General features: G+C 63.2%; 57 protein-coding genes, 1 tRNA gene and 1 pseudogene (1 of these 59 cut by a window edge). 33 read left to right on the top strand and 26 right to left on the bottom strand.

Annotation, left to right across the window (positions count from 1 at the left end):
- Positions 1-57: 57 nt before the first annotated feature.
- From ASD12_RS29370 to ASD12_RS29340, 7 genes and pseudogenes are all read left to right on the top strand, one after another.
- Positions 58-813, top strand: a pseudogene (locus ASD12_RS29370) (SDR family oxidoreductase).
- A 128-nt stretch (positions 814-941) separates the two neighbouring features.
- Complete coding sequence (locus ASD12_RS29365) at positions 942-1,328, top strand: SET domain-containing protein-lysine N-methyltransferase (RefSeq protein ID WP_056595250.1); 387 nt, start codon at positions 942-944, stop codon at positions 1,326-1,328.
- Between the two features lie 178 nt (positions 1,329-1,506).
- Positions 1,507-1,785, top strand: coding sequence for a 30S ribosomal protein S21 (gene rpsU, locus ASD12_RS29360; RefSeq protein WP_023671138.1), 279 nt, complete (start codon positions 1,507-1,509; stop codon positions 1,783-1,785).
- A gap of 141 nt (positions 1,786-1,926) precedes the next feature.
- Positions 1,927-2,769: a tetratricopeptide repeat protein gene (locus tag ASD12_RS29355; RefSeq protein WP_056595092.1), complete on the top strand. Its 843-nt coding sequence runs from the start codon at positions 1,927-1,929 to the stop codon at positions 2,767-2,769.
- A 203-nt stretch (positions 2,770-2,972) separates the two neighbouring features.
- Positions 2,973-3,449 (top strand): DUF992 domain-containing protein, encoded by a 477-nt coding sequence (locus ASD12_RS29350; RefSeq protein ID WP_056595091.1) that lies wholly within the window; start codon positions 2,973-2,975, stop codon positions 3,447-3,449.
- A gap of 92 nt (positions 3,450-3,541) precedes the next feature.
- Positions 3,542-4,024: a DUF992 domain-containing protein gene (locus ASD12_RS29345; protein WP_056595089.1), complete on the top strand. Its 483-nt coding sequence runs from the start codon at positions 3,542-3,544 to the stop codon at positions 4,022-4,024.
- 223 nt (positions 4,025-4,247) lie between these two features.
- Entirely contained in the window at positions 4,248-5,684 is a 1,437-nt protein-coding gene (locus ASD12_RS29340) for an MFS transporter (protein ID WP_056595086.1), read from the top strand.
- Between the two features lie 12 nt (positions 5,685-5,696).
- Here the strand turns inward: ASD12_RS29340 and ASD12_RS29335 are convergent, their stop codons facing one another.
- The 7 genes from ASD12_RS29335 to kdpF form a co-directional block, all read right to left on the bottom strand.
- Positions 5,697-6,389 carry a response regulator transcription factor gene (locus ASD12_RS29335; RefSeq protein ID WP_056595084.1) on the bottom strand — a complete coding sequence of 231 codons (693 nt, stop codon included), beginning with the start codon at positions 6,387-6,389 and terminating at the stop codon, positions 5,697-5,699.
- Positions 6,386-9,118, bottom strand: a complete 2,733-nt coding sequence (locus ASD12_RS29330) for a sensor histidine kinase KdpD (protein ID WP_056595082.1) — start codon at positions 9,116-9,118, stop codon at positions 6,386-6,388. The genes ASD12_RS29335 and ASD12_RS29330 overlap by 4 nt, the downstream gene beginning before the upstream one ends.
- A gap of 57 nt (positions 9,119-9,175) precedes the next feature.
- A complete protein-coding gene (gene kdpC, locus ASD12_RS29325) occupies positions 9,176-9,739 on the bottom strand; it encodes a potassium-transporting ATPase subunit KdpC (protein WP_056595249.1) in 564 nt (187 codons plus the stop codon).
- Between the two features lie 73 nt (positions 9,740-9,812).
- Positions 9,813-11,906 (bottom strand): potassium-transporting ATPase subunit KdpB, encoded by a 2,094-nt coding sequence (gene kdpB / locus ASD12_RS29320; RefSeq protein WP_056595079.1) that lies wholly within the window; start codon positions 11,904-11,906, stop codon positions 9,813-9,815.
- Complete coding sequence (locus ASD12_RS33765; RefSeq protein WP_082525742.1) at positions 11,903-12,118, bottom strand: hypothetical protein; 216 nt, start codon at positions 12,116-12,118, stop codon at positions 11,903-11,905. Before ASD12_RS33765 ends, kdpB begins: the two co-directional genes overlap by 4 nt.
- A gap of 7 nt (positions 12,119-12,125) precedes the next feature.
- Complete coding sequence (gene kdpA / locus ASD12_RS29315; protein ID WP_056595076.1) at positions 12,126-13,829, bottom strand: potassium-transporting ATPase subunit KdpA; 1,704 nt, start codon at positions 13,827-13,829, stop codon at positions 12,126-12,128.
- A 20-nt stretch (positions 13,830-13,849) separates the two neighbouring features.
- Positions 13,850-13,939 (bottom strand): K(+)-transporting ATPase subunit F, encoded by a 90-nt coding sequence (kdpF, locus tag ASD12_RS33760; protein ID WP_015315765.1) that lies wholly within the window; start codon positions 13,937-13,939, stop codon positions 13,850-13,852.
- Between the two features lie 363 nt (positions 13,940-14,302).
- On the opposite strand from kdpF, the gene ASD12_RS29310 reads away from it, so the two are divergent.
- The gene (locus ASD12_RS29310) at positions 14,303-14,800 is read left to right on the top strand and encodes a ferritin-like domain-containing protein (RefSeq protein WP_056595074.1); all 498 of its coding nucleotides are present in this window, start codon (positions 14,303-14,305) and stop codon (positions 14,798-14,800) included.
- A 270-nt stretch (positions 14,801-15,070) separates the two neighbouring features.
- Here ASD12_RS29310 and ASD12_RS29305 read toward each other — a convergent pair whose 3' ends face one another.
- From ASD12_RS29305 to ASD12_RS29295, 3 genes are all read right to left on the bottom strand, one after another.
- A complete protein-coding gene (locus tag ASD12_RS29305; protein ID WP_056595069.1) occupies positions 15,071-15,373 on the bottom strand; it encodes a DUF982 domain-containing protein in 303 nt (100 codons plus the stop codon).
- 581 nt (positions 15,374-15,954) lie between these two features.
- The gene (locus ASD12_RS29300; protein WP_056595068.1) at positions 15,955-16,251 is read right to left on the bottom strand and encodes a hypothetical protein; all 297 of its coding nucleotides are present in this window, start codon (positions 16,249-16,251) and stop codon (positions 15,955-15,957) included.
- A gap of 295 nt (positions 16,252-16,546) precedes the next feature.
- Positions 16,547-16,636: transfer RNA gene (locus ASD12_RS29295), tRNA-Ser, on the bottom strand.
- 362 nt (positions 16,637-16,998) lie between these two features.
- Between ASD12_RS29295 and ASD12_RS29290 the strand changes: the two genes are divergently transcribed.
- From ASD12_RS29290 to ASD12_RS29275, 4 genes are all read left to right on the top strand, one after another.
- Positions 16,999-17,703: a hypothetical protein gene (locus ASD12_RS29290; RefSeq protein ID WP_056595066.1), complete on the top strand. Its 705-nt coding sequence runs from the start codon at positions 16,999-17,001 to the stop codon at positions 17,701-17,703.
- Positions 17,704-17,840: 137 nt separating this feature from the next.
- A complete protein-coding gene (locus ASD12_RS29285; protein WP_056595063.1) occupies positions 17,841-18,164 on the top strand; it encodes a hypothetical protein in 324 nt (107 codons plus the stop codon).
- A gap of 37 nt (positions 18,165-18,201) precedes the next feature.
- Positions 18,202-18,867, top strand: coding sequence for a peptide-methionine (S)-S-oxide reductase MsrA (msrA, locus tag ASD12_RS29280; RefSeq protein ID WP_056595061.1), 666 nt, complete (start codon positions 18,202-18,204; stop codon positions 18,865-18,867).
- Between the two features lie 307 nt (positions 18,868-19,174).
- Positions 19,175-20,164: a BMP family ABC transporter substrate-binding protein gene (locus tag ASD12_RS29275; RefSeq protein WP_056595059.1), complete on the top strand. Its 990-nt coding sequence runs from the start codon at positions 19,175-19,177 to the stop codon at positions 20,162-20,164.
- A gap of 153 nt (positions 20,165-20,317) precedes the next feature.
- Here the strand turns inward: ASD12_RS29275 and ASD12_RS35655 are convergent, their stop codons facing one another.
- Positions 20,318-20,506: a hypothetical protein gene (locus ASD12_RS35655; RefSeq protein WP_056595056.1), complete on the bottom strand. Its 189-nt coding sequence runs from the start codon at positions 20,504-20,506 to the stop codon at positions 20,318-20,320.
- Here ASD12_RS35655 and ASD12_RS35650 point away from each other — a divergent pair.
- Complete coding sequence (locus tag ASD12_RS35650) at positions 20,438-20,680, top strand: GNAT family N-acetyltransferase (protein WP_244483019.1); 243 nt, start codon at positions 20,438-20,440, stop codon at positions 20,678-20,680. The genes ASD12_RS35655 and ASD12_RS35650 overlap by 69 nt on opposite strands.
- Positions 20,681-20,757: 77 nt before the next feature.
- On the opposite strand, the gene ASD12_RS29265 is transcribed toward ASD12_RS35650, so the two are convergent.
- Positions 20,758-21,150 (bottom strand): hypothetical protein, encoded by a 393-nt coding sequence (locus tag ASD12_RS29265; protein WP_056595054.1) that lies wholly within the window; start codon positions 21,148-21,150, stop codon positions 20,758-20,760.
- A 23-nt stretch (positions 21,151-21,173) separates the two neighbouring features.
- Complete coding sequence (locus ASD12_RS29260) at positions 21,174-21,380, bottom strand: SlyX family protein (protein ID WP_181956538.1); 207 nt, start codon at positions 21,378-21,380, stop codon at positions 21,174-21,176.
- Between the two features lie 218 nt (positions 21,381-21,598).
- Between ASD12_RS29260 and ASD12_RS29255 the strand changes: the two genes are divergently transcribed.
- The 6 genes from ASD12_RS29255 to deoA all read left to right on the top strand — a co-directional run bounded on the left by ASD12_RS29255 (position 21,599) and on the right by deoA (position 27,854).
- Positions 21,599-23,131 (top strand): ABC transporter ATP-binding protein, encoded by a 1,533-nt coding sequence (locus ASD12_RS29255; protein ID WP_056595049.1) that lies wholly within the window; start codon positions 21,599-21,601, stop codon positions 23,129-23,131.
- The gene (locus ASD12_RS29250) at positions 23,128-24,267 is read left to right on the top strand and encodes an ABC transporter permease (protein ID WP_056595047.1); all 1,140 of its coding nucleotides are present in this window, start codon (positions 23,128-23,130) and stop codon (positions 24,265-24,267) included. Before ASD12_RS29255 ends, ASD12_RS29250 begins: the two co-directional genes overlap by 4 nt.
- Before the next feature lies 1 nt (position 24,268).
- Positions 24,269-25,240, top strand: a complete 972-nt coding sequence (locus ASD12_RS29245; RefSeq protein ID WP_056595045.1) for an ABC transporter permease — start codon at positions 24,269-24,271, stop codon at positions 25,238-25,240.
- A 62-nt stretch (positions 25,241-25,302) separates the two neighbouring features.
- Positions 25,303-25,695, top strand: a complete 393-nt coding sequence (cdd, locus tag ASD12_RS29240; RefSeq protein WP_056595042.1) for a cytidine deaminase — start codon at positions 25,303-25,305, stop codon at positions 25,693-25,695.
- A gap of 30 nt (positions 25,696-25,725) precedes the next feature.
- Positions 25,726-26,535 (top strand): purine-nucleoside phosphorylase, encoded by an 810-nt coding sequence (locus ASD12_RS29235; RefSeq protein ID WP_056595041.1) that lies wholly within the window; start codon positions 25,726-25,728, stop codon positions 26,533-26,535.
- Positions 26,535-27,854 (top strand): thymidine phosphorylase, encoded by a 1,320-nt coding sequence (deoA, locus tag ASD12_RS29230; RefSeq protein ID WP_056595039.1) that lies wholly within the window; start codon positions 26,535-26,537, stop codon positions 27,852-27,854. The genes ASD12_RS29235 and deoA overlap by 1 nt, the downstream gene beginning before the upstream one ends.
- Positions 27,855-27,965: 111 nt before the next feature.
- On the opposite strand, the gene ASD12_RS29225 is transcribed toward deoA, so the two are convergent.
- The 3 genes from ASD12_RS29225 to ASD12_RS29215 form a co-directional block, all read right to left on the bottom strand.
- The gene (locus ASD12_RS29225; RefSeq protein ID WP_056595037.1) at positions 27,966-28,529 is read right to left on the bottom strand and encodes a TIGR02281 family clan AA aspartic protease; all 564 of its coding nucleotides are present in this window, start codon (positions 28,527-28,529) and stop codon (positions 27,966-27,968) included.
- Positions 28,530-28,727: 198 nt separating this feature from the next.
- Entirely contained in the window at positions 28,728-29,357 is a 630-nt protein-coding gene (gene upp, locus ASD12_RS29220) for a uracil phosphoribosyltransferase (RefSeq protein WP_023671129.1), read from the bottom strand.
- 147 nt (positions 29,358-29,504) lie between these two features.
- Complete coding sequence (locus tag ASD12_RS29215; protein WP_056595035.1) at positions 29,505-30,479, bottom strand: adenosine deaminase; 975 nt, start codon at positions 30,477-30,479, stop codon at positions 29,505-29,507.
- 132 nt (positions 30,480-30,611) lie between these two features.
- Between ASD12_RS29215 and ubiE the strand changes: the two genes are divergently transcribed.
- The 3 genes from ubiE (at position 30,612) to coaBC (ending at position 34,592) form a co-directional block, all read left to right on the top strand.
- Positions 30,612-31,388 carry a bifunctional demethylmenaquinone methyltransferase/2-methoxy-6-polyprenyl-1,4-benzoquinol methylase UbiE gene (gene ubiE, locus ASD12_RS29210; protein ID WP_056595032.1) on the top strand — a complete coding sequence of 259 codons (777 nt, stop codon included), beginning with the start codon at positions 30,612-30,614 and terminating at the stop codon, positions 31,386-31,388.
- Between the two features lie 70 nt (positions 31,389-31,458).
- Positions 31,459-33,033, top strand: a complete 1,575-nt coding sequence (gene ubiB / locus ASD12_RS29205) for a 2-polyprenylphenol 6-hydroxylase (RefSeq protein WP_056595247.1) — start codon at positions 31,459-31,461, stop codon at positions 33,031-33,033.
- 86 nt (positions 33,034-33,119) lie between these two features.
- A complete protein-coding gene (gene coaBC / locus ASD12_RS29200; protein ID WP_056595031.1) occupies positions 33,120-34,592 on the top strand; it encodes a bifunctional phosphopantothenoylcysteine decarboxylase/phosphopantothenate--cysteine ligase CoaBC in 1,473 nt (490 codons plus the stop codon).
- 104 nt (positions 34,593-34,696) lie between these two features.
- Here coaBC and ASD12_RS29195 read toward each other — a convergent pair whose 3' ends face one another.
- Entirely contained in the window at positions 34,697-35,533 is an 837-nt protein-coding gene (locus ASD12_RS29195) for an invasion associated locus B family protein (protein WP_244483012.1), read from the bottom strand.
- Positions 35,534-35,593: 60 nt separating this feature from the next.
- On the opposite strand from ASD12_RS29195, the gene ASD12_RS29185 reads away from it, so the two are divergent.
- Entirely contained in the window at positions 35,594-35,902 is a 309-nt protein-coding gene (locus ASD12_RS29185) for a hypothetical protein (RefSeq protein WP_056595023.1), read from the top strand.
- A gap of 127 nt (positions 35,903-36,029) precedes the next feature.
- A complete protein-coding gene (locus ASD12_RS29180) occupies positions 36,030-36,506 on the top strand; it encodes an NUDIX hydrolase (protein ID WP_056595021.1) in 477 nt (158 codons plus the stop codon).
- Positions 36,507-36,510: 4 nt separating this feature from the next.
- On the opposite strand, the gene ASD12_RS29175 is transcribed toward ASD12_RS29180, so the two are convergent.
- The 5 genes from ASD12_RS29175 to ASD12_RS29155 all read right to left on the bottom strand — a co-directional run bounded on the left by ASD12_RS29175 (position 36,511) and on the right by ASD12_RS29155 (position 41,740).
- On the bottom strand, positions 36,511-37,362 hold the full coding sequence (locus ASD12_RS29175) for a citryl-CoA lyase (RefSeq protein ID WP_056595019.1): 852 nt from the start codon (positions 37,360-37,362) through the stop codon (positions 36,511-36,513).
- Positions 37,359-38,543, bottom strand: coding sequence for a CoA transferase (locus tag ASD12_RS29170; RefSeq protein ID WP_056595017.1), 1,185 nt, complete (start codon positions 38,541-38,543; stop codon positions 37,359-37,361). Before ASD12_RS29170 ends, ASD12_RS29175 begins: the two co-directional genes overlap by 4 nt.
- A gap of 15 nt (positions 38,544-38,558) precedes the next feature.
- A complete protein-coding gene (locus tag ASD12_RS29165) occupies positions 38,559-40,082 on the bottom strand; it encodes a tripartite tricarboxylate transporter permease (protein ID WP_056595015.1) in 1,524 nt (507 codons plus the stop codon).
- 4 nt (positions 40,083-40,086) lie between these two features.
- Entirely contained in the window at positions 40,087-40,623 is a 537-nt protein-coding gene (locus ASD12_RS29160; protein WP_056595013.1) for a tripartite tricarboxylate transporter TctB family protein, read from the bottom strand.
- Between the two features lie 139 nt (positions 40,624-40,762).
- Positions 40,763-41,740 carry a tripartite tricarboxylate transporter substrate-binding protein gene (locus ASD12_RS29155; protein WP_056595011.1) on the bottom strand — a complete coding sequence of 326 codons (978 nt, stop codon included), beginning with the start codon at positions 41,738-41,740 and terminating at the stop codon, positions 40,763-40,765.
- A 183-nt stretch (positions 41,741-41,923) separates the two neighbouring features.
- Here ASD12_RS29155 and ASD12_RS29150 point away from each other — a divergent pair, with 183 nt between their 5' ends.
- Together ASD12_RS29150 and ASD12_RS29145 are read left to right on the top strand one after the other, a co-directional pair.
- A complete protein-coding gene (locus ASD12_RS29150) occupies positions 41,924-42,688 on the top strand; it encodes an IclR family transcriptional regulator (RefSeq protein ID WP_056595009.1) in 765 nt (254 codons plus the stop codon).
- Positions 42,689-42,956: 268 nt separating this feature from the next.
- Positions 42,957-45,449, top strand: a complete 2,493-nt coding sequence (locus ASD12_RS29145; protein ID WP_056595007.1) for an EAL domain-containing protein — start codon at positions 42,957-42,959, stop codon at positions 45,447-45,449.
- Between the two features lie 26 nt (positions 45,450-45,475).
- On the opposite strand, the gene ASD12_RS29140 is transcribed toward ASD12_RS29145, so the two are convergent.
- Entirely contained in the window at positions 45,476-46,576 is a 1,101-nt protein-coding gene (locus tag ASD12_RS29140) for an OmpA family protein (protein ID WP_056595004.1), read from the bottom strand.
- Positions 46,577-46,710: 134 nt separating this feature from the next.
- Positions 46,711-47,244, bottom strand: a complete 534-nt coding sequence (locus ASD12_RS29135; protein WP_056595002.1) for a GNAT family N-acetyltransferase — start codon at positions 47,242-47,244, stop codon at positions 46,711-46,713.
- A 200-nt stretch (positions 47,245-47,444) separates the two neighbouring features.
- Here ASD12_RS29135 and ASD12_RS29130 point away from each other — a divergent pair, with 200 nt between their 5' ends.
- Positions 47,445-47,900 carry a DUF2214 family protein gene (locus tag ASD12_RS29130; RefSeq protein ID WP_056595000.1) on the top strand — a complete coding sequence of 152 codons (456 nt, stop codon included), beginning with the start codon at positions 47,445-47,447 and terminating at the stop codon, positions 47,898-47,900.
- On the opposite strand, the gene nth is transcribed toward ASD12_RS29130, so the two are convergent.
- A complete protein-coding gene (nth, locus tag ASD12_RS29125) occupies positions 47,894-48,700 on the bottom strand; it encodes an endonuclease III (protein WP_056594998.1) in 807 nt (268 codons plus the stop codon). The genes ASD12_RS29130 and nth overlap by 7 nt on opposite strands.
- Positions 48,701-48,722: 22 nt before the next feature.
- Here nth and ASD12_RS29120 point away from each other — a divergent pair, with 22 nt between their 5' ends.
- The gene (locus ASD12_RS29120) at positions 48,723-49,217 is read left to right on the top strand and encodes a DUF2244 domain-containing protein (protein WP_056594996.1); all 495 of its coding nucleotides are present in this window, start codon (positions 48,723-48,725) and stop codon (positions 49,215-49,217) included.
- A gap of 65 nt (positions 49,218-49,282) precedes the next feature.
- On the opposite strand, the gene ASD12_RS29115 is transcribed toward ASD12_RS29120, so the two are convergent.
- Positions 49,283-50,098 carry a class I SAM-dependent methyltransferase gene (locus tag ASD12_RS29115; RefSeq protein ID WP_056594993.1) on the bottom strand — a complete coding sequence of 272 codons (816 nt, stop codon included), beginning with the start codon at positions 50,096-50,098 and terminating at the stop codon, positions 49,283-49,285.
- A gap of 115 nt (positions 50,099-50,213) precedes the next feature.
- Here ASD12_RS29115 and ASD12_RS29110 point away from each other — a divergent pair, with 115 nt between their 5' ends.
- The 5 genes from ASD12_RS29110 to ASD12_RS29090 all read left to right on the top strand — a co-directional run.
- Positions 50,214-51,089: a bifunctional helix-turn-helix domain-containing protein/methylated-DNA--[protein]-cysteine S-methyltransferase gene (locus ASD12_RS29110; protein WP_056594991.1), complete on the top strand. Its 876-nt coding sequence runs from the start codon at positions 50,214-50,216 to the stop codon at positions 51,087-51,089.
- Positions 51,090-51,307: 218 nt separating this feature from the next.
- The gene (locus ASD12_RS29105) at positions 51,308-51,748 is read left to right on the top strand and encodes a hypothetical protein (RefSeq protein ID WP_056594990.1); all 441 of its coding nucleotides are present in this window, start codon (positions 51,308-51,310) and stop codon (positions 51,746-51,748) included.
- 156 nt (positions 51,749-51,904) lie between these two features.
- Positions 51,905-52,810, top strand: coding sequence for a ribokinase (locus tag ASD12_RS29100; RefSeq protein ID WP_056594987.1), 906 nt, complete (start codon positions 51,905-51,907; stop codon positions 52,808-52,810).
- A 1-nt stretch (position 52,811) separates the two neighbouring features.
- Complete coding sequence (locus ASD12_RS29095) at positions 52,812-54,266, top strand: amidase (protein WP_056594985.1); 1,455 nt, start codon at positions 52,812-52,814, stop codon at positions 54,264-54,266.
- 113 nt (positions 54,267-54,379) lie between these two features.
- A protein-coding gene (locus tag ASD12_RS29090; RefSeq protein WP_056594983.1) for a LysE family translocator crosses the window boundary here: on the top strand, positions 54,380-54,898 show its 5' portion. It continues 96 nt past the right edge of the window; 519 of the gene's 615 nt are visible here — the first part of the coding sequence; it begins with the start codon at positions 54,380-54,382; the stop codon falls past the right edge of the window.

Raw genomic sequence — 54,898 nt, 5'->3', positions numbered from 1 at the left:
CGCGACCAAGCACCCCAACTGCCGGTGAAGCCAGCGCAAATACCAAGGATGCAGAAAATGTTCGCACTCGCCAACAAGGTCGCCATCGTCACCGGCGCCAGCTCCGGCATCGACCGCGCCACCGCCAAACTCTTTGCCGGGGAAGGCGCCAAGGTCGTCGTCGCCGCCCGCCGGCAGACCGAGCTCGATGCGCTTGTCGCCGAAATCGCGGACGCCGATGGCACGGCGGTCGCCCTTGCCGGCGATGTCAGGGAGAAGCCTATGCAAAGGCCCTTGTCGATCTGGCGGTCGAAGGGTTCGGTGGACTCGACGTCGCCTTCAACAATGCCGGCGCCGTCGGCCAGATGGGACGATTTCGGAACTGTCGCTGGAAGGCTGGCGCGAGACGCTCGACACCAATCTCACCAGCGCGTTTGTCGGCGCGAAATACCAGGTGCCGGCGATGATCGAGCGCGGCGGCGGTTCGCTGATCTTCACCTCCACCTTCGTCGGCCACACCATCGGCATGCCCGGCATGACCAGCTATGCCGCAAGCAAGGCAGGCCTGATCGGGTTGACGCAGGTGCTTGCCGCCGAATACGACCCGAAAGGCGTACGGGTCAACGCGCTGCTGCCCGGCGGCACCGACACGCCGGCAGCAACCTTCAAGACTCCGGGACGCGGGCCTTCGTCGAAGGTCTGCATGCATTGAAGCGTGTCGCTGCGCCCGAGGAGATCGCCCGTTCGGCGCTCTACCTCGCTTCCGACGCCTCGAGCTTCACCACAGGAACGGCACTGCTGGCCGATGGCGGCGTGTCGATCAACCGGACGTGATGGATTTTCACGGCGAACGGGCATGTTCATAGCCGGCAGGCAGACGGCCGGTCTTGCTTTTTCGCCGCGATTTGGCGATGCCGTTTGCTGTCGAAACGGGTCATCTTGTCAAAACCGGTCCTGCAAACATGATGCTGATCAGAACCTATGTGGCTGCGAGCGCGATCGAGGGCGTTGGCGTGTTCGCCGCTGAGCCGATCAGGAAAGGTGCTTCGATCTGGCGGCTCGATCCCGATTTCGACCGGCTGATCCCGATGGACAAATACGAGGCAGCGCCCTCGCATCTCAGGGAACTGCTCGACCGCTATGCCTATCCGAGCCCGGACCGGCCGGGTTTCATGGTCTATGAAGTCGACAATGGGCGCTTCATGAACCATGCCGGCAACCCGAACACGGATTTTTCGCAGTATGGCGGGGCCACCGCGACCCGCGACATCGCCGAGGGCGAGGAGATCACCTGCGACTACGGCGAGTTCTTCGAGGATTTCGAGCGGCTTCACCTTGCCACGGCGTAGTCGGCTCCTTGATCTTGGGGCAAACCTGCTACGGTTGGCCCTCCAAGTTCATTTCGGCTGTGGACAGCGCGGCATGATTCTGCTATCAGCCGCCCCAATTCGTGGTGTAAACCGCCGCGGAGGCTAGTGGCTATGGCCGCTTGCCTGTTGATATCAAACCCGAAAGACAGGATTGCCCGTGCAGGTACTCGTCCGCGACAATAACGTTGATCAGGCGCTTCGCGCTCTCAAGAAGAAGATGCAGCGCGAAGGCATTTTCCGCGAAATGAAGATGCGCGGTCACTACGAGAAGCCGTCCGAGAAGCGCGCCCGTGAGAAGGCTGAAGCCGTCCGCCGCGCCCGCAAGCTGGCCCGCAAGCGCGCCCAGCGCGAAGGCCTACTGCCGATGACGCCGCGCCCGGTTGCTGCCGGCGCCGCCGGTGGTCCTGGTGGCGCTCCGCGTCCGCCGCGGTTCTAACGCCAATTTTTCGTCCTTTTCGAAGGATATCAGAGGTGGCGCGATGCGGAATCGCCGCCACCTTTTTGTTTTGATTGTGACCCGGCCCGGAGGGGGGAACCGGACCTGAGCGACGCGGCTTGAAGTGAGGACAGGGCAGACATGAACGCAACAAGCGTGGAGCGCGGGACCGCATTGCGTGGTTTCGCCCTGACAGCGGCTCTGCTCTCCGGACTGGCGCTTGCCGGTTGCCAAACGGCCGGCCCGACCGGTGAATTCAACAACATCGACAAGGCGCAAGGGTCGAGCGAGAACATCTCCTCGCTGTCGGCGGTCATCCAGCGCAATCCCCAGGATCCCGAAGGCTACAACGTGCGCGGCTCGGCCTATGGCCGTGGCGGCCAATACCAGGCGGCGCTCAAGGATTTCAACCAGGCGATCCAGCTCAACCCGAATTTCTTCCAGGCCTATTCGAACCGCGCACTCATCCAGCGCTTCCTCGGCAATCAGACCGCCGCACTTGAGGACTACAACCGTTCGATCCAGATCAACGGCAATTATGACGCCGCCTACATCGGCCGTGGCAATCTCTACCGCAAGGCGGGTCGCACGCAGGACGCCTTCAACGACTTCCAGAAGGCGATCCAGCTCGACACGACCGACGCGCGCGCCTACCACAATCGTGGCCTGATCTATCAGAGCCAGGGCCAGCACAAATTCGCCATCGAGGACTTTTCGACGGCCATCTCGCTGGCGCCGGACGCCGCCGAACCTTACAACGGCCGCGGTCTCTCCTATCTGGCGACCAACGACGAAGACAATGCCTTCTCCGACTTCAACATGGCGATCAAGCTCGACGGCAGGAATGCCGAGGCCTGGGCCAATCAGGCGCTGATCTACGAGCGGCGCGGCGACAAGGCCAAGGCAGCGAAATCCTATAAGGAAGCCGTTCGCCTCGACCCGACCTACCAGCCGGCCAAGGACGGCCTCGCCCGCGTCAGCTGACATCGACTTCAGCGGGTTACGTGCGCATCAGGCGCCTCAGCGTCCGAAAGGCCGCGCGGTGCGATTCACCTCGTCAATCCGGCAACCGCGCATTAACCCCGGCAGCAAGCTGTTGGCTCCTGCCTTGATCGTGCCAAGTTTTCAGCGGAACGGTCTGCCCACCCAATCCGTTGTTAAGAAGTGATTTGCGAAAGGACCCTCCCATGATCAAGAAACTCGCTTGCGCCGCCGCCCTCGCCACGACGGTCTTCGCCGTTGCCCCGGCCAGCGCGGGCAAGCTGCAGCTCGGCACGCTCGACTGCACCATCGACGGCGGCACCGCCTACATCGTCGCCTCCAACAAGGGCGTGTCCTGCACCTTCCGCCCCCACCATCACGGACCGTCGGAAAGCTACACGGGCGTCATCTCCAAGATCGGCCTCGATGTCGGCCAAACGCATCAGGGCCAGCTGGTCTGGGCCGTGCTGGCCGCGACCCGCGATCGTGACGGGGGCGATCTCGCCGGCAGCTATTACGGCGTCAACGCCGAGGCCAGCGTCGTGACCGGCGGCGGCGCCAATCTGCTGGTTGGTGGCCTGGACAGCGCCTTCATGCTAGAACCGCTCAGCGTCCAGGCGCAAACCGGCGTCAACCTTGCCGTGGCTGTGACCTCGCTCCAGCTGATCCACTCGTTCAAGTGATTGCATGGAGCCATGCGCTCCATGACCCCTCACCCTGCGGCGCGGAACCAGATAGGATGGTTCCGCGCCGTTTGATTTTGAGGGGGACCGCCATGCCTAAGACAGCCATTGCCGCTGCCGTGATCGCCACTGTGCTTGCCGGCACGGCGCAAGCGCAGGACCAGGGCATAGAGCTCGGCACGCTCGATTGCGCCATCGGCGGCGGCACCGGCTTCATTTTCGGCTCGAGCAAGGATTTGAGCTGCACCTTCAACCCTGCCGACAAGAGCTTCGCGCCGGAAGCCTATTTCGGCGCGGTCAACAAATACGGCCTCGACATCGGCACGACGAAGCAGACGGTCATGCAATGGATCGTGCTGACGCCGCTGAAGAACATCTATGCACCGGGTGCGCTGGCCGGAGACTATATCGGCGCCAGCGCGGAGGTGACGGCGGCCGTCGGCGCCGGCGCCAATCTGCTGGTCGGCGGCTCTTCGCAGGCCTTCACCTTGCAGCCACTCAGCCTGCAGACGCAGACCGGCATGAACCTCGCGATCGGCGTCAGCCAGTTCCAGTTGCGCAGTACCGAGAACTGATGGTGCAACAAAGGCCGCCGATCGAAAAGACGGCCGCGCGAACGATCCTCAAGAAACCGCTTGAGCTCAATCGCGGTTGAGGTTTTACAAGCCTGCCCCGAACGCAACAACGCCTCGATGCGGCGCGCTATCCGGCGCTGTCGATTCGCATGGTCCTGCCGGAAACCCGTACTGGCTTCTGGCGCCCTGCGCTGGTGTCGAGATATGCAAGGCAGGGGTGGAAATGACCGAAATCAGCACAAACAGGGTCGACTGGCGCGCATTGTGGGCAAGCGGCGACCTGGCGCGTTTCTGCTTCATCAGCCTCGGCATCCTGCTGCATGCCACCAACGAAACGATGGTCGCGACGGTGATGCCGGCCATGGTCGGCGAACTGGCCGGCGTCCAACTCGTCGGCTGGTCGCTGGCGATCTATGAACTTGGCGCCATCGTTGCCGGCGCAGCCGCTGGACGGCTGGTGAGCTATGTTCCCCTACGCACCAACATGGTGGTCGCCGCGCTGCTTTACGCAGCCGGAGCACTGATCTGCGCCACCTCCCCTTCGATGCAATTGTTCCTTGCCGGCCGCCTGATCGAGGGGCTTGGCGGCGGGGCGCTGGTGTCGCTGGCCTTCGTCTCTGTCGAGCGGCTGTTCTCGCGCGCCATCTGGCCGCAGCTCTTCGGCATCATGTCGGCGATCTGGGGCGTCGCCGCATTCAGCGGACCATTGCTCGGCGCGCTCATGACCGAGCTGTTGTCATGGCGCTGGGCCTTTGGCATCTTCACTTTCGGTGGCGCTGCCATGGCGCTGGCAAGCTTCATCGTGCTCGACACGCCGGAGGCGACGAAACCCAGGACGAGCACGGGCAAGGCGCCGCCCTTCCCACTCGCGGCCCTTGGCTGCCTTGCCGTCGCCGTGGTGCTGATCGCCTCGGCCGGCGTCGACATCGCCTTGCTGCGTTCCTCACTGCTGATGGTCCTCGGCCTCATCGGCCTGGTGTTGTTCTTTTACATCGACGCGCTGAAGCCGCGCTCGCGACTGTTCCCGGCGCGGCTGTTCTCATGGCGCACGCCGGTCGGCGCCGGCATGACCATGGTTGCCGCCTTTTCGGTGGCGACCTGTTCCTTCGGCGTCTACGGGCCGCTGCTGCTGACCAGCCTGCACGACGTTCCGCTGCTGACCACCGGCTACATCATCGCCGCCGAATCGATCGCCTGGTCGATCCTGTCGATCCTCGTCGCCAACGCGCCGCCGCAGCGCGAGCGGCTGATCATCGTTGGCGGCGCGATGATGATCGCGGCCGGCATCGCCGGCTTTGCCTACACGATACCCCTAGGCTCCATCCCGCTGATCCTGATCTGCGCCTTGTTGCAAGGCGGCGGCTTCGGCATCGCCTGGCCGTTCCTGACGCGCGTCATCGTCGCCTCCGCCCCGGAGGGCGAGCAGACCATCGCCTCGGCGGCGGTGCCAACCATGCAGCGCATCGGCTATGCCGTGGGTGCCGCCCTTGCCGGCATCGTCGCCAATGCCAGCGGCTTTTCGCAAGGTTTGAACCACAGCGCGGCGGCGAATGTGGCGTCCTGGTTGTTTCTTGCCTTCGTGCCGCTCGGCATCGTCGGCTGCCTGGCGGCCTTGCGAGTATCCATGCCCCTTGGCCAGCCGCGGGAAGCTATCGGCTAAAACCTGGCCCGCTCACTCGACCTCGCGCAGGCGATAGCCTACGCCGGTCTCGGTGGTAATGTAACGCGGCTGGTCGGGGCTCTTCTCGATCTTCTGCCTGAGCTGCCGGACATAGACCCTGAGATACTGCACATCGGTCGAATCGCCCCAGACCTGCTTCAGAAGGAAATGGTGCGTCAGCACCTTGCCGGCGTGCTGCACGAGAATGCGCAGGATATCGTACTCCTTCGGCGAGAGCTTTACGTCCTTGCCCTCGACCTTGACGATGCGTTTGACCAGATCGACGGACAGGTCGCCGGTCTGGAAAATGGGCTTCTCGCCCTGTTGCTGGAATTTGTGCCGCAGCGCCACGCGGATGCGCGCGACCAGTTCGTTCATGCCGAATGGTTTGGTGACATAATCGTCGGCGCCGAGTTCCAGAGCCTGGACGATGCCGGCCTCATCGGTGCGGCTGGACAGAATGACCACCGGAATGTCGAGGCCGTCGTCGCGCCATTTGCGCAGCAGCTCATGGCCGCTCATGCCGGGCAGGCCAAGGTCGAGCAGGACGAGATCCGGCTTCTCCGCCTCCATCAGTTCGATCGCCACCCTGGCGTTCGGCGCCTCGCTGATCGCGTAGCCCTGGCTGCCGAGCCCGACGCGAAGCAGCTTGCGGATCGGCGGCTCGTCATCGACAACGAGTATCCTGACGTTCGAGTTTGTCATGCCAAGTGACCCACATCGTCGTCGTCCGTATTCGAGGCGAGTTTAGGCGGGTTTGCCGGCTTGGGCATCTTGATGGTGAAGACCGCGCCCGAACGGTCGGTCCGGTTTGCCGCCGTGATCGTGCCACCCATCGCCTCGATGAAGCCGCGGCAGATCGACAGCCCAAGCCCGGTGCCGGCACGGACCTGATCGCGCTTGCGCACCCGGTAGAAAGTGTCGAAAATCCGTTCCAGATCGTCAGGGGCGATGCCCGGCCCTTCATCCATGATCTGCAGGATGACCGAGCCGTTGTCGGTCCAACCCTGCACGCGGATCGTCGAACCGGCCGGCGCGTATTTCGCCGCATTGTCGAGGAGATTGAACAGCGCCTGCTCAAACAGAACGGGGTCGACCTTCAACATAGGCAAATCCGAGGGGATGTCTGTCTCGGTCTTATGCTCGGCAATGATTTTCCTGGCTCTCTGCAGGGCAGAGCCGACGATGTCGCCGACATAGTGGAAGGCGTAGTTCGGCTCCATTGCGCCGGACTCGATCTTGGTCATGTCGAGCAGATTGGCGATGAAGCGGTTCAATCGCTCGGATTCGTCGAGTACGGTCGTCAGCAGCTCTGCCCGGTCCCGTTCGGGAAGTGCCGGTGCGAATTCCCGCAGCGTGCCGGCGGCGCCCATGATGGCGGCGAGTGGCGTCTTCAAATCATGCGAGATGGAGGTGAGCAGCGCCGAGCGCAGCCGGTCCGCCTCGGCCGCGAGCTTGGCGCGGTCGACGTCGGCGACCAGCTGAATACGCTCGATGGCGACCGCTGCCTGGTCGGCTAGCGCATCGAGCAGGCGCTGCTGCTCGGGCGTCAGCAACGGTCCCTGCTTGTCATTGTCGAGACCGACGACGCCGATTGCCGTGCGCCCTGTCCTCAAGGGCAGATAGAGGCGCTTGGCGCCGGGAAGCGTGTCGGCGCCGCGCCCTGCGGCGCGGTTGTGCTCCCAGGCCCAGCGGGCGGCGGCGATGTCGGCTTCAGCCAACGTATCGTCGGGCGGATAGCCGGCCTTGACGGTGATCGTTCCGTCTTCCGGTAAAAGCAGCACCACACGCACCTTCAGCATCGAAGCGATCTGGAAAGCGGTGGCCCAAAGGACGTCGTCGAGCGTGCCGGCGCCGGCGAGCTTCTTTGAAAAAAGGTAGATGTCCTCCGTGGCCCGCGCCCGTGAGCGGGCGGCGACTGCCTGGCGCTGCACACGCGCCGTCAGATTGCTGGCAATCACCGCGACGACGAGGAACACGCCAAGCGCGACAATGCTCTCCGGATCCCGGATGGTGAGCGTGTAGCGCGGCTCCAGGAAGAAATAGTTGAATGCAAGGGCACTGACGAAACAGGCATACAGAGCCGGCCAGAGCCCGCTGGTCACCGCCGATGCCAGCACCGCGATGAGAAAGATGATCGCGAGATTGCGAACGTCGAGAAACTGATCGAGAAGGACGGCGAAGGCGAGAGAGCCCATGAGATAGGCCGTGGCCTGGAGATAAGGCCAGATTTGGAACTGCCACTGCTCGTCCGCCGTCCTGACACTCCTCGACGCCGCTTCGCTGTTGCGTTCGGTTCCCGAAATGACATGGACGCTGATGTCGCCGGCATTGCGGATGAGATCATAGGTGAGCGAGCCTTCGATCAATTCGCGCCAACGCGACCGGCTCGGCCTGCCGACCACGATATGGGTAAAATTGTTCGCCGTCGCATAACGCACGATGTCCTGAGCCACATTCTGACCCGGAATGGTCGTCACCTCGGCACCAAGCTGTTGGGCAAGGCGCAGGTTCGTCGCCAGCCGGTCCTTGTCCTCCTCGGGCATGCTGGCCGAGCGGGTGCTATCGACGTGCAGCGCCGTCCACGGAGCACGCAGCCGGTCAGCCAGCCTGCGTGCATAGCGCACGCGGGCCGCTCCTCCCGGGCGCGCGTCGAGGCAGACGAGAACCCTTTCCCCGGCTGCCCACGGTCCGGGAATGGCGTGCGCCTGCATATGGATCAGCAACTGGTCGTCGACGCGCTGCGCGGTGCGGCGCAGCGCCAGCTCCCTGAGCGCCGTCAGATTGCCCGGCGAGAAATAGTTCTCGATCGCGCGCTGGGCGGTGTTGGGGAAATAGACCTTGCCTTCCTCGAGCCGCTTGATCAGGTCGTCGGGGGTGAGATCGATGATCTCGACATCGTCGGCCTGGTCGATGATGGAATCGGGAACGGTCTCGCGGACCCTGACCTTGGTGATCTGGGCGACGACGTCGTTAAGGCTTTCGACATGCTGGATGTTGAGCGTCGTATAGACGTCGATGCCTTGCGTCAGGATTTCCTGGACGTCGAGATAGCGCTTGGGGTGTCGGCTGCCTGGCGCGTTGGTGTGGGCGAGTTCGTCGACGAGAACCAGCGCCGGGCGCCGGGCAAGGATGGCATCGATATCCATCTCGTCGAGGATGCGCCCCTTGTAGTCGACCTTGCGGCGGGGAATGACCTCGTACCCCTCGACCAGGGCCAGCGTTTCCTTGCGGCCATGCGTCTCGACGACGCCGATCACCACATCCACGCCGTCGGCCAGCCTGGCGCGGCCCGACATCAGCATCTCGTAGGTCTTGCCGACGCCAGGGGCGGCACCCAGGAATATCCGCAGACGGCCTCGCGCCTCCCGCCCGGCATGATCAAGCAGTGCGTCGGGAGAGGGTCTGGTCTCGTTGCTTCTGTCGTCCGGCATCGGGATCGATCATGGATGGCGCCGGGGATACTGTCGATCCCCGGACCCCACCATTCACTATTTCGCGGCGTCCAGCGCAAGGTTGAGACCGAGCACATTGACCACCGGCTCGCCCATGAAGCCGAGCTCCCTGCCCTCGACCTGGCTGTCGACAAGCGCCTTGACCTTGGCTTCGTCGATACCCCTGGCCTTGGCCACCCGGGCGACCTGGAAATAGGCCGCTTCCGGGCTGATATCGGGATCAAGGCCGCTGCCGGACGTCGTCACCAAGTCCATCGGAACAGGCTGGTTCGGGTTTTCCGCTTTCAACTTTTCCGCGTCGCCCTTGATGCGGTCGATCAGCTTGGGATTGGTCGGGCCGAGGTTGCTGCCGCTCGAGGCGGCGGCGTTGTAGCCGTCGCCGGCTGCCGAGGGGCGGCCGTGGAAATAACGGTCGCTGGCAAAGCCCTGGCCGATCAGTTCGGAGCCGATGACCTTGCCATCCTTCTCGATCAGGCTGCCATTGGCCTGACGCGGGAACAGCGCCTGGGCGATGCCGGTCATGCCGATCGGATAGATCAGGCCGGTCAGCACCGTGAAGAAGACGATCATGATGATCGCGGGTCTTATCTGGGTAAGCATGGACATATCCTCAGAGCAATTCCAGGAAATGTGTGGAGTGGTTTTCCGTCCGGAATTGCGTTAAAACAAAAAGTTAAGCGAGGCCGAGGGCAGTGACGATCATGTCGATCGCCTTGATGCCGACGAAAGGCACGATGATGCCGCCGAGGCCATAGACGAGCAGGTTGCGGCGGAGCAGCGCGCCGGCGCCGATGGCACGGTATTTGACGCCTTTCAGTGACAGAGGGATCAGCGCGATGATGATCAGCGCGTTGAAGATTATAGCCGACAGGATGGCGCTCTGCGGCGTTGCCAGATGCATGATGTTGAGCGCCTGCAACGGGCCGGTCGTTTGTCCCGGAGCGACGTAGAAGACGGCGAACATCGCCGGAATGATGGCGAAATACTTGGCCACGTCGTTGGCGATCGAGAAGGTCGTCAGGGAGCCGCGCGTCATCAGCAGCGCCTTGCCGATCTCGACGATCTCGATGAGCTTGGTCGGATCGCTGTCGAGATCGATCATGTTGCCGGCCTCGCGCGCAGCGACCGTGCCGGTGTTCATGGCGACGCCGACGTCGGCCTGGGCAAGGGCCGGTGCATCGTTGGTGCCGTCGCCGCACATGGCGACCAGCTTGCCCTTGGCCTGTTCGTCGCGGATCAGCTTCAGCTTGTCCTCGGGCGTCGCTTGGGCGAGGAAGTCATCGACACCGGCTTCCGCCGCGATCGCCGCCGCCGTCATCGGATTGTCGCCGGTGATCATCACCGTGCGGATGCCCATGCGGCGCAGTTCGGTGAAGCGTTCGCTGATACCGCCCTTGACGATGTCCTTGAGGTGGATGACGCCGAGCAGACGGCCGTCGCGTTCGACCGCCAGCGGCGTGCCGCCGGACTTGCCGATCTCGTCGGCGATGGTCTGGAGGTCGCGGACGGCTTCGCTGCTTGGGCGCGTGCCATGAGAGGCGGTTGTTGACTGGTTGACAAGGGCAAGCACGGAATCGACGGCGCCCTTGCGCACCGACGAGCCGTCGATGTCGACGCCGCTCATGCGGGTCTGCGCGGTGAAGGGAACGAAAGTCGCGTGCAGCGTTGCCATGTCGCGGGCGCGGATGGCGTATTTCTCCTTGGCCAGCACGACGATCGAGCGGCCTTCCGGCGTTTCGTCGGCCAGCGAGGCAAGCTGGGCGGCGTCGGCCAGTTCCTGCTCGGTGACACCATTGACCGGGCGAAACTCGGTCGCCTGGCGATTGCCGAGCGTGATCGTGCCGGTCTTGTCGAGCAGCAGTGTGTCGACGTCGCCTGCGGCTTCCACGGCGCGACCCGACATCGCCAGCACATTGAAGCGCACCAGCCGGTCCATGCCGGCGATGCCGATGGCCGACAGCAGCGCACCGATCGTCGTCGGGATCAGGGTCACGAACAGGGCGACCAGCACGGTCACCGAGATATAGCCACCCGAATAGGAGGCAAAGCTCGGGATCGTTGCGGTGGCCAGCACGAAGATCAGCGTCATGCCGACCAGCAGGATGTTGAGCGCGATCTCGTTCGGCGTCTTCTGGCGCTCCGCGCCTTCGACCAGCGAAATCATGCGGTCGAGGAAGGTGTGGCCGGAAGCCGCCGTGATGCGCACGCGGATCCAGTCGGACAGCACCTGGGTGCCGCCGGTGACCGCCGAACGGTCGCCGCCGGATTCGCGGATGACCGGCGCGGATTCGCCTGTGATAGCCGCTTCGTTGACCGAGGCAACGCCTTCGATCACTTCGCCGTCCGACGGGATGATATCTCCGGCTTCGACAAGGACGACGTCACCGACCTTCAGGCTGGTGCCGGGCACGAACTTGAACTTGGTGCGGTCTTCACCAGTCAGAAGCTTGGCTTGGGTCTCGGTGCGTGCCTTGCGCAGCGAGTCGGCCTGCGCCTTGCCGCGCCCTTCAGCGACGGCTTCGGCGAAGTTGGCGAACAGCACGGTGAACCACAGCCAGATGATGATCTGCAGCGTGAATTTGAAATCGCCGCCGCCGGTGATCAGATCCTTGACGAACAGGACAGTCGTCAGCGCCGAGACAACGGCGACGACGAACATGACCGGGTTCCTGATCAGGGTGCGCGGGTTCAGCTTCCTGAAGGCCCCGCCGATGGCGGGCCACAAGATGCTAGCATCCATGATGCTCGCTGATTTTGAATGGCTCATTTTGAAGCTCCGGCTTCGGTGCTGTTGGATGGCACCGAGCGATCGGATGCCAAAAAGAAGTGTGGCGGCCCGTAGGCCAGCAACCAGAGGACGAGCATGACTGCCGCAAGACCGAGGAACGTCGACAGGGTTGGGAAAGGAGGAGGTCTCTCCTCCTTTCCGTGATCGCCATTGTGGCTAGTCTTGCGACGCATGGTGTTGAACCAGGACATGGCGGCCTCAGAAGGTCTGCCCGTGAATCATCGCCAGGTGCTCGATGATCGGCCCGACGGCGAGCGCCGGGAAGAAGGTCAGACCGCCGACGATGAGGATGACGCCGACCAGCAGCCCGACGAACAGCGGGCCATCGGTCGGGAAGGTGCCGGCGGAGGCTGGAACCGTCTTCTTCGCCACCAGCGAGCCGGCAATGGCCAGCGCCGGGATGATGACCAGGAAGCGGCCCGTCAGCATGCCGATGCCGATGGTGATGTTGTACCAGGGCGTGTTGCCGGTGAGGCCGCCGAAGGCTGAACCATTGTTCGCAGCACCCGACGTATAGGCATAGAGGACCTCCGAGAAGCCGTGCGGGCCGGCATTGCCCATCGACGCCACGCCGGTCGGCAGAACCACCGCGATGGCCGTGAAGATCAGCATCGCCAGCGGCAGGCACAGGATGGCCAGCATCGCCATCTTGACCTCCTTGGCCTCGATCTTCTTGCCGAGATATTCGGGCGTGCGGCCAACCATCAGACCGGCGACGAAGACGGCGACGACGATGTACATCAGGATGCCGTAGAGGCCGGCGCCGACACCGCCGACGATAACTTCGCCAAGCTGCATGTTGATGATCGGGATCATGCCGCCGAGCGCGGTGAACGAACCGTGCATGGCATTGACGGCGCCGCAGGAAGCGGCAGTGGTAATGACGGCAAACAGCGCCGACAGAGCTATGCCGAAGCGGCTCTCCTTGCCTTCCATATTGCCGCCCTCGATGCCCAGCGCGTGTACCAGCGGATTGCCGGTGGCTTCCGCCCAGTAGCAGATGGCGACACCGGCGATGAACATGACGCCCATGGCCGACAGGATCGCCCAGCCCTGGCGCTGGTTGCCGATCATGCGCCCGAAGACGTTGGTCAAGGCGGCGCCGATGGCGAAGATCGACACCATCTGGATCAGGTTGGAGATCGCGTCGGGATTCTCGAAGGGGTGCGCGGCATTGGCGTTGAAGAAGCCGCCGCCATTGGTGCCGAGCATCTTGATGGCCACCTGCGAAGCGACCGGACCGACGGCGATGGTCTGCTGCGCGCCCTCGAGCGTCGTGGCGTTGACATAGGCTCCGAGCGTCTGCGGCATGCCGAGCCAGACATAGACCAGCGTCAGCACGACGCAGAACGGCAACAGCAGATAGAGTGTGGAACGGGTCATATCGACCCAGAAATTGCCGATCGACTTGCCCGATGCCCGGGCAAAGCCGCGGATCAGCGCGATGGCTATCGCGATACCCGTGGCCGCCGAAACGAAATTCTGCACCGTCAGGCCGGCCATCTGCACGAGATAGGACATCGTGCTTTCGCCACCATAATTCTGCCAGTTGGTGTTGGTCATGAAGCTGGCGGCGGTGTTGAAGGCCAGTCCTGGTTCAACCGCGGTCATGCCGGCCGGATTGTAAGGCAGGCTTCCCTGCAGGCGCTGCAGGACATAGAGCACCAGGAAGCCGGCAAGGTTGAACAACAGCATCGCGACCGCGTAGGTCGCCCAGTGCTGTTCCTCGCGCTCGCTGGTTCCGCAAATACGATAGAGTCCGCGCTCGAGCGGGCCGAAGATTGGCGAAAGCAGTGTGCGGTCGCCGTTGAAGACGCGGTGCATGTAGCCGCCGAGCGGCTTCACCAGCAAAATGATGATCCCGCAATAAACCAGGATTTGTATCCAACCGTTTGTTGTCATGGCTGTGGCTTTCCGTGCCTTCAGAAGCGTTCTGGACGAATGAGCGCGTAGGTCAGGTAGGCGAGCAGGAACAACGTCACGCCACCACCGAGGATGTAATCGACTAGCATGGTCCGATCCTCTAGCTCAAATTCTGTCGCAGGCTTTGACATAGGCGAAGAACAGGGCGAAAAACAAAGCCCCGATCCCGAGAACAATGACGTCCATTATGCTTGTTCCTTGCTTACATTTTTCTACGTTGCGCCTGCTGTTCGCAGGCTGGCAATTACGTGAAAACGGCGCGCCACTTCGATCTCTCACAGCGTCCGGCGCCTGCTCAAGGTGGAATATAGACCGGGCCGCCATAAAGGTTCGAGACGGGGCGCAGTGGAAAGAAATAGGAATTTTATAAAGATTTCCGTTCGAAGCGGGCGGAACGATTCCCCGGACGGGAGATTGTCGACTTGAGGGCCCACGCACTAAAGGAGACGACAATGGCAAAGCAGAAAATGCTCGACGACCTGTTTCACGACACGCTGAAAGACATCTATTTCGCCGAAAAGAAGATATTGGCGACGTTGCCGAAAATGGCCAAGGCCGCGCAAAGTGCCGACCTGAAAGCCGCCTTCGAAAAGCACCGCACCGAGACCGAAGGACATGTCGCGAGGCTGGAGAAAGTCTTCGGTGTCATCGGCAAGAAGCCGGCCGGCAAGACCTGTGCGGCCATCATGGGCATCACCGACGAAGGCGCCGAGATCATGGAGGAGTACAAGGGATCTCCCGCGCTTGACGCCGGCCTGCTGGCTGCCGCGCAAGCGGTCGAACACTACGAGATCTCGCGTTATGGCACGCTGAGGACCTGGGCCGGCGAACTCGGCCTGAATGAGGCGGTGACGCTGCTTGAAGCAACGCTGAAGGAGGAAAAGGCCACCGACGAAGCACTGACGCAGCTCGCGGAGTCGGCCGTTAACGTCGCGGCGGAAGCCGCGTAGATTCGTAAAAGAATGATCGGTGGGCTGCGTCTAAACGATCTGGCGCGGCTCCCACATCGTTGCTGAGATAGGTCGGATCGAACTCGGCGACGCACATAGGTTCGACACAAGTTGATTGCCAGCGGGGCGCAACGTCGTCAGCCTCGGCTGCGAGATGGCGGTCTCCTGGATCGCTGGAAAAGTGAAAGCCCGGCTGGGGAGGGCCAAGCCGGACTTTCTGAGGGGGGCTGGTGTAGCTTAGGCCACCGTGATGGAAGGTCGCATCAATCCTCAGGCAGCGTACCCGCCATAACCGCGCGCAACGGCGTGCACGCCCGCGACCGGCTCGAGGTCCGGCCACAGGATGCCGGTGGCTTGCGCAAATTCGAGCAGCGCCCGGCGTGCCTGCTCGATGGTCACATAGCCCCGAATGGCGAGCTCACATGCCTTGACCGCATTGCGGTAAAGCCGGCCGCGGCGGGAGGTCGTCCAGTCGGTCAGAAAATCGTGCATTTCGGCCAGTGAGGTTATCTCACGCTTGAAGCCGAGGCCGACGGTCAATGCGACCGGTGAATGAAACAGCTTGTCGTGCATGAAGGGGGCTCCTGAGTTTATCCCGCGCTTGGAGAAATATCCGGGCGGGTCCGCGAACGGGACGCCAAGAAACGCGCAACGAGGCAGGGGGTTCCAAGCTGGGCGTGAACGTTCTTTTGGATGTGCCCGGCTGCTGTCGAAGCGGTTGCTTCGAAGGCTTGCATCGTGTGTCCGGTCCGCCAGCCATGGCCGTGGGTACGGTTGAGTCTGCAATTCTGCGCGAGGCTGGCGCCTAGGATTTAGCCGTTACTTGACAAGTAGGCCGCCGGCGATGAATTCTGACGTGGTCTGAGCCAGGGGGATTTCGGATGAGAAAGACCTACGAAAAGCCAATTCTGGTAAAGCGGGAGAGATTGTCCGCCGTCACCGCCGACTGCACACCTTCCACTTGCGTGCCGCAGTAAGGCCACCAGATCGGTAGACGACCGCACCTAACAGAGGGCTGGCGTCGCTTTTTATTTGTCACCCGTTGGTGCCGTGGGCCGTTCTCGCGCTGGTCCGTTTATGCGGCCCGGGGAAATGCGTCTGGGGCCTTGCGTCGGATGCCCGGTTGCACTTGGCGATCTGCGCGTACCACAGTTTCATTGCCGAATGGATCTGGCCGGCATGCCAATATCGTTCTGTATTCCTATGGCGTCCGCGGCCCATTCCCGCATTTCCGGGGACGCATCGCTGGACTTGAGGATCGACACTGCCAGTGCCGCTATATCGGCGGGCGGTTTTTGGTTAGCGGCCATATAGGCAAAATAGCCAACCGTGACGGCACACCCTATCGAAATAACAGATGGGACAAACTGTACTGTCTTCAGAGCTATTGTTCGCCAGCGTTTGGATGGGCTGGGTTTTGAGACGTCATCTTCGTCATCCAGGTCAGTCATTCCACTCTGCCCCCGCGAGTCGATACAACACCATCTATTATGATGAGCTTCATTAGTTAAAATACGAATAAAACTTTCTTGGGCCTATTCACGCAAGCAAGCCGAGAAATGTACGCCAGCGCGCGATCGACCCGAAAAGACGTGGGCCAGACAGAATGGTGCCAGACAATGTGCTGCTGCCAGCCTGATCGTTGCTAACGTGGCGAAACAGAATCCCGCCTCGTGCGGGTCTTCATGTTTCGCCAAGGATATGCCCCCCGAAAATAAGAGCTAATCAATTGATTTCACTAAGAAGTGGCGGAGAGAGCGGGATTCGAACCCGCGTTACGGTCTCCCGTAAACACACTTTCCAGGCGTGCGCCTTCAACCACTCGGCCACCTCTCCGTCCATGCATGTCGCGTCGGCCGGTTTCGCCGCGCGGGTTGGGGGAGATGCACCTCCCTTGGGGCAAGGCGAAATTTCCGCCATCGGCGTCGCCAACCAGCAAACGCCTTTCCCCCACACCTGAGCCGTCAAAGCAACAGGCGCGGGGCTCATCTAGTCGATCCGACGGCGAATGCCAAGCCATAACGGCAGTCTATTCGCTTTGCCGGCCACACTGTGTTTCGCAAGGCCGCCGGCGTGCCCGTTTTTGCAGCGCCGCGACCGCAATGGTGTGCACAGCCCCGACCGCGAGGCCGGCCGCCCTTGACTTCCCCCAGAGCCGCCTGTCGAGTGACAAGGCTTTGCGGGGGCATCGTGCGGACATGACATCGAGCAATGGGCAGACGCCGGTCAGGCGGCCGGACAGCGGGCTGTCCTTCGTGCCGCCGGGCTGGCTCGTCTTCGTCATGGCATGGTCGGTCTACGGCCTGATATCCACTTGGCGCCTGGTGTGGGACTACAGCCTGCCTGACAGGGTTTTCTATCTCATCTATGGCGGGCTCGCCGTCGACATCATCACCATTCTATGGGGGCTCTATCTGCTCGGCCTCGCCTTTGGCCGCTCGGCGCGCTTCCCGCGCCAGTTCACCATCTGGCAGATCGCCACCATCGTCTGGCTGCTGGCGCGGCAGGCCTATGTGCTAACGATTTCCGATGTCGTCTTTTCAGGCAAGGCGCTTACCATCACCGTTGCGGAAATCGCCATCGGGGTTCTCTGCATCTATCTTATACGCCGCGGTTCCGAAGCCGGGGCCGTCTATGCCAAGCCGGGAACCGAAGAGCCGCCGGTCTTCGTGTCGATCGTCGCCGCCCTGCTCGGCATCATCCTTGGCGCGGTCATTGGCGCCCTCGCCGGCTTCGTCGCCGGCTCGATCATTGCCGACGCCAGCGACATGAGCTGCTTCGAAGGCGCCTGCGGCTATTTCGCCGTCTTCATTGGCTTGGCCGGGCTTGTGATCGGTGCCATCGGCGGCGGCATTTTCGCCGTCTGGCGCGTCCAACGGCGCAAACGCAAGCCGGTGGCATAGGGTCGACCAGAGAAAGCATAGGCTTCAAATTCGCGTATGGCGATTGCGCACCAGGCATGCGCATTCTATCTGTCGTTTCGAAACGTGCCGGAAGGCCCTCGGGAGGAGCTTGAGGAAAGGCCGGAGGAAGGTCTCTAATGTTTCGCTTCGTCTTCCGTCTTGCCGCAATGGTCGCGCTGTCGATCTCCGTCATCATGGCGGTGCTCGACGCTACACGCACCGTGGCGGCATCAGTGCTGGTGCTGACCCCGCTCAACACCAGCTGGCTGGCCGTGTCGCCCGACACGCGGGCCGCCTTCGAGACCTTCGTTCGCGCCAAGGCCGGTCCGCTGCTTTGGGACGGCGCCATCGCCTGGGTGCTCAACCAGCCCGGCTTCGCAGTTTTTGCCGTACTGGCCTTCCTGCTCTATGCGATCGGCTACAGGCGGCAACGACGCACGGGACAGTTCGCGGCCAGATGACCCGCTTCTTGCGTTCCCCCAGAGAGGAAAGCCGCGCATGTTCTTTCTCAGCGACATGCTGAACAAGAAACTCAATCTGCCGAAGCCGTCCGAGGCGCTGCCGGGCCGCGCACGGGCGATCCCCACCGCACCCAGGCACAAGGTCTTGAAAAGACCGCTCAAGGGTCCCTATCCCGAGGGGCAGGAGACGGCGATGTTCGGGCTCGGCTGCTTCTGGGGTGCTGAGCGGCTGTTCTGGCAGATCGAAGGTGTCTGGGTCACAGCGGTCGGCTACGCCGGCGGCATCACGCCCAATCCGACCTATCAGGAGACCTGCACCGGCCTTACCGGCCATGCCGAAGTGGTGTTGGTCGTCCACGATCCCAAGATCGTCTCCTATGCCGCGCTTCTGAAGCTGTTCTGGGAAAGCCACGACCCGACGCAAGGCATGCGCCAGGGCAATGATGTCGGCACCACCTACCGCTCCGCGATCTACACATCAGGTGATGCGCAATTGCGGGCGGCGGGCGCCTCGCGCGATGCCTATGAGGCCTCGCTGCGCGCTGCCGGTCACGGCAGGATCACCACCGAGATCGCGCCGGCGCCCGAATTCTACTTTGCCGAAGGCGATCACCAGCAATATCTGGCCAAGAACCCTTACGGCACTTGCAGCCTCAAAGGCACCGGAGTGGCTTGCGCCATCCCGACTGCCGCCTCCGCCTGAAGCCCTGATCCATGTCGCTCAAAATGTGGCCCCGGTTTTGAGACAAACACATGAATGGAAACAGGGACCTAAAGCTCGACGCATGGTTCCATTTCGACGCGACGCGCTTTAGGGTCAAGGAGCATCGCGGCTTGCCCGCGCCAGGCTTTTCCAAAAGGTCAAAATTCCGCGTGAATTTTGTTTCGGGCCATGCCAGATTGACCCGAGCGGGAGGGGAGTACACTCCTGGCTGACGTCGTATGCCTGCCGGAGAACCGGGCGGGTATCCGGTGCGTAACGGAAAAATAACCGACAGGGTGTGGATCACATGAAACGTATCGTTCTCGGCCTCCTGGCCGCAACCGCAATGGTTCTTCCGGCTTTCGCCGCGGATGTCCAGCCGGCCATCCTCTATGATCTCGGCGGCAAGTTCGACAAATCCTTCAACGAGGCTGCCTATCACGGCGCCGAGAAGTTCAAGACCGAGACCGGCGTCGCTTATGTCGAGTTCGAGGTGTCCAATGCCTCGCAGCGCGAGCAGGCGCTGCGCCGCTTCGCCGAGGACGGCCACAACCCGATCGTCATGGCCGGCTTCGCCTGGGAGGATGCGCTGAAGAAGGTCGCGGCCGAATATCCCGATCTCAACTTCGCCATCATCGACGACGCCGTCGACCTGCCCAATGTTCGCTCGCTGGTATTCAAGGAGAACGAAGGCTCCTATCTCGTCGGCATCATGGCGGCGATGGCCTCGAAGTCCAAGAAGGTCAGCTTCGTCGGCGGCATGGACATCCCGCTGATCCGCAAGTTCGAATGCGGCTATGTCGGCGGCGCCAAGTCGGCCGGTGCGACCGACGTCATCCAGAACATGACCGGTGATACGCCGGCCGCGTGGAACGACCCGGCCAAGGGCGGTGAGATCGCCAAGACGCAGATCGACCAAGGCTCCGACGTGGTCTATGCTGCGGCCGGCGGTACCGGCGTCGGCGTGTTGCAGGCGGCGGCTGATGCCGGCAAGCTCGGCATCGGCGTCGATTCCAACCAGAACGGCCTGCAGCCCGGCAAAGTGCTGACCTCGATGCTGAAGCGCGTCGACGTTGCCGTCTACAGCGCCTTCATGGACGGCAAGAACGGCACATTCAAGGGCGGCCTGCAAAATCTCGGCCTCAAGGAAGGCGGCGTCGACTACGCCATGGACGACAACAACAAGGCGCTGGTCACCGACGAGATGAAAGCCGCCGTCGAAAAGGCCAAGGCCGACATCATCGCCGGCAAGATCGAGGTGCACGACTACACCGCCGACAACGCCTGCCCCTATTGAGCGGCTCGGGCATAAGCCAAGATCCGCAAACCGCCGGGCGCAAGCCCGGCGGTTTTGCCTTCTACCGGGTCGAGCGAAATATTCGCCACCCGCAACGGACACCATTCCGGGACAAGGATGCAGCCGACAATCGAACCCATGCGGGAGCGCGATTTAACAGCCGTCGCGCGACTGCGCCTCGCCACCTTTTTCGAGGGGACGGCAAGGACTGTCGAAGAGGATGCGGCAGGCCTTCACCGACTGCTTGCCGGTGATGGCTTCGAGGCGGCATTCGTGGCCCGAATCGGCGATGTGCCGGTTGGCTCGTGCCTGCTGGTCCGGCACGAACTTGAACCGGCGCATGGTCTCACGCCATGGTTGGCCGGGTTGGTTGTCGATGCCGGGTATCGAGGCGCAGGGATCGGCAGCGCGCTGGTCAGGGCGACTAAAGCCCATGCGGCTGCGCGGGGTGTCGAGACACTCTCTCTCTACACATGGGAAGCACGTGATTTCTACGCAGCCTTGGCTGGACCATGATTGAGGTTTTTGGTCAGGACGACGAAACGGTGGCTCTGATGTCGTGCCGGCCGCGCGCATGATCCCGAAAGAAAGCTCTAAAATGTGCCGGCCAGGTACCCCAGCGCGAACGCCACGATCAACCCGACGGCCACGACAAATCCGCGCCGGCCGCCAAGCGTGTGCGGGCCAATGCCGTGCGGCCGCTGCGGCAGGCTTCGGATTACGGTTGGCGACCTGGCATCGCCCAGGCCAGAGCTGCGCATCTGCGGCAGGTCGACAATGGACTGGGTGATCTGCTCCCAGCGCGCTTCGCCATCAGCCGGTTCGGCACGGCCGATGATGTGCATGCGTTCGGCGAGATCTACGACGGCGTCGCGGAAGGCCGGGTCGATCTCCAGATCGCGCTCGGCCCGTTCACGTTCCGCGTCGTTCATCAGGCCGAGCACATAGTCGCCGGCCCGCGCGACGCGATCGCTTTCACTGGCCATGGCGTGCACCCTCCCCCTTTTCCTCACCAATGCGGCGGCTTGGTTACAGGCACATCATCTCCTGCCTGCTCCTCCAGCGCCAGGAAGCGATCCGTCAGCGCGTCGAGCTTGCGCTGCATGCGTTCGATCACCTTCCACTGCTCGGCGATCTGGCCGGACAGTTCCTCAATGGTCTTCTCCTGTTCGGCAGCGCGGATCTCCAGCGTCGTCAGCCGATCGGCGGGCATGATCATATGGAATTCCCCAGTCCTTCACCGCGATGTCGTGCGCCGTGATGCGAATTTCGGCTTTGCCATATTAGCGAATGTGAAGGCCCCGGCCACGTTGGAAATTGACAAGCGCACCGGGATTTGTCGAGAGTGAACACTGCTCCTGCCAATTGGCATGGGCGGAGCGTCATGCTAGGCGTTTTGACCAAGCGATAAAAAATACGAGTGGGACAGGCTGCATGGCGCAAGCCGCAATCGAGCTGATCGGCATCAACAAGAGTTTTGGCGCCGTGCGCGCCAACCGCGACATCAATCTGGAGATCGTGCGCGGCACCATCCACGGCATCGTCGGCGAGAACGGGGCCGGCAAGTCGACGCTAATGTCGATCCTCTATGGCTTCTACCAGGCCGACAGCGGCGAGGTCCGCGTCGGCGGCCAGCCGGCCTCGATCAAGACGCCCAATGACGCAATCGCGCTCGGCATCGGCATGGTGCATCAGCATTTCATGCTGGTCGACAATTTCTCGGTGCTGGAAAACATCATCCTCGGCGCCGAGAGCGATGCGCTGCTGAAGAAGAGCATAGTCAAGGCGCGCTCCGAACTCGAGCGTCTCGAACGCGAATACGGGCTGGAAGTCGATCCCGATGCGATCATCGAGGAACTGCCCGTCGGCCTGCAGCAGCGCGTCGAGATCCTCAAGGCGCTTTATCGCGGCGCCGAGATCTTGATCCTCGACGAGCCGACGGGCGTGCTTACGCCGGCCGAGGCCGACCATCTGTTCCGCATCCTCAGGCAGTTGAAGGAACAGGGCAAGACGGTGGTGCTGATCACCCACAAACTGCGCGAGATCATGGCCATCACCGACACGGTGTCGGTCATGCGCCAGGGCACGATGGTAGCGACGCGCGAGACCAAGAAGACCACCGTAGAGGAGCTGGCCGAGCTGATGGTCGGGCGACGTGTGCTGCTCAGGGTCGAAAAGGGCGAGGCGGACGCCGGCGGTGTCAAGCTCGCGGTCAAGAACCTGACCGTGAAGGACACTCGCGGCGTCACCATGGTCGACGACATCTCTTTCGATATCAGGGCCGGCGAGATCGTTGGCATCGCCGGTGTCGCCGGCAACGGCCAATCCGAACTGCTCGAGGCGATTTCCGGCATCAGGCGCGCAGTCTCCGGCTCGGTCATGCTCGACGGCAAGCCGATCGACCTGACCGGTGCCGCCGACCCCGGAGAATTGCGCGACCGTGGCCTGGCGCATGTGCCTGAGGACCGCCATCACGTCGGGCTGGTGCTGGCCTTCGAGGAGAATGAGAATTCCATCCTCGGCTATCATGACGACCCCCGCTATCTGAAGGGTCCGTTCCTCAACATCGAGGCCATCCGCAACGATGCCAAGGACAAGATCGCCAAATACGATATCCGCCCCGCGGACTGCCGGCTGAAGACCGCCAATTTCTCCGGCGGCAACCAGCAGAAGATCGTGCTCGCGCGAGAGATGGAACAGGACCCGGGTGTTCTCATCGTCGGCCAACCGACGCGCGGCGTCGATGTCGGCGCCATCGAATTCATCCACAAGCGCCTGATCGCCATGCGCGACCAGGGCAAGGCGGTGCTGGTGGTGTCGGTCGAGCTGGACGAGATCCGTTCGCTTTCCGACCGCATCCTGGTGATGTTTGCCGGCCGCATCGTCGGCGAACGAGGCCCGGAAGCGACCGAAGGCGAGCTCGGCCTGCTAATGGCCGGCGTCGAGCATCAGGAAGCCGCCGAATGAGCACGCCTTACGCCAAACTGCCGGCCTGGGCTGACTACGGCCTGATCCCGCTGATCAATCTGTTCGTCGCCTTCGTCGTCGCCGGCTTCGTCGTGCTTCTGGTCGGCGAGAATCCGTTCCGCGCCGCTGTCATCCTGGTCGAAGGCGCCTTCGGCAAGGGCACAGGTATTGCCTTCACCCTCTTCTATGCCACCACCTTCATATTCACCGGGCTTTCGGTCGCCGTGGCAGCGCATTGTGGCCTGTTCAACATCGGCACCGAGGGGCAGGCCTACATTGCCGGCCTTGGCATCGCCATCGTCTGCCTGAGCTTCGACAGCACACTACCGTGGTGGCTGACCTTTCCGCTGGCGATCGTTGCCGCGGCGCTCGTGGGCGCGTTGTGGGCGCTTATCCCCGCCTACTTGCAGGCCAAGCGCGGCTCGCACATCGTCATCACCACCATCATGTTCAACTTCATCGCCGCCTCGATCATGGTGTACCTGCTGGTCGGGCCGTTGAAGCCGGCAGCATCGCAAGCGCCGCAGACGCGCAACTTCCTCGCCGGCGCGGAATTGCCGAAGCTCAACTGGATCATCGAACTGTTCGGCGCCAAGATCCGTTCGGCGCCGCTCAACATTTCCTTCCTGCTGGCGCTGGCCATGGCCTTCCTGGTCTGGCTGCTGATCTGGCGCACCAAGCTCGGCTATGAGATGCGCACCTACGGCCACAGCCCGAAGGCGGCGCGCTATGCTGGCATTTCCGAAACCCGCATCATCATCACCGCCATGATGATCTCGGGCGCTCTCGCCGGCATGATGGCGCTCAATCCGGTGATGGGCGACCAGCACAATGTCGCCATCGACTTCGTTTCCGGCGCCGGCTTCGTCGGCATCGCCGTGGCGCTGATGGGCCGCCTGCATCCGGTCGGCATCGTGCTGGCGGCGATCCTGTTTGGCATGCTCTATCAGGGCGGCGCCGAACTCGCCTTCGAGATGCCGGCGATCAGCCGCGACATGATCGTCATCATCCAGGGTCTGGTGATCCTGTTTGCCGGCGCCCTCGAGCACATGTTCCGGCCTTACATCCAGGCGCTGTTCGCCTCGCTCAGCCCGCGATCGGTCGGCATGGAAGCGGTCAAGGGGAAGGGTGCCTGAGATGGACGTGTTCAACGCAGTCGTCCAGACACTGGACTCCACCATCCGCCTCTCGGTGCCGCTGCTGCTCGCCTGCCTCGCTGGCCTCTATTCGGAACGCGCCGGCATCTTCGACATCGGCCTCGAAGGCAAGATGCTGGTCGGCGCCTTCGCCGGTGCTGCGGCCGCTTCCGTGTTCCATTCGGCCTTTCTCGGCCTCGGCATGGCGATCCTGATCTCGGTCGCCTTTGCCATGATCCACGGCTTTGCCTCCATCACCCATCGCGGCAACCAGATCGTCTCCGGCGTGGCGATCAATTTCATCGCCGCCGGCTCGACCATCATTCTCGGCCAGGCCTGGTTCCAGCAGGGCGGGCGCACGCCGGCGCTGCAACCGGGCGAGCGCTTCGAGGCCATTACTCTGCCGGGTGCCGACGCCATCCACGACGTGCCGATCCTCGGACCGATCTATGCCGAGCTGCTGTCGGGTCACTCGATCCTGGTCTACCTCGCCTTCGCGATGGTGCCGTTCACCTGGTGGGTGCTGTTTCGCACCCGATTCGGCCTGCGCCTGCGCGCCGTCGGCGAGAACCCGGCCGCCGTCGACACCGCCGGCATCTCCGTCGCCTGGCTGCGCTACCGGGCGCTGATCTGCACCGGCATCCTCACCGGCATTGCCGGCGCCTATCTGTCGATGGTGCAAAATGGTGGCTTCGTCAAGGACATGACCGCCGGCAAGGGCTACATCGCGCTGGCCGCGCTGATCTTCGCCAAGTGGAAGCCGGTCAACGCCATGTTCGCCTGCCTGTTGTTCGGCTTCCTCGACGCGCTGTCGATTCGCCTGCAAGGCTCGCCGCTGCCGATCATCGGCAAGGTGCCGGTGCAGTTCATGCAGGCGCTGCCCTACATCCTCACCGTCATCCTGCTCGCCGGCTTCATCGGCAAGGCCATTCCGCCACGCGCCGGCGGCGTGCCTTACGTGAAGGAACGCTGAGCCGCAGCAACGGGGCGGCTTGGTGCCGGGTTTTGGACACGATCATCGGAGAGAACAGCTGAATGTCGCATGATCTGTTTGAGGCCGCCAAGGCTGCCATGGCCAAGGCCTACGCGCCCTATTCGAAATTTCCGGTGGGCGCTGCCTTGCGCACCGAGGACGGACGTGTCTTTACAGGCGCCAATATCGAGGTCGCGTCCTACCCGGAAGGCTGGTGCGCCGAGACCACAGCGCTCAGCCACTACATCATGGGCGGTGGCGGCAAGATCGTGGAAATCGCCGTTCTTGCCGAGCGCATGGCGAAGTGCTCGCCTTGCGGCGGCTGCCGGCAGCGACTGGCCGAATTCTGCCGGCCGGAAACAAAGCTATATCTCTGCGACAATGCCGGTGTGGCCGAGACCGTGACCATGGGCGAGATGCTGCCCTACGGCTTCCGCGGCGACATTTTGAAATGAACAACGGGCTGAAATGAAGAGCTGGCTGCAATGACGGAAAAGGCTCTCGACCATCTCATCGAAAGACTGGACGGCTTGGCGCCGTTGACAGCGCTGGTGCTGGGTTCGGGCCTGGGCGGGCTGGTCGACCAGATCGAGCATCCGATCCGCATCCCCTATGCCGACCTGCCGGGCTTTCCAAGAAGCGGCGTCACCGGCCATGCCGGTGAAGTGGTCGCGGGGCTGTTTGCCGGTGTGCCGGTGCTGATGCTGTCCGGCCGCGCCCACTACTACGAGCACGGCGTTGCTGCGGCAATGCGACCGGTGCTGGAAGTGCTTGCCGGCATCGGCATCGCGAAACTGATCCTCACCAACGCCGCCGGCTCGGTCGATCCCGACATGCCGCCGGGCTCGGTGATGCTGATATCGGACCACATCAATTTTTCTGGCACCAACCCGCTGATCGGCGAGCCCAGCGACCGCCGCTTCGTTGGTCTCACCGAGGCCTATGATGCCGGCATTCGCAAGGCCATCGAACGGGCGGCGAAAGCGACCGGCACCACGCTGCACAAGGGTGTCTACATGTGGTTCTCGGGGCCATGCTTCGAAACACCCGCTGAAATCCGCATGGCGCGCGTCATGGGCGCCAACGCGGTCGGCATGTCGACCGTACCGGAGGTCATTCTCGCCCGTTTCCTTGGACTGCGCGTCGCCGCTTGTTCGGTCATCACCAATTTGGCGGCCGGCATGACCGGGGCCGAGCTTTCGCACCAGGAGACCAAGGACATGGCGCCGATAGGCGGCGCGCGGCTGGCAAAGATCCTGCAGCGCGTGTTCCGCGACGGACTGCTGGAGAGCTGATGCTTCCCCAGGAAATCATCCGCCGCAAGCGCGATGGCCTGAGGCTGTCGGAGCAGGAGATCGCCGACTTCGTCGAGGGCGTGACGTCAGGGGCCGTTTCGGATGGCCAGGTCGGCGCTTTCGCCATGGCGGTGTTCTTCAACGGAATGAACCGCGACGAGGCTGTGGCGCTGACCCTGGCGATGCGCGATTCCGGTGACGTGCTCGACTGGTCGGACCTGCCCGGCCCGGTCACCGACAAGCATTCGACTGGCGGCGTCGGCGACAATGTTTCGCTGATGCTGGCGCCGATCGTCGCCGCATGCGGCGCTTATGTGCCGATGATATCAGGCCGCGGCCTTGGCCACACCGGCGGCACGCTGGACAAGATGGATGCGATCCCTGGCTACATCAGCCAGCCCGATATTGCACTTTTTCGCAAGGCGGTGCTCGAAACCGGCTGCGCCATCATCGGCCAGACCGCCGACCTCGCGCCGGCCGATCGACGGCTCTATGCCATCCGCGACGTCACCGGCACGGTCGAATCGGTGCCGCTGATCACCGCTTCGATCCTGTCGAAGAAGCTGGCGGCCGGGCTGCAATCGCTGGTGCTCGACGTCAAGGTCGGCAACGGCGCCTTCATGGAAAAATCGCGCGACGCCACCGCACTCGCCAACAGCCTGGTCGAGATCGCCAGTGGCGCCGGGCTGAAGGCTTCGGCGTTGATCACCGGCATGAATGAGCCGCTGGCGTCGGCCGCCGGCAACGCCGTCGAGGTGCGCAACGCCGTCGATTTCCTCACCGGTCGGTTTCGTGACCGTCGGCTCGAGGATGTGACGCTGGCGCTGGCCGCCGAGATGCTGCAGTCGGCGGGACTGGTTTCGTCCAACCAGGATGGCATGCGGCGCGCCACCGAGACGCTCTCCAGCGGCCGCGCCGCCGCCACCTTCGCGCGCATGGTCGCCGTGCTCGGCGGCCCGGCCGATTTCATCGAGAAGCCGGAAAGATACTTGGCTGCGGCGGCGACCGAGTTTGCCGTCAAGGCGACGGCGAATGGCTTCGTCACCGGCATCGCGACCCGCGACATCGGGCTCGCCGTGGTTGGCCTGGGAGGCGGACGCACGCGGCCGGACGACAAGGTCGACCCCGCGGTCGGCATCACCAGGCTGTTGCCGATCGGTGCGGAGGTGAGGAGCGGCGAGCCGCTGGCGCTGGTCCATGCCCGCTCATTGGCCGATGCCGAGGTCGCCGCCGCCGCTGTGCTTTCGGCCTATACGGTCGGCGCTTCGAAGCCGGCCGCCGACAAGTCGGTCATCCGGCGGATTCTGCCGCGGGGCTAGAGCATGATGCCGAAAAGTGTGAAGCGGTTTTCGGACGACATCATGCTTTGTTGGGAAAACGACATGCATAAAATCAAAGACCTAAGGCGCGTCGAACGCGACGCGCTTTAGTTACTGAACGAGCAGCAGCGTGCCGTTCTCGACTTGGTATTTGTTGAGCCGGTTGAGGAAGCTCATGCCGATCAGATTGGTGCGCAGCGCCCTGTCGTCGAGCACGATGGTCTGGACGTCATTGACCGTGATGTTGCCGATCTGCAGGCGGTCGATCATTGCCACGGCCGCCTTGATGGTGCCGTTGGCGGTGCTGACCTCGTGGCTGAAGTCGGAAGCGTTCAGCGACAGCCCGATCCTGCGGGCCGTCGAGGTGTTGATGGCGACCAATGTCGCGCCGGTGTCGATCATGCCGTCGACCTGACGTCCGTTGAGCTTGAAGGCCGACGAGAAATGTCCGCGCTCGTCTGCCGCTACGACGACCTTGCGGCCCATCGGCAGCGGCGCCGCCGGCTTGTCCGGCACTGATGCTAGGTTGATTTCCGGCTGGGCTTTGACGGCGGGTTTGCCGGGCGTCGCTGATTTCAGCAGGTTGTCGACGAGTTGCGGATTCGACTGATACACAATCGGTATCGATGCCGATGTACCGGCAAAAACGCCGAGGATGAGAAGCTTGCGCAGCATGGATCGGCCTCGCCGCATGACCCCGAAAATCGGGATCGATTTTCGGAAAGGATCATGCGCAAAATCAAAGTGCTACAGCGTCCTTTGCGCGTCCGAATGGACGCGCGGCGCTGTAGTGACAGCCGATCGTTAAGCCCGGATGGTGTTTGCCGCTTTAACGCGTGCCAAAACCGCGCCTTTGCGTAAATTTTCGGTAAATTACTTGGTCCCGTACATGCGGTCGCCGGCATCGCCAAGGCCGGGCATGATGTAACCCTTCTCGTTGAGCTGGCGGTCGATCGAAGCGGTGAACACGGGAACATCCGGATGGGCCTTGGTGAAGCGCTCGATGCCCTCGGGCGCGGCCAGCAGGCAAAGGAAACGGATGTTGGTGGCGCCGCGCTCTTTCAATTTGTCGATCGCCGCGATCGCCGAATTGGCGGTCGCCAGCATCGGATCGACGACGATCACCAGACGGTCGGCGAGGTCGCTCGGCGCCTTGAAGAAATACTCGACCGCTTCCAGTGTCTCGTGATCGCGGTAGAGACCGACATGGGCGACGCGGGCGGCCGGCACCAGATCGAGCAGGCCTTCCAGCAAGCCGTTGCCGGCGCGCAGCACCGAGGCGAAGACCAGCTTCTTGCCCTCCAGCGTTGGCGCCTCCATGGTTTCCATCGGCGTTTCGATCGTCGTCGTCGTCAGTTCGAGGTTGCGGGTGACCTCGTAGCCGAGCAGCAGCGATATTTCGCGCAGCAGCCGCCGGAAGCCCGCCGTCGAGGTTTCCTTCTTGCGCATGATGGTCAGCTTGTGCTGGACAAGCGGATGGTCGACGACGGTGACGCCCTGCATGGTGTTCTCCTGATTCCTGCGCCCGAAACTGCGTGCCATGGTCCTTTCGGGCGCGCCGCGTTTCAAGCTGCTTGAGCGAACCCTAGCGACAATGCACCGGCCAAGGAACCGCTTGGCCCGCACCGACCACAGCTTTGTCGGCAGAAATCAGCGTGCCGCGCCGTTCAACCGGGTAAGAAGCGCAGTCTTGGTCTTTTTGTCGACGAAAGCGGCTTCGATGGCCGTTCTGGTGACAGCAGTCAGCGCCTTGTCGTTCATCGAGAAATGCTCGGTGGCGATATCGTATTCACGCTTGAGCGAGGTCCAGAAATAGGGCGGGTCGTCGGAATTGAGCGTCACCTTGCAACCGGCCGCCTGCAGGGCCGGAAACGGATGGTCGGCAAAGCTGTCGAACACCTTGAGCGCGATGTTGGAGCCGGGACAGCATTCCAGCACCACGCCCTCGTCAGCAATGCGACGGACAAGGTCCGGATTCTCGATGGCACGCACGCCATGGCCGATGCGGGACGGACGGATGTGATCGAGCGCCGCCTGGACCGTCTCCCAGCCCGTCAGTTCGCCGGCGTGGATGGTGATGCCGAGCCCGGCCTCGCGGGCGATCTCGAAAGCCCTGACATAGTCCTCCATCTCGCCGATGCGCTCATCGCCGGCGACGCCGAAACCGGTGACCAGCGGATGCCCGCAGCGCGCCGCAAAGCGCGCCGCCTGCTCGATCGACTCGACGCCGACATGGCGCACGCCGGTGACGATCATGCGGCCCTCGATGCCGGTCTTGGCCTTGGCACGGGCCATGCCTTCGCCGAGCGCGTCGGTATAGGCCTTGGGCGACAGGCCCGCCTTCCTGGCATGGTCTGGCGAGGTGAACACCTCGGAATAGATTGCCCCGTCGCGGGCAAGGCTGGTCAGATAATGGTCGGCCAACCGCGCATAGTCCTCCTCAGTGCGAAACAGATCAGAGGAAAAGTCATAAGCCGCGAGGAAGGACGTGAAATCATGCCAGACGAAGGAGCCGTTCTGGATATAGGGCGAGGTGTCCTTGCCGTATTTCTGCGCCTGGCGGATGACGAGTTCGGGCGCCGCTGCCCCTTCGATGTGGCAGTGCAGTTCCGCTTTCAAAGGCATTCAATCATCCCGTCGGTCTGTCCAGGTCTTGAAAACGCCACCTGGAAGCGCGGCTGAACACCGCGCCTTAAACAATAGCGCCCGCACCATCGATCGGCTATGGTCCCGCCGGTTTTATGACGGATCAAAAAAATGTCAGCTGAGAGAACCACGGCCGCGGGCGGCATGGAAACCTCCTATGGTTTCAAGCGCGTAGGGGCTGGCGACAAGCAGTCCCTGGTCAACGATGTTTTCCACAAGGTCGCCAACCGCTACGACCTGATGAACGATCTGATGTCGGCCGGCCTGCACCGGCTGTGGAAGGATGCCATGGTGACGTGGCTCAATCCGCCGAAGCGGGCGGGCTGGAAGGTGCTCGACGTTGCCGGAGGCACCGGCGACATCGCCTTCCGCATCGTCGATGCCAGTCATCGCAACGCCCATGCCACCGTGCTCGACATCAATGGCTCGATGCTGGCCGTCGGCCGCGACCGGGCCGAAAAGAAAGGCCTGTCCGGCAACACCGATTTCGTCGAGGCCAATGCCGAGGAACTGCCCTTCCCTGATGCCACATTCGACGCCTACACGATCGCTTTCGGCATCCGCAACGTGCCGCGCATCGATGTCGCGCTGAGTGAAGCGTTTCGCGTGCTGAAGCCGGGCGGGCGCTTCCTGTGCCTGGAATTTTCCGAGGTCGAGATGCCGTTGCTCGACAAGGCCTACGAGGCTTGGTCGTTCAATGCCATTCCGAGGATCGGCAAGATGGTCACCGGCGACGGCGAGCCCTATTCCTATCTGGTCGAATCGATCGCCAGGTTCCCCAATCAGCAGAATTTCGCGACGATGATTTCCCGCGCCGGCTTCGACCGCGTTTCCTTCCGCAATTATTCCGGCGGTATTGCCGCGCTTCATTCGGGCTGGAAGCTTTGAGGCTGGCTCGCATTTCTCGCAGGCGATGTGGTCCGTGCCGGTTCAAAGAGCCGGCAGGACGGGCGCGGCCATGAGCACGGTCAGCGCTGGATTTCGGCTCGTAAGGGCCGGCTGGGTGCTGGTGCGCGAGGGCGTCGTCGCCGCCTTGCCGGGCGAGGAGCTGTCGGGCCTGCCGAAATTCGGCTGGCGGCTGGCGCGATTGTTCACCCGCCGTCGCGCCCTTGCCTATGAGCGCAGCGACCGGCTGGCCAAGGCGGTCGTCCGACTCGGTCCATCCTACGTCAAGCTCGGCCAGTTCCTGGCGACGCGGCCCGACGTCGTCGGCAACGACATGGCGCTCGATCTCGCCATGTTGCAGGACAAGATGCACACCTTCCCGAAGGCTGAAGCCATCACGGCTATCGAGGCTTCCCTCGGGCGCAAGGTCGGCGATCTCTACGCGCAATTCGGCGATCCGGTCGCGGCCGCCTCCATCGCCCAGGTCCATGCCGCCGACACCATCCATGACGGCGTTGCCACCAAGGTGGCGGTCAAGGTGATCCGGCCCGGCGTGCGCCGCCGCTTCTTCCAGGATCTCGAAAGCTATTTCCTCGCCGCCCGCCTGCAGGAAAAATACGTCCCGTCGTCACGCCGGCTGCGGCCGGTCGAGGTCACCGAGACGCTGGCGCAGACCACCAAGATCGAGATGGACCTTCGCCTCGAGGCGGCCGCGCTCTCTGAGCTTGGTGAGAACACCAAGGACGATCCCGGCTTCCGCGTGCCATCCGTCGACTGGGAGCGTACCGGCCGCGACGTGCTGACCATGGAATGGGTCGACGGCGTCAAGATGAACGACATTGCTGGCCTGGAGGCCGCAGGCCACGATCTGAAAGCGATCGCCGCCAACCTCATCCAGTCGTTCCTGCGCCATACGCTGCGCGACGGCTTCTTCCACGCCGACATGCACCCGGGCAACCTCTTCGTCGAGGCAAACGGCACCATCGTCGCCGTCGATCTCGGCATTGCCGGCAGGCTCGGCAAGAAGGAGCGCCGCTTCCTCGCCGAAATCCTCTACGGCTTCATCACGCGCGACTATCTGCGCGTCGCCGAAGTGCATTTCGAGGCCGGCTACGTGCCGCGCCAGCACAATGTCGCGGCCTTCGCGCAGGCGATCCGGGCGATCGGTGAGCCGATCCACGGCCAGCCTGCCGAGACCATTTCGATGGCCAAGCTTTTGACGCTGCTATTCGAGGTGACCGAACTCTTCGACATGGCGACGCGGCCGGAACTGATCCTGCTGCAAAAGACCATGGTGGTGGTCGAGGGCGTCGCGCGCACGCTCGACCCGGCCTTCAACATGTGGAAGGCGGCCGAACCGGTGGTCGGCGGCTGGATCGCCGGCAACCTTGGTCCACGTGGCATGATGATCGATGCGCGCGACGGCGCCAGGGCGCTGCTGACGTTGGCCCGCCAGATGCCGGAGCTTGCAGCGCGCACGGACCGGCTGTCGCGCGAGATTGACCTGATGGCCGAGCACGGCCTGCGCTTCGACGAGACAACCGCGCGCGCCATCGGCAAGGCCGAGGCGCGTTACAGCCGCTCTGGCCGCCTGGCGCTGTGGGTGATCGCGCTGACGCTGGTCTATATCGCCTGGAAGATCATCTAGACCCCGACGGATCGGTTTGGCCAACTTGCAGTAATCTGATAGCATTGCTATCATTGCACTCGGCAGTCACAGCTGAGTGCAATCAGATGGCCAGCATCACGATCCGCAACCTTGACGATGAGGTCAAGGAGTTGCTGCGTCGATTGGCGGCGGAAAACGACCGCTCCATGGAAGAGCAGGCGCGGGTTATGATCCGCGCCGCCGTTGACGGGCAGATCGGCCCAGTGGGTCGCATCGACCAGATTGAGAAAACGCTGCGCGAACTGACCAGCGTGCACGGCGCGGCGACCCCGGCTACCGCGCTGGCAGGAAAGAGCGTGCCGCGCGGCAGCCTTTCCGGCAAGCGCATCCTGCTCATCATCGGTGGCGGCATTGCCGCCTACAAGGCGCTCGATCTGATCCGTCGGCTGCGCGAGCGCGGAGCTGCGGTTCGGGTGGTCATGACATCGGCCGCGCAGGAATTCGTCACCACGCTGTCGGTCGGCGCGCTCTCCGCCGACCATGTCTTTACCGAACTGTTCGACCGCAATGACGAGCATGATGTCGGCCATATCAGGCTGTCGCGCGAGGCCGATCTGCTGGTGGTAGCGCCCGCCACCGCCGACCTGATGGCCAAGCTCGCCAACGGCCACGCCAACGATCTTGCCTCCACCGTGCTTGTCGCCACAGACAAGCCTGTGTTGATGGCGCCAGCCATGAACCCAAGAATGTGGGCGCATCCGGCCACCCGCCGCAACCGCGCGACGCTACAAAAGGACGGCATCTCTTTTATCGGTCCGGCCAAAGGCGAGATGGCCGAGAGTAATGAGGCGGGCGAAGGCCGCATGGCCGAACCGCTGGAGATCGTCGCCGCGATCGAGGCGCTGCTCGATGTCGGCCCCAGGCCGCTGTCGGGGCGCAAGATCATCGTCACCTCCGGCCCGACGCATGAGCCGATCGACCCGGTGCGCTACATCGCCAACCGTTCGTCGGGCAAGCAGGGCCATGCCATCGCGGCAGCGTTGGCCAGGCTCGGCGCCGATGTGCACCTCGTCTCCGGCCCTGTCGGCATCGCCGATCCGGCAGGCGTGAAGACCATCCATGTCGAACGTGCACAAGAGATGCGCGATGCGGTGGAACAGCTCCTGCCCGCCGACGCGGCGGTGTTCGTCGCCGCCGTTGCCGACTGGCGCAGCGAGAATTCGGCCGGTGAAAAGATCAAGAAGGTCGCGGGCGAAGGGCCACCGGTGCTGCGCATGGTGGAGAATCCCGACATCCTCGCCGGCGTCGGCCATCACAGCCAGCGACCCGGCCTGGTGATCGGCTTCGCCGCCGAGACACAGAATCTCCTGCGCAACGCCGAGGCAAAGCTAAAGAAGAAAGGCGCCGATCTCATCGTCGCCAACGACGTGTCACAGGCCAGCGGCGTCGGTCCTTCGGGCGTGATGGGAGGCGATCGCAACCGGGTGCGGATCGTGTCCAAGGCAGGTGTCGAGGGATGGCCCGAGATGAGCAAGGACGAAGTGGCGGCCCGGCTCGCCGCCCTGATCGCCGAACGGCTTAAAACGATCGTCGTTTGAGCCGGCGCAAAGACGTCCTGCCGCCACGTTCTGCCGCAGTGACGCACCACCTCTTGCCGAGAGACGGCATTCAGGCGGCGCGCCTCAAGTCCTGCGGCTCTACATCAATTGGTCAAAAGCTCCGCGGTCCGGGCAAGCGCGCCGGCAAAGCCGTTGAGCGGAATGGAAAAGCTCACCGCCTGTCCTGTGTCGGCCGCCAAGGCGTCGATCTTGAGGGTGGTCCCTGATTTCAGCAGCGGCGTGACAGTCGCATCGAACGCCACCGGCACCAGACAGCCGACGACCTGGCAGGTGTTGAATGCCAGGCTGCCGTCCAGTTTCTGATCGTCGATAGTCAGGCTGACCCCCTTGGCCAGGGCCAGCCCGAACGGCAGCGCAAGCGTTCCCGTGGCATCCTCGCCAGTCTTGCTCGACAGCTCGATCGCCAGCAGGCGCTGATTGCTTTGCTTGTTGAATTGCTGATGCAACAGGCTGCAGGTCTTGGTGGTGCCCAATATCTGGCAATTGACCGTCCAGTCGCCGTGGGTCTCGGACAATGCCGACGCCCCCCCGGGCAGCTGCGGCGCATCGGCGACGGGCGGCGCCGCCACCTTGTCGCCCTTGGTTTGCGCTGCGACGGCCGGCACACCGACGACGCAGGCCATGCCCAGCATCGCCACGAAATACGCGTACTTGCCCATCAAGATCCTCCCGCCGGGCTCCGCCTCGGGCCAGCTAGAAACTGACCTTGAGAGACGCGCTGATAGCGCTCTGTTCAACTGTTTCACCGAAGGCGCCATCATAGCTGACGGACATGCCAACGCCATTCGGCTCAAGGTCGGCGCCGACCCGATAGAGCGGCGAATCGACGGCAATGCGGGGTCGCCAGGCAGATTCTCCGCCGCCGCGAAGCGGCCTTCGGCGGATGACAAGCCGATTTCGTTTCGATCGACGCTGGCCATGGCATCGCCGCGCAAACACCCTATATCAATGGACAGTGTTTTTTGCGCGGGAATGAGCCGATGTCGGCGCTTCGACCATCAACGATCTTCACATCGGCAATGCTGGCCACGGCAATGCTGGTGGGCGCTTGCCTGCCAGCTTCCGCGCAGGCCCTCAATCCCGCCACCGACAACAACGCGCTCATCCGGCAAAACGACCTGCAAATCCTGCAAAACAGGGTGCAGAGGCAGCAATACCAGCAGCAACAGCAGCAGTATCGTGCCCAGGACCGCCAGATCATCCGGCAGCCGCCACCGGTCGTGCAGGAATTCAAGCCAAACTGCCAGACGCAGATAATCGGCACCACCGCCGTGAGCAATTGCCGCTGACATCCAGGCGTTTTTCATTTATTTAGCCGACTTATGTATTCGGAGTGCCTTTCGGCACGCGCGAAAGTTTTGGTTTTGCAACGACGCCTTGTCGCGCTATGCGGCATTGCATCGACTGGATTCAAGAATGGCAGCCACTAAGAAAAAGGCAGTACGCAAGGCAAAGAAGGGCGAGACGATCCGCCAGGTGGCGGCTATTCCCTTTCGACTGAACGCGCGCGGCGATACCGAGGTGATGCTGGTCACGTCGCGAACCACGAGACGCTTCATTGTCCCCAAGGGATGGCCGATGAAGGGCAAGAGCGGACGCAAGGCGGCCACCATCGAGGCACAGGAGGAAGCCGGCGTGCTCGGCAAGACGCTGAAGCAGCCGGCAGGCACCTATTCCTACTGGAAGCGGCTGGCCAACCGCTTTGTCCGCGTCGACGTCATCGTCTATCTGCTTGAGGTGACGGAGGAGCTGGTTGACTGGCAGGAAGCCAAACGACGCCAGCGGGCCTGGCTGGCGCCGGCCGACGCGGCCATGCTCATCGATGAGCCCGACCTTTCGACGTTGGTGAAGACGTTGAAGCTTCCTCAGCCTGTGCCGGTCGATCAGGCATAAAGCCTCACTCGCCGGCGTCATCCCCTTCGGGAAACGGCCGTACAGGCGTGCCGGTATAGGCCCACAACCACTCGCGCGGCAGCGGCCCCTTGTTTCGCTCGGCCTGCTGCGACTGCTCCCAGGCATGCGCCAGGATGCCGACCGAGCGTGACAGCACGAAAAGCCCGCGCGTCTGCGGCGGCGGAAAGCCGAGTTCGCCATAGATGACTGCGGTGGCGCCATCGATGTTGAGCGGTATCTTCTTCCCCTTGCGCCGTGCGACGTCCGTCTCGATCGCCTCGGCGATGTCCGCGAAACGTCCATTGACGACACCGCGCGCGGCAAATTCGCGGGTCAGTTCCAGCAGGCGCGGCGCGCGCGGATCGACAGGATGGAAGCGGTGTCCGAGCCCCGGTACATAGCCCTTCTCCTCGGCGAAGAACCGGTCGAGCCGTGCCGAGACCGCTTCATTCAACGTCATCCCGGCATCGATCGCCACGGCAATGTCACCGTAGAAGGACAGCGCCTGTTCGCCGGCACCGCCATGCACGTCGCCGAGAACATTGATGGCCGAGGCCATGGCGCTGTTGATGCCGACGCCGCAGGTTGCCGCCATGCGCGCGATGGCGATCGACGGCGCCTGCGGTCCGTGGTCGACGGCGGCACCGAGTGCAATGCCGAGCAGCGAGGCCTGATCCTCGCTGGGCAGTTCGCCACGCAGCATCAGCCAGATCATCGCCGGGAAGCTGACGCGGCCGATCAGATCCTGGATCTCGTAGCCGCGCAGCCGGATGACACCCGGCCGCATCTCTATGATGTCGGTCTGCCACCATTCCTCGCCGCGCTCGCGGCCAGTCTTCTTCTCCGTGCCGCTCATGCCCGTGCCTTTGCCTTGGCGCGGGGCGGCAGGTCGGCGAAAACCTCATCCATATGCTCACCTAGCGCCGGTGGCGGCTTGGTCGGCAAGGGCGCCGCGCCATTGACCATGAAGCCGCCGCGCAGAACGGTCAACGGCTTGTCCATGCCAGCCACATCATCAAAATCGGTGGTCACCTGGCGTTCGAGCACTTGCGGCTCGGCCAGAACTTGCGGGATCGTCAGCACCCTGCCGGCGGGCACGCCGGCACGATTGAGCGTCTCTTCCCAGTCCCCCGCCGGGGCGCTCGCCAAGGCGTCCTCGATCTCGACTTTTAGCGCCGCACGGTTGCGCTTGCGCGTCTCGCGCTCGGCAAAGCGAGCATCCCCGGCCAGTTCCGGCCGGCCGATCAGCCGGCACAGCGTCACGAACTGCTCCTGCTTATTGGCGGCGATGTTGAGCAGCCCGTCGCCGGTGCGAAACGCGCCAGAGGGTGCAGCAGTCATGTTCTCATTGCCCATTGGCTGGGGATCGACACCTGCGGTCAGGTAGTTGGAGACCGGCCAGCCAAGTGCGGAAAGCGTGCATTCGAGCATCGAGACGTCGAGAAAGGCACCCTCGCCGCTCGTCTTCTGCCGCACCAGCGCCGAGGCGATGGCGAACGCGCCGACCAGTCCGCCAAGCGTGTCGGCGACCGGATAGCCGACCCGAAGCGGCGCGGTTTCAGGGGTGCCGGTGATGCTCATGATCCCCGACAGCCCCTGGATGATCTGGTCATAGGCGGGATTGTCGCGCATCGGTCCGGTCTGGCCAAAGCCCGATATCGCACAATAGACGAGGCCGGGACGGACCGCCTTCAGCGCCTCGTAGCCAAGGCCGAGCCGATCCATCACGCCGGGGCGGAAATTCTCCACCAGTGCATCGGCGCTGGCGACCAGATCGAGGAAGCGCTCGCGATCGGCTGGCTTCTTGAGGTCGAGCGTCACCGATCGTTTGCCGGCGTTCTGCGCCAGGAACGAGGCGCCCATGCCGGCGCTGTTGAGCTTTGGTGACCCGCCGAGCTGGCGGGCCAGATCGCCGCCTTGCGGTGCCTCGACCTTGATCACGTCAGCGCCGAGCAGCGCCAGCTGATAGGCGCAATAGGGGCCGGCCAGGACGTTGGTCAGGTCGAGGACGCGAATACCGGCAAGCAGTTCTGTCATGGCATCAGGAATCGATCAGGCATCGCCAGGCACATGCTCCGGTCCGCGCCGACGCCGATGCTCGATGAAGGCCCAGATATGCGGGCCGGCAAGCCCGATGAAGGCGAGCGTCAGCAGCGTCAGCGACAGCTTGTGGGTGTAAAACACCGACCAGTCGCCATTCGAGATGGTCATCGCCCGGCGAAACTGGGTTTCGGCAAGTGGCCCCAGGATCATGCCGATGATGACGGGCGCGGTCGGGAAATCGAAACGCCGCATCAGGAAGCCGGCCGCCCCCAGGAGATAGAGGATGACGAGGTCGATAGGCGATTGCGAAATGCCATAGGTGCCGACCGTGGCGAACACCAGGATGCCGGCATAGAGCTGCGGCGCCGGGATTTTCAGCAGCCGCACCCACAGCCCGATCAGCGGCAGGTTGAGGATGACGAGGATGACGTTGGCGATGAACAGGCTGGCGATCAGCCCCCAGACGAGGTCGCCCTGGGTCGTCAGAAGCAGCGGCCCAGGATTGATGCCGTAGCTCTGGAACGCGGAGAGCATGATCGCCGCCGTCGCCGAGGTTGGCAGGCCAAGCGTCAGCATCGGCACCAGCACGCCGGCTGCGGACGCATTGTTGGCAGCCTCGGGCCCGGCAACGCCTTCGATGGCGCCGACCGTGCCGAACTCTTCCTTGTGCTTCGACAGCTTCTTTTCGATCGCATAGGACAGGAAGGTCGGGATTTCGGCACCGCCGGCCGGCATGGCGCCGATCGGGAAGCCGATCGCTGCGCCCCGCAGCCAGGGTTTCCATGAACGGCCCCACTCGGCGGATGTCATGTAGAGCGAGCCCTTCAGCGGCACGATCTCGTCCTTGCCGGCATAGCGGCGCGAGGCCATGTAGAGCGTCTCGCCGACGGCAAACAGGCCGACGGCGGCAATGATGACGTCGACGCCGTCGAGCAATTCGGTCATGCCGAAGGTGAAGCGCGGCTGGCCAGTCTGCAGGTCGACGCCGATCATGCCGATGACGAAGCCGGCGAACAGGCTGGTCAGGCCGCGCACAGAGGACGACCCGAGCACCGCAGAAACGGTGATAAAGGCCAGCACCATCAGCGAGAAATATTCGGCCGGGCCGAAGGCCAACGCGAACTTGACCACCACCGGCGCCAGAAAGGCGACGCCCATCGTGCCGATCGTGCCGGCGACGAAAGAGCCGATCGCCGAGGTGGCAAGTGCCGCACCGCCGCGGCCGGACCGCGCCATCTTGTTGCCTTCCAGCGCGGTGACGATGGTGGCGCTTTCGCCGGGCGTGTTGAGCAGGATCGAGGTCGTCGAGCCGCCATACATGGCGCCGTAATAGATACCGGCGAACAGGATGAAAGAGGCCTCCGGCGCCACCTGATAGGTGATGGGCAGCAGTAAGGCGATGGTCAGCGCCGGCCCGAGACCGGGCAGCACGCCAATGGCGGTGCCGAGTGTGGTGCCGAGCAGGCACCACAGAAGATTGACCGGGGTAAAGGCAACCGAGAAGCCATGTGCGAGATGGCCGAGCGTTTCCATGGCATCAGCCTCCAAACGTGCCGATGATCGCATCGATCACCGTGTCCAGCTGGTTCTCGATGAAGCCGGCACCGATGTTGACGCCGAGCGCCCTGGCGAAGCCAAAATAGGCGGCCAGCGCCAGGATCAGGCCGAGCACTGCGTCGCGCAGCGTGCGCTTGCTGCCGAAGCCGTAGCAGACGAGAACGAACATGATGACGGATGCCGCCGTGAAGCCGAGCGGCTGGATGAGCAGCAGATTGGCCAGCAAGCCGATGACGACGAAACCCATCGCCTTCCAGTCTGTCGGCGTTTCCCTTTCCTCCTCCGGCTGCCAGCCACCGCGAAGTGCGGCAAGGATAAGCAACAGGGAAAGCACCACCAGACCAACCATGGTGAGGTAGGGAAAGACGGTCGGGCCGACCTTCGAGTAGAGCGGCGACACCGGAATCGCCAGCGTCTGCCAGGCGACCGCGCCGGCGCAGGCCAGAAGCCCGACGCCGATCAACGATTCCGGCACGGCAAGGCGCCGCGGCGCCACCTGCTGGTCGCTGGTGCTCATGATTGTCCTCCCCAGGATAGCTGGCCCAATATGGTTGGCCAAGATGCCCGGCACCGCACGGCGGGTTCTCACCGCAGGTTCATGCCGGCTTTGCATTCCATGCGAGAAGGGGCGGCGCGTGCCGCCCCTTCAGGGGAGATCAGGCAAGCCCGAGGTCCTTCAGGATGGCTTCGATACGGGCCGAATCCTCGGTGACGAACTTCGCATAATCGTCGCCGGTGAGCAGAATCGACGTCCAGTTGCGGTTTTTGCACTCGGTCGCCCAGGCATCGCTCTTGGCCATGGTCTCGACCAGAGTGATCATCGCCGCCTTGTCTGCATCGGAGACGCCGGGAGGTGCGAAAACGCCGCGCCAGTTGAACAGTTCGACATCGATGCCGGCTTCTCTCATCGTCGGCGCATCGATGCCGTCCTGGCGCTTGTCGGCCGAGATGGCGAGCAGCCGCAGCGCGCCCGCCTTGATCTGTTCGGAGAACTCGCCGAAGCCGGAGATGCCGGCAGCGACCTGGTTGCCGAGCAGCGCCGACAAGGCCTCGCCGCCGCCAGCGAACGGTACGTAGGACAGGTTTGTAGCCGGCACGCCAACAGTCTTGGCAATCAGCCCGAACAAGATATGGTCCGAACCGCCGGCCGAGCCGCCAGCGACAGGAACCTTTGTCGGATCGGCCTTGAGCGCGGCGACGAAATCGGCGGCCGTCTTGAACGGCGAGTCCGCCGGCACCACCAGCGCCTCGAACTCGCCAGTGAGGCGGGCGATCGGCGTGACTTGCGTCAAATTGTTGGCAGCCTTGTTGGCGATAATGGCGCCAACCATGACCATGCCGGCAACCATGAGCGAATTGCCCTTGCCGTTCCACTGGCTGATGAACTGCGGCAGCCCGACCGTGCCACCGGCGCCGCCGACATTGGTGATCTGCGAACCGGAGATGAGCTTTTCGCTGCGCAGCACCTGATCCATCGTGCGCGCCGTCTGGTCCCAGCCGCCGCCAGGCGCGGCAGGCACGAAGAGCTGTATCTGGGGTGCACCTTCCGCGAAAGCTGGAGAAAGATGCGACGCCACCAGCCCGGCGGCGCCCGCGGCTGCGGTGCTCATCAAAAATCTGCGTCTGTTCAGCATGGGATTCCTCCAGATCACGACACCTCCTCCGGTGCCTGCCAAAACGCGCCTGCATCCAGACCCGTAATCGAGTTCAAGCAGATGTTACGGAGTTCTGTCAACGGAAACGATATTCTACTAGACAGAACGGATTGGTGGCGCGACACAGTCGCTCGGCTCGGCCTTCTTCGAACTGGAACCGCAATGGACTCACCAAGCAAATCGGCAGACGCAGAAATCCGGCGCGTGTCGGCCGAAGGTGTTGCCGCGCTCGATCGGGCGATTGCCATCCTCGATGCCTTCACCACGGCCGACCGGTCACTCAGCCTGGCCGAAATCGCGGCGCGCACCGGCCTCTACAAGAGCACCATCCTGCGACTGGCGAATTCCCTGTTGCGCGGACGGCTGCTCGAGCGCCTCGACGATGGGCGCTACCGCGTCGGACCCGCCACCTTCCGGCTCGGTGCGCTCTATCAGCGTTCGGTGGTGGCGGTCGATGTCCTGTTGCCGATCATGCGCGACCTTTCCGAGCGAAGCTGGGAAAGCGTCGCCTTCTATGTTCGCTCGGGCGACGTCCGCACCTGTCTCTACCGCGTCGAATCCAAGCACCCGATCCGCTACACGATACGCGAAGGCGACGTATTGCCTTTGCTGGTCGGCTCGGGCGGTCGCGTGCTTGCGGCGTTTTCCGGCCAGCAGGGCGAACCCTATGAGACCATCCGCAAGACCTGCAACTGTCTCGCCATCGGCGACCGCGATCCCGACACGGCAGGCGTGTCGGCGCCGGTATTCGGGCCGGGGGGCACCCTGCTCGGCGCCTTGACGCTGGCCGGCCCCAGCACGCGCGTCGACGCGGCGTTTCTCCAGCGCATGAAGCGTCCGCTGCTCGAGGCGGCGGCCCGCGCCACCCGCGCCTTCGGCGAGGACGCCTCCATGCTCGAGCAGGCGAGCCTCGCGACGGATGCATAGCGCCGATTGGCTTGGCTGACCCATGCCGACTTTGAATACAATCCGATTCAACTTGAAGCAATTTCATGACGCCGCATAATATTCGGCCGCCTGCAGCAAGAATCGATCTTGCAAATATTTGAAGTCTTTATTCGCTGTTAAGCCCCCCATGATAACCGGACGGTTGTCGCCAGCTGAGCGACATGAGGGACGAACACAGTCTCAACCGATGGATGAAACAGTCGGACAGACGCGCTGACAGGGATCATGGCAAATCCATGGAAGTTCGATGAAGCTGTCATCTATGGCCGCAAGCCCCCGCCTCCTCGGGCTCGTCTGGCCGTTCATTGCCGTCGTTCTTGTTCAGGCGCTGGTCGCCAGCCTCAGCCTCCATACGCTGTCGGCGGTTCGCGCCTATGTCGGCGGCGAGAGCCAGTGGTCCAAGGGACAGAAGCAAGCCATCTATTTTCTCAGCCTCTATGCCGGCACCGGCAACCAGGAATTCTTCAGCGAGTACCGTGGAGCGATCGCCGTCCCGCTGGCCGATCGTTCAGCACGCCTGGCGCTTGAGCAGCCCGAGCCTGACACCAACGCGGCGCGCGCCGGCTTTCTGCAGGGCAGAAACCACCCCGACGACGTGACGGGGATGATCTGGCTGTTTCAGAATTTCCGCAGCTTCAGCTATCTCGATGCCGCTATCCGGCACTGGACGGCCGCCGACACCATGATCCTCGCCCTCCAGCAACTCGGCGAAGCCATGCACGAGACGCTCGGCAAGGGGCCGGCATCAGCGGCTGAGATCAGCGCCTGGAAGGCACAGATCCATCAGCTCGATCATCAGATCAACCCGCTTTCCAAGGCTTTCTCGGACAGCCTCGGCGAGGGATCGCGCTTCATCAAGATGTTGCTCACCTTTGCCAATCTGGTCACTGCCGCCTTGCTGATCCTGCTTGCCGTGTGGCGGACACGCAAACTCCTGGCGCAGCGCCAGGCCTTCCAGTTGGCGCTGAACGCCGAGCGTGAGCGCGCGCAGATCACTCTGGCTTCGATCGGACAAGCCGTGATGAGCACCGGCGCCGACGGACGGCTGGACTACATGAACGCGGTCGCCGAAAGATTGCTGGCATGTCCGCTCAGTGCCGGCCGGGGCAGGCCGATCGAGTCGCTGTTTCGCCTTGTGGACAAGGACACCGGCGTCGAGGATGTCAGGCTGGTCGAGCGCCTGTTGGCCGGGGAACTGCGCCGTTCCAGCGCGCGTCCGCAATTGCTGCAGCGACCGGACGGCTCGGTTGTTCCCGTCGCGCTGACCGGCGCGCCGCTGCTCGTTTCCGGTTACGTCGTTGGCGCGGTGTTCGCCTTCCACGACATGACGCGCGAAGAGGACTATATCGAGCGGCTCTCATGGCAGGCATCGCATGATGCGTTGACCGGACTGGCCAACCGACGCGACTTCGAAAGCCAGCTGGAAAGAACGATCGCGGACTTGGCTGACCGACCCCGCCAGCACGCGCTGATGTATCTCGACCTCGACCAGTTCAAGCTGGTCAACGACACCTGCGGCCATGCCGCGGGCGACCAGCTGCTGCGCCGGATATCATCGCTGCTGACCGGTGAATTGCGGCCCGGCGATGTGCTGGCCCGGCTGGGCGGCGATGAGTTCGGCGTGCTGCTCGTCGATTGCGATGCCGACAGTGCGGCCGACATCGCCGAACGGCTGCGCGCCGCCTTGCAGGACCTGCATTTCGTCTGGGATGGCAGGCCCTTCAACACCAGCGTCAGCATCGGCATGGTGCAGATCGCCAATGCGCAAGTGACCATCGAGGAAACGCTCAGGGCCGCCGACGTCGCCTGCTACATGGCCAAGGAAAAGGGCCGCAACCGCGTCCAGATCCACAGCGATTGCGACATGGCCTTGCAGGAGCGCTTCGGCGAGATGGCCTGGGTGCAGCGCCTGCACGCCGCCCTCGAAGAAAACCGCTTCAGGCTTCATGCCCAGGAAATCTGGCCGCTCAACGACGAAGCCACCGAGGCAGGCGCACATATCGAGATCCTGTTGCGGCTGACCGGTGAAGACGGCAGCTTCGTCACCCCGCAAAGCTTCATTCCCGCGGCCGAGCGCTACGGCCTGATGCCGTCGATCGACCGCTGGGTGGTGCGCAACACGTTCGCCATCCTGGCCGCGCGGCAGGCCGATCCGCGCACGGCGCCGATCTCCACCTGCGCCATCAATCTTTCCGGAGCGACTTTCGGCGACGAGACATTTCTCCGCTTCCTGCGTGAGCAATTCCTCATCCATGGCATTTCGCCCGCCATGATCTGCCTGGAGATCACCGAAACCAGCGCCATTGCCAATCTGACCAACGCCATGCGCTTCATCGCCGATTTGCGCGGCCTGGGTTGCCGTTTTGCGCTCGACGATTTCGGCTCGGGCATGTCGTCCTTCGCCTATCTGAAGCACCTGCCGGTCGACTACCTCAAGATCGACGGTAGCTTCGTCAAGGACATGCTGGAAGACCGCATCGACCACGCCATGGTCGAGATGATCCATCACATCGGCAAGGTCATGGGCAAGCGCACCATTGCCGAGTTCGTTGAAAGCGACGGCATCATTGCGGCGCTGAAAAAGATCGGCGTCGACTATGCCCAGGGCTATGCGATCGCCCGGCCTCAGCCTTTCGACGCTTCAACAATATTGCTCTGCCAGAGCCTCGCGCCGGCCGCGGAGACCGTCACCGATCCGTGGATCGATCTGGCGCAGAAGCTGCGCCGCAAGGCCAGCTAGAATGCGTCCCGGTCGGGAACGCTCGCTCAGTTCAATTTGACGAGAACCACGCGGCGGTTCTTGGCGCGGCCCGCATCATCGTCATTGCTGGCGACGGGCGCCATCATGCCGGCGCCGGCAGCGGTCAGCCGCGCCCCGTCGATGCCGTATTTCGCTACAAGTGCTGCCTTGACCGCTTGCGCCCGTCGCGACGACAGGTCGAGATTGTAGTCGAAGGCGCCTTGATTGTCGGTGTGGCCGACGACGATCACAGCCATCTTCGGGTCGTTGGCCAGCAGCGTCGAAATTTCCTTCAGCGTTGGTTCCGACTCCGGCTTGATATCGGCCTTGTCGGTGTCGAAGAAGATGCCGTAGAGCGAAATGCTGCCGGTGGCGGTGAGCGAATCCGCCATCTTTGCCGCCTCGACGATCACCATCTTCTTGTCGCGCGCCTTGGGTTCCAGCACCTGGACGATGGCAACGGTGCGGCCGTTGAGCTCCTTGCAGTAGAGATCGTCGGTCATCGTATAGGTCTGCACGGTCACATAGGCGTCGCCGCCATCCTGCGGCACCTTGGCCGAGAAATAGCGCTGGTCGTTGATGCCGGAAGTTAGCGCGCAGGCGCCATTGGAGAATGCCGCGTCCTTCAGATCACTCTCATGGAAGGAATACATCGTCAGGCTCATGTCGCCGCCGCCGCCGCTCGACGAGCGGTCAGCGGCGCCACCGCATTCCTCCTTCTTGCATTCGAACAGGATTTCGCCGCCGGCCGCCTCGATCACATCTTGATAGTTGCGCAGCACTTCGAGCGGCGAGCGCTCGGCTGGCAGCACATAGGCGATGCGGGTCAAAGCGCCCTCGACCTCGGCCTTCTTGTCGGGTGTGAAGACACGATTGTTCATGGCATCGCGCGCGTCCGGGTCGGCGCTCGGCTTCAGCGGCGACAGCGGCACGCTGAAATCCGTGAAGGCCAACTTGTCATAGGAGACGATGAACGAGCCTTCGTAGCGCTTGGCGAGATGGTTGTCGGCGGCGCCCTCGATATCGGCGGTCGGCACAGTCGCATCGGCTGCCGCCAGCCGTCCGGCCAGCATGAGCATCAGCACCGCCCAGAAAAACGTTAGAGCTGTCGTCTTGAATGCACGCATCGATCATCCCCCTCCGCACTATGATCGATGCTAGCAGAGCGGGTATGTCCAGTCGATGACGCCGCCTAGAGCTTTGATTTAGAGGCGGATTCAGATCTCAGGTCGATTCGACCTGAGATCATCCGGCTCCAGGGTCACCGCGCCAGCAGGATGGTCGGGGCGTCGTGATAGGTGGTCTGCACCACTTCCCGGAAACCGCACTTCGCCGCGACCCTCAGCGAGGCGGCGTTTTCCGGATCGATGATGCAGACGGTCTTCTCCCGCCCGAACGTCTCTTCGCCCCATGCGAGCACACGGCCAACCACCTCGGTGGCGAAGCCCGCCCCGTGCACGGCCGGAACCAGCGCCCAGCCGGCCTCGGGAATACCTTCGATCGACGGCTCCATATCGCGCTTCAGATCGTGAAAACCGGCCTCGCCCATGAAACGGCCCGTCGCCTTCTCCTCGATCGCCCAGAAGCCATAGCCGAGCAGCGACCACAGGCCGGCGTGACGCAGGAAGCGCATCCAGCTCTCTTCGCGCGTGCGCGGCTTGCCGCCGATGAAACGGGTGACTACGGGATCGGTCCACATCGTGGCATAGGCGTCGAAATCGCCCAGCCGGTGTGCCCGCAGGATGGTTCGCTTCGTCTCGATGAGAGGAGCGCTGGTCGTTGGTGGATTGTTCATGGGATCTGCCTCGCACGTATGGTCAGCGCTTAGCAAATCACCGGTCTGGCGCAAGGGCCAGGGCAACGAGGCCCATCATCCAGGCGCCGCTATGGGAATCTCAAGCGACGGTGTTATTTTCACGATAGGCAGTTTCAGACCTGCCAGCGCGCCCCTTTTTCAGGCGCGGGCCGGTGCCGTCAAACCCAAGGGAAAAGAGCGTGGACACCACCGATCTTGTGCTTGCGATCTTCCATCATGTGCTGGTGTTTTCACTGGCGGGGATCATCGGCGCCGAATTCGTGCTGATCCGCGGCGATCTGGCCGCGACCACGCTGAAGCGGCTCGCCGGCATCGACCGCCACTATGGCATCATCGCCACGCTGATCATCATCGTCGGCATCGGCCGCGTCTTCTATGGCCTCAAGGGTTGGGACTTCTACGTCTACAACTGGGTGTTCTGGGCCAAGATGGCGGCGTTCGGCGTGGTCGGCCTGCTGTCGATCATCCCGACTGTCCGCTTCATTTCCTGGAACAGGCAGGCGAGCGCCAATCCTTCGTTCCTGGTGCCGGCGACCGAGCTTGCGTCCGTGAAGACCTACATCCGCGCCGAGGCTTTAATCTTCCTGCTGATCCCGGTCTTCGCCGCGGCGATGGCGCGCGGCTACGGCTACTGATCTGCCGCTGAAGCCATTTCAAGGGGAGCGATCGGCACCAGCGGCGCGGGCACGTCGGTTGTCTTCACCTCGGCCTTGCAGATGTCGGCGATGACGCAGGCCGTGCAATCCGGCTTGCGCGCCTTGCAGACATAGCGGCCATGCAGGATCAGCCAGTGATGCGCGTGGCGCATATATTCGTCCGGAATGATCTTGAGCAGCCCCTGCTCGACCTGTTCCGGCGTCTTGCCGGGCGCCAGCCCGAGCCGGTTGCCGATGCGAAGGATATGCGTGTCGACAGCCATCGTGTGCTGGCCAAAGGCCATGTTGAGCACGACATTGGCGGTCTTGCGCCCGACGCCCGGCAGCTTGACCAATTCATCGCGGTCGTCAGGCACCTCGCCGCCATGGTCCCGGATCAGCGCTTGCGACAGCGCAGTCACATTCTTCGCCTTGTTGCGCCAAAGCCCGATGGTGCGGATGTACTCGCCGACCTTGGCTTCGCCCAGCGCCAGCATCTTCTGCGGTGTGTCGGCAACCTTGAACAGCGCCCGCGTCGCCTTGTTGACGCCGGCGTCCGTCGCTTGCGCCGACAGCACCACCGCGACCAGCAGGGTGAAGGCGTTGACATGCTCGAGTTCGCTCTTCGGCTCAGGCCTCTGGACGGAAAACCGCCGGAATATCTCGTGCACTTCCGCCGGGCTGTAGCGCGAAGTGTGTCGCACAGGCCGCGGGCGCGGCTTGGCATTCGACCCATCGCGTCGTCCGGGCAACAGCTCTTTTTTGGACGTGGAAGAATCTTTGGACTTGGGGCTCGCCATTTCCCTCCTATAATAGCCCCTCATGAACGACACAAACGCCTCGTTTCAGGCCGACGAGCCATTCTTTCAGGCGCTACTGACCCCGCACCGGTCGCTGGGCCGGACAGGCTTCTTCACCCTGATGGGCGCGCTGTTGTTCGGCTGGTTGGTGACAGGCGCGTTTTTCCTGTCGCGCGGTGCCTGGCCAGTGTTCGGCTTCTTCGGCCTCGACGTGGCCGCCGTCTACATCGCCTTTCGCGTCAACTACCGGGCCGCCCGTGCACGCGAGGAAGTCTCGGTCTCGCGCACCAGCCTCCACATCCGCAAGACCGCACCTTCCGGAAAATCGGAAGCGCATCGTTTCAATCCGTTCTGGGCACGGTTTTCGGTCGCCCGTCACGCCGAGATCGGCATCACCCGGATGACGGTTGAAGGGCAAGGCCAGAACGTGCCGATCGGATCTTTCCTGGACCCAGACTCCCGAGAAAGCTTTGCCACGGCTTTTTCACGCGCGCTGGCGACCGCCAAGACGCGCTGAACGCTAGAAGCAATTCCAGGAAAAGCGCACAGCGCCGTCCCTGGGGAATTGCGGCAAAAAGCGCTTCAGAACCGATATCGCAACAACCTGCCGATCTTGCGTAACGCGGGAATGTGCCGCCAAAGCCGAATGAACAGTTTCGCGGACCAGCCCATGCGGGCGGCGTGCTCAGGCTTGTAGGCCGAGATATCCTCGACGAACCGCAGCTTCGGAACGGCCAGCTCCAGTTCGTGCGGATCGTCGATGGCCCAGTGGACCTCGGCGCCCGTCGCCTTGATGGTCGGATGGAGGCGGAGCAGCTTCAGGCCGAAACGGCTGTAGGCGTCGAAGATCAGCTCGCCGCTGGCAAGATGCGAGACGAGCCGCGCTAACAGGCGTGGCCCTTCATCGACGGGGAGATAGGGCGTCAGTCCTTCCGCCACCACAATGGCCGGGCGGTTGCGCGGCACTTCAGCCAGCCAATCCGGTTCGGTCACCGACGAGGCGACCAGATGGTAATGGTCGCGCGACGGGTAAAGTTTGCGCCTGAGCTCGATAACCTCGGGGTAGTCGACGTCGAACCAGTCCACGCCTGGTGGTGGATCGACACGGAAGATGCGCGTATCGAGCCCGCAACCCAGATGCACCACGATGGCGTCAGGATTTCTGGCGAGAAAGTCCTCAGCGCGGACATCCAGCGTCTTTGCCCGGATCGCCAGGCCGACGCCGAGATCGTCGTCAACCTTGAGTCTGGAGAAATCATAATCGATCTTGCGTGCCGCCTCGTCGGCGAAATGGTCCCCGAGCAGCGAATCCGGCAACCGGCTCTCCAGCGCCTTGCCGTAGAGCGTCATCAGCAAGGTCTCTTTTGCCCCGGTGAGATTTACTTTTTCGCCGGCCATGAGCGACTCCTGGGCTCGAAATCGGAGTCTATCTGGGTATGCGCCGCAAGAAGGCAAGTTTCGGGTGGCGATCGACGCCCCGAGGGGCGATATTCCGGCTCAAGGAGACAGGTCCATGAGCACACACACAGCAGTCCTCAAAAAGGACATCACGCCGCAAGGCAGCGACTATGAAATCGTGCGCCGTGCCATCGAGAAGATCAGCCTCGACTACCGCGATCAGCCTTCCCTCGAAGAGCTGGCGGAGGAGGTCGGCGAGACGCCGACCGGCCTGCAAAAGCTCTTCACCCGCTGGGCCGGCCTTTCGCCCAAGGCTTTCCTGCAGGCGGTGACACTGGATCATGCGCGCAGACTGCTCGATTCCGGCATGCCGCTGCTCGAAACATCGTTCGAACTGGGCATGTCCGGCCCGGGGCGGCTGCATGACCTATTCGTCACCCATGAGGCGATGTCGCCGGGCGACTACAAGACGCGCGGCGCGGGGCTTACCATCCGCTACGGCTACCATTCCTCGCCCTTCGGCACCGCCCTGATCATGGCAACCGACCGTGGGCTTGCCGGCCTCGCCTTCAGCGACCCCGGTGAGGAACGTGCCGCCTTCGCCGACATGTCCAGCCGCTGGCCGAACGCCATCTATGTCGAGGATATGAGTGCTACGGGCCCCTATGCCGCGCGCATCTTCGACCCGACGCTGTGGCGGCCCGACCAGCCGCTGCATGTCGTCATGATCGGCACCGACTTCCAGGTTCGTGTCTGGGAGGCGTTGCTCACGATCCCGATGGGCAAGGCCCGCACCTATTCCTCGATCGCCGCCAGCATCGGCGCGCCGTCCGCCAGCCGCGCCGTTGGTGCCGCCAATGGCGCCAATCCACTCTCTTTCGTGGTGCCCTGCCACCGCGCCATCGGCAAATCCGGCGACCTCACCGGCTATCACTGGGGCCTGACCCGCAAGCGCGCCATCCTGGGCTGGGAAGCCGGGCAGGTGTCGTGAGCATCGATTTTCCATTTATTGCCGAATGAATATATAGATATCGATACCAATAATTATAGTTATGATTCTGGTTTCCATTTTTTTGCTGCAACCGAGATCACTCCTGGTTATACCGTTTTTGTTATTTTAAAGGTTATTTTATTTTAATCTAACTTAACCACGATAAAGTGATGATGACCCATATTAATTCGGGCGATCCGGCTTAATAGGAGGGCTCGATGATGTTGTTTCGCGCCGTCTGCCTTCCGATGCAGGCGGCGATCATCGGCACCTGCACCATCATGATCGGGGCTTCGGGAACGATGACCGCAAATCCGGCCATCGGCATACTGGGCTCCAAACAGGCCGGCGGATCGAGCGCAAGCGCCACCATCGTGGCAAGCTCGCTGCTGTGCTCCTTGCTCAACTTGCTGGACTGCTATTCGGTTTCGGCGCCGGCACCAGCCACATTCTCGTCAGCGCCGAGCGGTGGCGGGACCAACGTGACTTTCGCCTCGGTCTTCCGCCTCGATGGCTCGGGGGTCGACATCGACGGAAGTGTGCCGCAGCGGGTTGTCAACGGCACCCACCCCATGCAGGTCGACCTCACCGCCACCAAGTCGAGCGGTATCTTTCCCGCCGGTAACTATCAGGGCACGGTCACAGTGCGCTATGAATAGGGCCACGATACCTCAAATCGAAGCTGGACCATTCGGGTGGTCTGGCAAGCCGCGGCCTTACAGGTTAGCTTCCCGCACGATTGGAATGACCTGCGCTCGCCCAGGCGCACAAAGGACGCTCCGACACTTTGAATTTGCGCTGCCAGGAGGCCTTGCTTGATTATCGTCATCGGCTCGATCAACCTCGACCTTATCGCCAATGTCGACCGCTTGCCGAGCCCCGGCGAGACGGTAGGCGGCTCGGCCTTTACCACCGCCCCCGGCGGCAAGGGTGCCAACCAGGCGCTGGCCGCCGCGCGCGCCGGCGCCTCGGTGCGCATGGTCGGCGCCGTCGGCAAGGACAGCTTCGCCGCCGAGGCGCTGGCGCTGCTGCGCGATGGCAAGGTCGACCTGTCGGGCGTCGCGGAGACCTTTGCCTCGACCGGCACGGCGCTGATCATGGTCGACGACGACGGCGAGAACATAATCGCAGTGGTACCCGGCGCCAACGCTTCCGTGTTGCCGGGCGACCTCGCCAAGGCCTTCCTGAAAAAGGGCGATGTCGCGCTGCTGCAACATGAGATCCCGCTTGCGACCATCGATGCAGCGCTTGACCAGGCAAGAGCGGCCGGCGCCATCACCGTGCTCAACACAGCCCCTTTCCAGGGCAAGGCAGCCGGCTTTCTCGGCAAGGCAGACTATGCCGTTGCCAACGAAACCGAATTCGACCTCTATGGCGAGGCTCTGGCGCTGAGCGGCCGCGACCGGGCGGCGCGCATGCGTGACTTCGCCGCGAAAACCGGCCGCGCCATCGTCGTGACGCTTGGCGGCGACGGCGTGATGGCGGCGACGCCGAGCGATTTCCTCACAATTCCGGCCCTGAAAATCACCCCTGTGGACACGGTCGGCGCCGGCGATACGTTCTGCGGTTATTTCGCCGCCGGGCTGTCGTCGGGCCTCACGCTCGAACAGGCGCTGGTGCGCGCCGGCGCGGCCGGCTCGCTGGCCTGCCTGAAGCCTGGCGCCCAGCCGGCGATCCCGCTCGCCAGGGATGTCGATCTGGCGTTGCAGGAAACCCGTTGAGATGCTGCGCCCTCAAACGAAACATGCCGTGTCGCCGGTCGGCGACATCTGCCGCTTGTCGGCGGTCGAACTCGCCGACGCTATCCGCCGAAAGAAACTTTCCGTGCGCGAAGTGGTGGCGGCATTCCTCGACCGCATCGAGGCGGTCAACCCGCTGGTCAACGCCATCGTCTCCTTGCGCGACCGCGGCGATATCCTGCGCGAGGCCGATGCGGCTGATTCCCGGCCGGGGCAATCAGAAACCGGCCCGGTCTTCGGCCTGCCGATCGCCATCAAGGATCTCGCCTCGACCACGGGCCTCAGGACCTCCTTCGGCTCGCCGATCTTCGCCGATTTCGTGCCGGAGGAAGACGATTTCTTCGTCGAGCGCATTCGCAACGCCGGCGCCATCATCATCGGCAAGACCAATGTCCCTGAATTCGGGTTGGGCTCCAACACCTACAACAGCGTGTTCGGACCGACGCTGAACGCCTTCGATCCGGCTCTGACCGCCGGCGGCTCGAGCGGCGGCGCGGCGGTGGCGCTGGCGCTCGACATGCTGCCTGTCGCCGATGGCAGCGACTTCGGCGGCTCGCTGCGCAATCCGGCCGCCTGGAACAATGTCTATGGCTTCCGCCCGTCACAGGGGCTTGTCCCGGGCGGACCCGACTTTGAGGTTTTTCATGCGCAGATGGGCGTCGATGGGCCGATGGGCCGCAACGTCCGTGACATGGCGCTGCTACTTGATGTGCAGGCGGGCTATCATCCTAAAGCGCCATTGTCCTATGAGAAACCGGGCTCGTTCCTCGAAGGTCTCGCAACAACAGCAGCTGGCGGCCGCATCGCCTGGCTCGGGGACCTCGGCGGTCATCTGCCGGTTGAACCCGGCATCCTCGATCTGTGCGAGGCGGCACTTGGCCGCTTTGCGGAGACGGCCTTCCCTGGCGAACCCTTGCTGCCGGATTTCGATTTCGAAGCGCTGTGGCAGGCCTTCGTGACGCTGCGCCAGGCCAGCAGCGGCTGTGCGCTCAAAACCCACTATGACGATCCAGAAAAGCGCCGCCTGCTCAAGCCGGAAGCCATCTGGGAGGTAGAAAACGCTATGCGGCTGACGGCGCCGCAGATCCGCGCCGCCTCGGTCATCCGCACGTCCTGGCATCGCACGTTGCTGTCGCTCTTCGACCGCTATGATCTCATTGCGCTGCCGACCGCTCAGGTCTTCCCCTTCGATGTAAGCACGCATTGGCCCCGTGAGGTCGCCGGACGCGCGATGGACAGCTACCACCGCTGGATGCAGGTATCCGCGTTCGCCACGCTGGGCGGCTGCCCGGCGGTGAACGTGCCGGTCGGCTTCGACGATAAGGGGAGGCCGATGGGCATGCAGCTGATCGGCCGGCCACGCGGCGACCTTGCCGTGCTGAAGGCGGCGGCGGCCTATGAGGCGACGCTGCCCTGGCAGGCCGGCGCCGGCGCCTGAGCCGCATGTACCGGCCTGTCGCGGCGCTTCGCGCATCGGCTTGAATCGGCAGTGCCGCCATGCATTGATTGTCCTCAGTTGCGCCGCATCGCCGGCATTCCTAGGGAAAAATCATGTCGCTCGAACTCTACGCTGCCTATGTCCTCGCTTGCATCGTCATCATCCTGGTACCGGGCCCGACGGTCACGCTGATCATCGCCAACAGCATCCGCCATGGCTCCCGCGCCGGTCTCGCCAACGTCGCCGGCACGCAGGCCGGGCTTGCCGTGATGATCGCCATCGTCGGCATCGGCGTCAACACGCTGATCTCGGGCATGGGCCACTGGTTCGAGTGGGTCAGGCTGATCGGCGCTGCCTATCTGATCTGGATGGGCGTGCAGATGTTCCGTTCCAAAGGCACGCTGAACGCCGATGGAACGGCCAGGAAACCGCGTGGCGGCTTCTTCCTGCAGGGTCTGCTGGTAGCGCTCAGCAATCCCAAGACGTTGATCTTCTTCGGTGCCTTCTTTCCACAGTTCATTTCGCCGCAAGGCAACTACTCGCTGCAGATCGCCGTCATGGGCCTCACCGCCATGATCTTCGCCGCGATGTCGGATTCGACCTACGCGCTGGCCGCCGGCCGCGCCGGGCGC

Source organism: Mesorhizobium sp. Root102 (assembly GCF_001425625.1).
Lineage (GTDB): Bacteria > Pseudomonadota > Alphaproteobacteria > Rhizobiales > Rhizobiaceae > Mesorhizobium.
This window is presented reverse-complemented; position numbering and strand designations above follow the sequence as displayed.

Coding starts and splice junctions, on each gene's coding strand:
- kdpA (WP_056595076.1), bottom strand. CDS start 13,829: ATGACAACAAACGGTTGGATACAAATCCTGGTTTATTGCGGGATCATC.
- ASD12_RS29275 (WP_056595059.1), top strand. CDS start 19,175: ATGAAACGTATCGTTCTCGGCCTCCTGGCCGCAACCGCAATGGTTCTT.
- ASD12_RS29265 (WP_056595054.1), bottom strand. CDS start 21,150: ATGGCCAGTGAAAGCGATCGCGTCGCGCGGGCCGGCGACTATGTGCTC.
- ASD12_RS29095 (WP_056594985.1), top strand. CDS start 52,812: ATGCTGCGCCCTCAAACGAAACATGCCGTGTCGCCGGTCGGCGACATC.
- ASD12_RS29215 (WP_056595035.1), bottom strand. CDS start 30,479: ATGCCTTTGAAAGCGGAACTGCACTGCCACATCGAAGGGGCAGCGGCG.
- ASD12_RS29235 (WP_056595041.1), top strand. CDS start 25,726: ATGACGGAAAAGGCTCTCGACCATCTCATCGAAAGACTGGACGGCTTG.
- ASD12_RS29160 (WP_056595013.1), bottom strand. CDS start 40,623: ATGAGCACCAGCGACCAGCAGGTGGCGCCGCGGCGCCTTGCCGTGCCG.
- upp (WP_023671129.1), bottom strand. CDS start 29,357: ATGCAGGGCGTCACCGTCGTCGACCATCCGCTTGTCCAGCACAAGCTG.
- ASD12_RS29285 (WP_056595063.1), top strand. CDS start 17,841: ATGTTTCGCTTCGTCTTCCGTCTTGCCGCAATGGTCGCGCTGTCGATC.
- ASD12_RS29305 (WP_056595069.1), bottom strand. CDS start 15,373: ATGCACGACAAGCTGTTTCATTCACCGGTCGCATTGACCGTCGGCCTC.
- deoA (WP_056595039.1), top strand. CDS start 26,535: ATGCTTCCCCAGGAAATCATCCGCCGCAAGCGCGATGGCCTGAGGCTG.
- kdpB (WP_056595079.1), bottom strand. CDS start 11,906: ATGAGCCATTCAAAATCAGCGAGCATCATGGATGCTAGCATCTTGTGG.
- ASD12_RS29135 (WP_056595002.1), bottom strand. CDS start 47,244: ATGAACAATCCACCAACGACCAGCGCTCCTCTCATCGAGACGAAGCGA.
- ASD12_RS29340 (WP_056595086.1), top strand. CDS start 4,248: ATGACCGAAATCAGCACAAACAGGGTCGACTGGCGCGCATTGTGGGCA.
- ASD12_RS29355 (WP_056595092.1), top strand. CDS start 1,927: ATGAACGCAACAAGCGTGGAGCGCGGGACCGCATTGCGTGGTTTCGCC.
- ASD12_RS29180 (WP_056595021.1), top strand. CDS start 36,030: ATGGCAGCCACTAAGAAAAAGGCAGTACGCAAGGCAAAGAAGGGCGAG.
- ASD12_RS29255 (WP_056595049.1), top strand. CDS start 21,599: ATGGCGCAAGCCGCAATCGAGCTGATCGGCATCAACAAGAGTTTTGGC.
- coaBC (WP_056595031.1), top strand. CDS start 33,120: ATGGCCAGCATCACGATCCGCAACCTTGACGATGAGGTCAAGGAGTTG.
- ASD12_RS29310 (WP_056595074.1), top strand. CDS start 14,303: ATGGCAAAGCAGAAAATGCTCGACGACCTGTTTCACGACACGCTGAAA.
- ubiE (WP_056595032.1), top strand. CDS start 30,612: ATGTCAGCTGAGAGAACCACGGCCGCGGGCGGCATGGAAACCTCCTAT.
- ASD12_RS29170 (WP_056595017.1), bottom strand. CDS start 38,543: ATGACAGAACTGCTTGCCGGTATTCGCGTCCTCGACCTGACCAACGTC.
- ASD12_RS29335 (WP_056595084.1), bottom strand. CDS start 6,389: ATGACAAACTCGAACGTCAGGATACTCGTTGTCGATGACGAGCCGCCG.
- ASD12_RS29225 (WP_056595037.1), bottom strand. CDS start 28,529: ATGCTGCGCAAGCTTCTCATCCTCGGCGTTTTTGCCGGTACATCGGCA.
- ASD12_RS29330 (WP_056595082.1), bottom strand. CDS start 9,118: ATGCCGGACGACAGAAGCAACGAGACCAGACCCTCTCCCGACGCACTG.
- ASD12_RS29105 (WP_056594990.1), top strand. CDS start 51,308: ATGATGTTGTTTCGCGCCGTCTGCCTTCCGATGCAGGCGGCGATCATC.
- ASD12_RS29150 (WP_056595009.1), top strand. CDS start 41,924: ATGGACTCACCAAGCAAATCGGCAGACGCAGAAATCCGGCGCGTGTCG.
- kdpF (WP_015315765.1), bottom strand. CDS start 13,939: ATGCTAGTCGATTACATCCTCGGTGGTGGCGTGACGTTGTTCCTGCTC.
- kdpC (WP_056595249.1), bottom strand. CDS start 9,739: ATGCTTACCCAGATAAGACCCGCGATCATCATGATCGTCTTCTTCACG.
- ASD12_RS29165 (WP_056595015.1), bottom strand. CDS start 40,082: ATGGAAACGCTCGGCCATCTCGCACATGGCTTCTCGGTTGCCTTTACC.
- ASD12_RS29145 (WP_056595007.1), top strand. CDS start 42,957: ATGAAGCTGTCATCTATGGCCGCAAGCCCCCGCCTCCTCGGGCTCGTC.
- ASD12_RS35655 (WP_056595056.1), bottom strand. CDS start 20,506: ATGCGCCGGTTCAAGTTCGTGCCGGACCAGCAGGCACGAGCCAACCGG.
- ASD12_RS29365 (WP_056595250.1), top strand. CDS start 942: ATGATGCTGATCAGAACCTATGTGGCTGCGAGCGCGATCGAGGGCGTT.
- ASD12_RS29300 (WP_056595068.1), bottom strand. CDS start 16,251: ATGACTGACCTGGATGACGAAGATGACGTCTCAAAACCCAGCCCATCC.
- cdd (WP_056595042.1), top strand. CDS start 25,303: ATGTCGCATGATCTGTTTGAGGCCGCCAAGGCTGCCATGGCCAAGGCC.
- ASD12_RS29155 (WP_056595011.1), bottom strand. CDS start 41,740: ATGCTGAACAGACGCAGATTTTTGATGAGCACCGCAGCCGCGGGCGCC.
- ASD12_RS29245 (WP_056595045.1), top strand. CDS start 24,269: ATGGACGTGTTCAACGCAGTCGTCCAGACACTGGACTCCACCATCCGC.
- ASD12_RS29250 (WP_056595047.1), top strand. CDS start 23,128: ATGAGCACGCCTTACGCCAAACTGCCGGCCTGGGCTGACTACGGCCTG.
- ASD12_RS29140 (WP_056595004.1), bottom strand. CDS start 46,576: ATGCGTGCATTCAAGACGACAGCTCTAACGTTTTTCTGGGCGGTGCTG.
- msrA (WP_056595061.1), top strand. CDS start 18,202: ATGTTCTTTCTCAGCGACATGCTGAACAAGAAACTCAATCTGCCGAAG.
- ASD12_RS29195 (WP_244483012.1), bottom strand. CDS start 35,533: ATGGCCAGCGTCGATCGAAACGAAATCGGCTTGTCATCCGCCGAAGGC.
- nth (WP_056594998.1), bottom strand. CDS start 48,700: ATGGCGAGCCCCAAGTCCAAAGATTCTTCCACGTCCAAAAAAGAGCTG.
- ubiB (WP_056595247.1), top strand. CDS start 31,459: ATGAGCACGGTCAGCGCTGGATTTCGGCTCGTAAGGGCCGGCTGGGTG.
- ASD12_RS33765 (WP_082525742.1), bottom strand. CDS start 12,118: ATGTCCTGGTTCAACACCATGCGTCGCAAGACTAGCCACAATGGCGAT.
- ASD12_RS29175 (WP_056595019.1), bottom strand. CDS start 37,362: ATGAGCGGCACGGAGAAGAAGACTGGCCGCGAGCGCGGCGAGGAATGG.
- ASD12_RS29290 (WP_056595066.1), top strand. CDS start 16,999: ATGACATCGAGCAATGGGCAGACGCCGGTCAGGCGGCCGGACAGCGGG.
- ASD12_RS29345 (WP_056595089.1), top strand. CDS start 3,542: ATGCCTAAGACAGCCATTGCCGCTGCCGTGATCGCCACTGTGCTTGCC.
- ASD12_RS29185 (WP_056595023.1), top strand. CDS start 35,594: ATGTCGGCGCTTCGACCATCAACGATCTTCACATCGGCAATGCTGGCC.
- ASD12_RS29350 (WP_056595091.1), top strand. CDS start 2,973: ATGATCAAGAAACTCGCTTGCGCCGCCGCCCTCGCCACGACGGTCTTC.
- ASD12_RS29115 (WP_056594993.1), bottom strand. CDS start 50,098: ATGGCCGGCGAAAAAGTAAATCTCACCGGGGCAAAAGAGACCTTGCTG.
- ASD12_RS29120 (WP_056594996.1), top strand. CDS start 48,723: ATGAACGACACAAACGCCTCGTTTCAGGCCGACGAGCCATTCTTTCAG.
- ASD12_RS29110 (WP_056594991.1), top strand. CDS start 50,214: ATGAGCACACACACAGCAGTCCTCAAAAAGGACATCACGCCGCAAGGC.